This is a genomic window from Actinomadura sp. NPDC048955, from assembly GCF_040649435.1.
GTDB lineage: Bacteria > Actinomycetota > Actinomycetes > Streptosporangiales > Streptosporangiaceae > Spirillospora > Spirillospora luteofluorescens.
In genome coordinates, this window is sequence record NZ_JBEZJI010000019.1 from 57,672 (window position 1) to 115,342 (window position 57,671).

Here is a 57,671-nt window from a genome sequence, read left to right on the forward strand (position 1 = left end):
ACTGGCCGAGGTAGTTGAAACTCACCTGGGGAGCCGGCGGTTCGGCCAGCGCCCGGCCGCGCACCGGATCGAGATGGCGCAGGATGCCGTGGCCGAGACCGCCGTGCGGGACGGCGCGCAGCTGCTCCTTGACGGCGGCCAGCGCGTCGCCCGAGTTGGCGCCGTCCGGCAGGCGCAGCAGCAGCGGGGCGATCGCCGTGAACCACCCGACCGTGCGGGACAGGTCCGCGCCTTCCACAAGATGCTGCTCTCGGCCGTGCCCTTCCACGTCGACGTACAGCCGGGTGATGCCGAACGTCTCGGTCATCGCCAGAGCGAGCGCGGTGAGCAGGACCTCGTCGACGCGGCTGTGGTGGATCGCGGGCAGGTCCCGCAGCAGGGCCGTGGTCTCCTCGGCGCCGAGCAGCCCGTCGACGTGATCGGCGGCGCCGTAGGTCCCGGTGCCGCCCGCCTGGTGGTCGAGCGGCACCTCCCACCGTCCCGAGGGGCTTTGGCCGCGCCAGAAGTCCAGGTCGGCGGCCACCGCGCCGGGGAGCTCGGTGAGGGCGCGCGCCCAGGCCGCGAACGATGTCGTGGCGTCGGGGGTCCCGGGTTCGCCGCCTCCGGCGAGCCGCCGGTACGCGCCGCGCAGGTCGTCGAGGAGGATCCGCCAGGAGACCGCGTCGATGACGAGGTGATGGGCGATCAGCGCGAGGCGGTGCCGGTCGTCCCGGCCACCGTCGATCAGCAGCGCTCGCAGGGGCGGATCCCGTTCCAGGTCGAAGTCCTGGGCGTCGGCGAGGACGCGGGCGAGCGCCGGTTCCCACTGCGCCTCTTTGGAGAGGTCCACGCGGCGGAGGGCGGCGAGCTCCGGCGGCGCGCCCTGCGCGGTGTACTCCGCCCGGCGGCCTCCGGGCGCCCGGGAGTCTCGCGGGAACCGCAGCCGGAGCGCGTCGTGCCGCTCCAGCAGGCCCGTGAAAGCGGCGGCGAGCCGATCGGCGTCGACCGTCGCGGGGACGTGGAACAGCCACCCCTGGTTGTAGTGGCCAGGGTGGAAGAACTTCTGGTCGAAGAACCAGCGCTGGATGGGCGTCAGCGGCACGGGACCGGCGGCTTGCCCGGCCGGGTCGGCGCGGTCCTGGACGGCCACCACCGGCACCGCCGCTTCGGCCTGCCCGGCGACGGTCTGGTTCTCGAAGAACTGCCAAGGTGTGATGCGCAGACCGCGGCGGGCGGCTCTCGACATCACCACAATGCTCGTTATCGAGTCTCCACCGAGGGTGAAGAAGTTGTCGTGGACCCCGATCCGGGAAACACCCAGAACCTCGCTCCACACCTCCGCCAGCACCCGCTCCACCGACGACCGCGGCTCCACGAACCGCTCCCCCAAACGCGGCCGCTCCCCCTCAGGAACCGGCAACGCCCCCCGATCCACCTTCCCGTTCACCGTCAACGGCAACGAACCCAGCCACACGAACACCGCCGGCACCATGTACTCCGGCAACCGCCCACCAACGAACCCCCGCAACTCCTCGACACCCACCTCACCCCCCACCCCCGAAGCCACCACATACGCCACCAGACGAACCACCCCACCCCCACCATCAGAACGCGCCACCACCACCGCATCCCGCACCCCCCGATGCCCCACCAAAACCGACTCCACCTCCCCCAACTCCACCCGAAAACCACGCACCTTCACCTGAAAATCAACCCGCCCCACAAACTCCAAACCACCACCATCAACCGACCACCGCACCAAATCCCCCGTCCGATACAAACAACCCCCCGAACCCCCGAACACATCAGGCACAAACCGCTCCGCCGTCAAACCCGGCCGCCCCAAATACCCACGCGCCAAACCAGCACCACCCACAAACAACTCACCCACCACACCCGGCGGCACGGGATGAAGTTCCTTGTCGAGTACGTAGGCGCTCAGGTCCGCCAGCGGAACCCCGATGGGAGAGCGCTCGGAGGACGGGGAATCCGCCGCCTCCGCGGAGTCGGTCGCGGCGCGGGGGACGTCGGCCGGTGAAAGGGGGTAGTAGGTCGCGTGCACCGTGGTCTCGGTGATCCCGTACATGTTGACCAGCCGCGGCCCCTGGTCGCCGTGGCGCGCGAACCAGCCGGCGAGCATGCCGGGCATCAGGGCTTCGCCGCCGAACACCACCACGCGCAGCGCCGGCCGTTCCCCGGCGGGTTCCGCCTCCTCGGCGGCCAGCAGGTTGCGGAACGCCCCTGGCGTCTGGTTGAGCACGGTCACCCGCTCCCGCGCCAGCAGGGCGCGGAACCGCTCCGGCGAGCGCGTCAGAGCCGTCGGCACGACGACCAGGCGGCCGCCGTTCACCAGTGCTCCCCAGAGTTCCCAGGCGGCGAAGTCGAACGTGACGGTGTGGAAAAGGGTCCAGACGTCATCGGGACCGAAGGAGAACCAGGGTTGGGCGGTGGTCAGCAGCCGGACGAGATCGGCATGGGTGACCATCACCCCTTTGGGGCGCCCGGTCGAACCCGAGGTGTAGATGACGTAGAGCAGATTGGCGGGCACCGTGTTCGGCGGCGGCGCCTCGGCGGGCCACCGGCCGATCGCCGCCGCGTCCTCGTCCATCCGGACCGTCGGCAGGTCCGGTCCGGCGGATGCCCGCTCGCTCGCCCGGCCGGAGGTGACGAGGATCCGCACGCCGGCGTCGCCGAGCACGTAGGAGATCCGCTCGGCGGGGTGATCCGGATCCACCGGGACATAGGCCCCGCCCGACTTGACGACCGCGAGCAGCGCGACGACCAGTTCGATCGAACGATCCAGGCAGACCCCCACCCGCACCTCCGGACCGGCCCCGAGCGCGCGCAGGTGATGAGCCAGCCGGTTGGCCCGCGTTTCCAGCTCGCCGTAGGTCAGCCGGTCCGTGCCGCACACCACCGCCACGCCCTCGGGCCGCCGCGCGGCCTGCTCCGCCACCAGCGCCCCAAGGCAGGTGCGGGGCGGGCCGCTCTCCCGGTCCCCGCCCGATCGCAGCAGCAGCCGCCGGCCCCTCTCTCCCAGGAGGTCCAGGTCGCGGCAGGCGCTGTCGGGGCGGGCCAGCGAGTCGGTCACCACCGCGAGGAAGGACTCCATCAGCTGCCCGGCGGCGGGATCCGGCAGTGCGTCGCCGTCGTATCCGAGCGTGAACCGCATCCCGTCCCCGGTGGCCTGGCAGGACAGGCGGACCAGGAATCTGTCGTGGTGGCCGTACGTCTCGGTCGGGGCGGCGCCGGCCTGACCCGAAGGCCAGTGCGCGGCGTCGAAGTCGAAGCCGACCGGGAACCATGACGGCCGGCCCGGTGCGGCGGGCGGAACGCAGCGCTCCCAGCTGTACCACTCGGCGTGGGCGTCGCCCGCCTCGATCTGGTCGGCCGCCTCGGACGCGGCCGCCGAGACGGCGACGTCGAGGGACCGGTCGAGCCGCGCGGGCAGGCTGATGGTCAACGGCCCGGAGCAGCCCCGCAGCTCCTCGTGCCGGCGCAGGTCCGTCCCCACGCCGACGACCAGGGCGCCGGCTCCGGTCGTCCTTCGTAGCAGCACCTGCCAGCAGGTCAGCAGCCAACCGCGCGCTTCCTTCGGCGTGGGGCACCGGCGGTGCAGCGTCATGGTCTCTGCGGGAGAGAGGAGCCCGGTCAGGGTCTTGGGACGGAACGGACCGAGCCGGTGACCACGCTGCCCCGGCAGCTCTATCGGCTGATCCCACCCGGCGCAGCGAGACCGCCAGAACTCCCGGGCCGTCGCCCCCTCCGGCAGTTCGGCCATCTCGTTCCACCAGGCGGCCACACCCTCGAACGGCAGGCCGCCTGAAGCGGCGCGGGTGGCTCGGCCCGCCGCGCGTTCGACGACCTCATGGGCCAGGCTTCGCAGCGTCGTGGCATCGGCGCAGATGGCGGGAAGCGAGAAGGTGACCGTGTGGCGGTCGTCGGCCAGCCGTTCGACGAGAACGTCGAGTTCGACGCCCTCGGTCAGCGGAGTCCGCTGTTCCTCCTCGGCCGCGCGTTCCGCCGGCTCGGCCGCGCGCTCGGCACGGTCACCGGACAGCGGATCGCGGTGGCGGATCGTGACCCGGGGGCGGCCGGCGACCGCCTGGACGGGATCCGAATCACCGTCGAGGGAGAACACCAGGCGCGGCTCGGTGCGGCGGGCGGCGACGGCCTCGGCCGCCTCGGCGAGCCGGTCGACGTCCAGGTCTCCGCTCAGGTGCACGGTGCACGACGTCGTGTACGGGCCCACCCGGGGGCCTCCCTGCAGCCGCCAGAGCCGGCGCTGCGACGCGGTCAGCGGAATGGCGGCGGCGCGGTGGTCGCGTGGAAACCCGGCTTCGAATTCCCGGTCATCCATGTTTTGATGGCCCTCCTCGCTTCCGCGCATTGGATGCGCCGGTGCACGCGCCGAGCGGCTTGCACAGCCTCCATATTCTGTGGGTCACGTTTGTATTTCATGTCCCACAAACCGGTGACACGCGATACCGGGAAGCGACCGCATTACCATTGCGGTTCTGGCTCGTCAAGATCGGCTTCACCATCGGCGCCCGTTCCGCCGGCCATCACGGCGGCGGCGACGGCCCGCAGGTCGGCCGCCACCGGGATCGCGCCTCCGCCCGCCGCGGAAGGGGCGGTTTTGAGACCGCTTCCGGTGTTGAGCAGGACGACCCGGTCCGTACTCCCGAGTTCCCCCCGCGCCACGAGGGCGGGCAGCGCGGCCGCCCCGGCCGCACTGGCCGGCTCGGCGTACACGCCGCTCTCCGCCGCGAGCCAGTCGATCGCGGCGAAGATCTCCTCGTCCTCCACCGCGACCATGACTCCCGCGGTGTCCCGCACCGCCGCCAGCGCCCGGAACCCGTCCTGCGGCTCCCCGACGTTGATGCTCTCGGCGCGCGTGCGGGCCGGAGCCGGGCCGGCGTCCGCGGCGCCCTCCGCCCAGGCGCGGTGCACCGCCGCCGCGGCCGCGGCCTGCACCCCGATCAGGCGCGGCATGCGATCGATCCAGCCCATCGCCCGGGCGTCGCACAGCCCCCGGTGGACGCCGGCCAGGATGTTCCCGTCCCCCACGGGCACCACCACCGCGTCCGGCGCGGACCAGCCGAGCTGCTCGACGATCTCCAGGGCGACGGTCTTCTTGCCCTCGGCGGTGCACGGGTTGTACGCGGTGTTGCGGCAGTACCAGCCCCATCGCCGGCACGCCGCCGTGCTCAGCCGGACGGCGGCGTCGTAGTCGCCGTCGACCACCAGCACGCGCGCCCCGTACCGGCTGATCTGGGTGAGCTTCGCCGGCGGCGTGCCGCGGGGGACGAAGACCACGCACCGCAGCCCGACCGCCGCGGCCGCTCCGGCGAGCGCCGCCCCCGCGTTGCCCGAGGAGGCCGTGGCGATCACGTCCCGGCCGCGGTCGAGCGCGTCGGCGACCGCGAGGACGCTGGCCCGGTCCTTGAGGGCTCCGGACGGGTTGCCGGCCTCATCCTTGATCCACAGCCGGCCCAGCCCGAGCCGGCGGGCGAGCCGGTCGGCCCGGTGCAGCGGGGTCCAGCCGGCCACGTACCCGGACCTGACCCGGCGGGCCCCGCCCCCGCCCGCGGCGACGGGCAGCAGGCGGGCGTACCGCCAGAGGGAATGCTCGCCGGTGAGCAGCACCTCGCCGGGCGATCGGCCCGCGCCGACCCGCTCGTAGTCGATGGCCAGGGTCAGCCTGCCGGACCACCGGCACCGGGTGCAGGCGTAGCGCAGCTCGCCGACCGGCGAGAGGGCGGCACATCGCGAGCACTGCCAGCGCATGTGGTCCATGCCGACGGCGTCGGCCACCGGTACCGGCGGCGCCACGGCCGATTCCTCAGCCTTGTCGCACGACGTCGGCGTCGACGTCCGCATCGTCCGGAGGGGCCCCGGTGAAGAAGCCGGCCAGCCGGTCGATGCCCTCCTCGTAGCGGGCGGAGGTGTAGGAGAGCCGCAGCGTGTCCGGCAACCCGAAGTCCGAGCCGGGCACGGTCGCCACCCGCGTCGCCCGCATGAGGCGCTCGGCCAGGGCGAGCGAGCCGGGGATGTCGTGCCGGCGCAGGTACTCGGCGCAGTCGAGCGTCAGGTAGAAGCTGCCCCGGGCAGGTACGGCCCGCACCGCGGAGACCTCGCCGAACCGTTCGAGCGTGTAGTCGCGCCGGGCGCCGTAGCGCCCGGTCAGCTCCCGGACCCCCTCCTGGTGGTCGAGCGCCGCGATGGCGCCGAACTGCGGCACCGGATCGGTGGTGAGAAGCGTGTGGTGCTGGATGACGGTGAGCGGGTGCACCAGCTCGTCCGGGACGATGGCGTAGCCGACCCGCCGCGCGTACATCCGGTGGGCCTTGGAGAAGGCGTTCGTCACCACCAGCGGACTGGTCATCTCGCCGGCCATGGTGACGGCCGAATACGGCTCGTCGTCGAAGTGAACGTTATTGTAGATTTCGTCGGCGATCACCACGGCGCGACCGCCGACGATCTCGTCGATCCGCCGGAAAGTGGCGGGATCGATGACATTCCCCAGCGGGTTTCCGGGGGAATTGACCACGACGATACGGGTGCGTTCGCTCATCGCTTCGGCCAGCGAGTCCAGGTCCACCTGGAGCGTGTCGAGGTCGATGCGGTAATGCCGCACCCGAGCGCCGGCGAGGCGCGCGGTGAACGGATAGAGCGGGTAGTAGGGCAGGGGCACGACCACCTCGTCGCCCGGGCCGGCGAGAAGCTGGGTGAGGTTCCGGAAGGCCATGCTGGTGCCCACGCTGACGACGAACCGTTCGGCCGGCACCTCGACGCCGTAGCGGCTTTGGTACTCGGCGGACAGCCGGTGGCGCAGCTGTGGCAGGCCGCCCGGGAAGACCAGGCTCGCCTTCGCGTAGTCCTCCGCCGCGTCCAGCATGGCCGCGATGATGGGTCGCTCCGGCGGCAGTTCGGACTTGCCGAGCGTGAGCCGGATGACGTCGTCGTAGCGCTGCTCGTAGTCACCGGCCATCTCGTCGAGGACGAACATGAGGAACCGTTCGTCCTCGAAGGAGATCGCCGGACGCAGCCGGCCTCCCGCGAGCGTGTGCGGCCGGGCGTCCTGTTGAACGGTCATGATGCCTCCTGAGACCGGCTGATGGGGTGGTCCGGGCTGATCACGATGGGGCTCGGCGTCGCTCGGGTCGGGCGGCCTCCGCCAGCCGGGCGACCGTCGGCCGGCCCAGGACCTCGGCGGCCGAGACGGCGCCACCGGTCTCCCGGCCGACCCGCCCGGCGAGCCGCAGGGCCTGCAGGGGGCGGGCTCCCAGCCAGGCCAGGTCGTCGGACCTTCCCACCGCGTCCACGCCGAGCACCTCGGCGAAGCCGGACGCGAGCCGTTCCTCGACGGGGCCGGCCGGCGGCCGGTACCTCTCGCCGGCGCCGGCGATGTCGAGGCTTCGGAGCCGCCGCCGGTCGAGCTTTCCGTTGGGCAGCAGCGGGGGTTCCGCCAGGGCGATGAACGTGGTGGGCACCATCGCCTCGGGAACCCGTCCGCGCAGGTGGTCCCGGAGGTCGGCGACCGCGTCCTCGTCCTGGGACGGTGGACTGCCGGCCCAGGACACGAACGCGGTCAGCGTCATGCCGTCCGACGCCTCTCCGGCCCCGTCCCGGTGGGGGACGACGGCGGCGTGCCGGACTCGCGGATGGTCGGCCAGCGCCGCCTCCACCTCGCCCGGCTCGGTCCGCACACCGCGGACCTTGACCTGGTCGTCGGTGCGGTGGAGGAACTCCAGTTCGCCACCGGGCAGTCGCCGGGCGCGGTCCCCGGTGCGGTACAGCCGATCTCCGGGCCGGCCGGACAGGTGGTCCGGCACGAACCGTTCGGCGGTCTCGCCCGCGCGGCCCCGGTAGCCCCACGCCAGCTGGGCGCCGCCGATGAAGAGCTCGCCCGGTGTTCCGTCGGGGACCGGTTCGCCCAGCTCGTCCAGCAGGTACAGCCGCACGCCCGTGACCGGGCGCCCGATCGGCACGGTCGTCCCCGGCGCCCCGGCCTCCGCCCGCCACCAGGTGGCATCGACGCAGGTCTCGGTCGGGCCGTAGAGGTTCAGCAGCGCGGCTCCGGTACGGCCCAGCACCGCGTCGGCCAGACGCTGCGGCAGCGCCTCACCACCGCAGCACAACAGCCGCAGGTCCGGGCACCGGGTGAGCGCGGCGCCCTCGGCCAGCACGGCGAGCAGGCTCGGCACCACTTGCAGGACGGTGACGGCATGCTCCGCGAGGACCGTTTCCAGGGCGGCGATGTCGCGGTCGGCCCCCAAGGGGACGGTGACGACGGCCGCTCCGCAGCTCAGCGGGGCGAAGAGCTCCCACAGCGCGGCGTCGAAGGCGACCGGCGTCCGCTGCGCCACCCGGTCGCCGGGCCGCAGCCCGAAGGCCTCCACCGCCCACCGCACCTGCTCCACCACGGCGCGGTGCGGCATCACGACGCCCTTGGGACGGCCGGTGGAGCCGGAGGTGTAGAGCACGTAGGCGGGGGACTCGGTCGGCGACCGGTCCAGCGAGGACCGCCGCCCCCCGGGGTCGCCGCCCCCCCGGTCAAGGAGCTCCCGCCGGTCAAGGAGCATCGCGGGTCCGGCGAAGTCAAGCCGGTCCGCGACGTCCGAGCGGGTTAGCAGCAGGTCGGCGCCGGCGTCGCCGAGCGCGAACTCGCAGCGGCGCCGCGGATACCGGACGTCCAGGGGGAGGAACGCGCAGCCCGCGGCCAGCACCGCGACCAGCGCGACGACCAGGTCGGCCCCGGGTGGCACGTGCACTCCGACCAGGCCCTGCGGCGCGACGCCGGCCGTTCGGATCCGGTCGGCCAGTACGGTGGCCCGTTCGTACAGCTCGGCGTAGCCGATCACGGTGTCGCCGTCGATGACCGCGGGCGCGTCCGGAGTCCGGGCCGCCTGCCGGGCGATGAGTCCGTGCAGCGTGACCGCGTCCTCGGCGGCCGCGGACGAGGGAGGCGTCGCCTCGGCGGGCCGGATGGACACCGGACCGGCGGGCACGGAACCGAGCAGCGGGGCACTGGACCGGGGATCGCGTTCCGCGTCGGCGGTGATCTCGGTCAGCGCCCGCAGGTAGTAGCCGAGGATCTCGCCGGGGTCGCCGCCGGGCCGGAACAGCCGCAGGGTCACGCCTCCGGCGTCGGCGGCGTCCTCCACGGTGAGGGTCAAGGGCGCGACGGGAGAGTCGGTGATGGTCCGCTCGACCGGGCCCAGCGACTCGGCGGACGGTCGAGCGGTGGCCGGCATCTCGCAGTACTCGAACAGGGCGCCCGGGACCGAGCCCGTCTCGACGAGTTCGGCCACGGGGAAGAGCCGGTAAGGCCGGTGGGCCGCCAATGCCGCGTTCGTCCGTGCCACGAGCGAGGCCCAGGTCGGGACGTCGCAGGACATCGAGACCGGGAGCAGGGAGCGGAAGTCCCCCAGTGCCTCTTCGCCGACGCCCGCGGGCCCGCGCACGTCATCCAGCAGCCATGCCCCGGCCGTTCCGGTGCCGGCGATCAGGGCGAGCACGCGCAGGTACGCGGCCAGCAGTACCGCGTCCTGGGAGGTGCCCAGCATCAGGGCGGTGTGCCGCAGCCGCGAGACCAGATCGGAGGGCAAGGCCGCCACCGCTGGAGCGCCGCGCGCGACCGTCGCGTCAAGTGTTCGCCAGGCCAGGCCGTCCGGGGCCTGCTCCAGCGTTCGCTGCCAGTACTCGGTCGCCTCGCCGGTGACGGCGCCCCACTCCGCTGCGATCATGTCGCGCATCCCGGTCACCGGCGGCGCGTCCTCGGATCGCCGGCCGTGGAGCTCTTCCTCGTAACCGCGAAGCAGCTCGGTGGTGAGCAGCGCACCGCTGCGCCTGTCGAGCAGCGGCCCGGCGAGCCGGAGCGAGACCGCCACCCGGCCATCGGATGATCGCCGCACGGCGCAGGACGAGGAAGCGGGCATGCCGAGCGGGCCGGTCGGCAGTTCGGCGGCCTCGCCGCCTTCGGCGGATGTCCAAAGCAGGTCGGTGAGGGCGAGCTCGTCCGAGGCGCTAGCCGGGGCCGGACGCACCAGGTGCACCGGTCCTCCGGACGGCGGCAGGTCGACCGTGCCGCGCAACACTGGATGGCGCCTGACCAGGCCCGCGAGCGCGCGGACGAGCGCGGGCAGGTCGCACGGACCGTCGAACGCGACGCTCACTTCGCCGGCCCGGCCGGGATCGGCCAGCAGCGCCGCCTGCTGCCAGGCGGTGAGCGGAAAGACGTCCTCGACCCGGTTCGGTCCCGCGCCGGTCGCGTCGCGGTCGGTCAGCGGCCCTTGCGTCATCATCACGGTCCTCCCTTCTGCTCGCCGCACCCTCAGCCCTGGCCCTGCAGGGCTCGCAGCCGGCTCAAGCTCGAGGTGTCCAAGGCCTGCCGCACCTGTGCGGGCACGTCCACCGCACCGTCCGCGGCGGCGAAGACCGGGCCGTCCGGCTCGGCCGCCAGGCGCCGCACCAGGTCCAGGTACTCGTCGGCGAACTGGCGCACGTAGGCCGGTTCGAACAGATCGGCCGAGTAGTGGAACATGCAGTGGACGCCGTCCTGGTGTTCGTAGAGTTCGGCGACCATGTCGAAGCGGGCCACTTCGTGATCGGTCTCGAACAGGGTGGCCTCCACCTCCCCGAACCGCAGCGGCGCGAACGGCGCGTTCTGGAAGTTGAACGCCACCTGCACCAGCGGGAGGCGGTCCGTGGCGCGATCCGGACCGAGCTCCCCGACCAGCCGCTCGAACGGCAGGTCCTCATGGGCGAGGGCGCCCAGGTGCACCCGCCGGACATGGTGCACGAGCCCGCGGAACGTCGGTTCTCCGGAAAGGTCGAGACGCTCCGGGAGGGTGTTGACGAAGAACCCGACGAGGTTCTCCAGGTCCGGATGCGAGCGGCCCGCCACCGGCACCCCGATGACGAAGTCGCGCCGGCCGGCGCGGCGGGCGACCAGGACGGCGAACGCCGCGAACAGGACCATGAACAGCGTGCCGCCCTCTTGGCGGGCCAGTTCGCGCACGGTCCGGAGGACGTCGGGCGTGAGGTCGACATCGAACCGGCCGCCCTTGTAGGAGCGTTCCGCCGGCCGCGGCCGGCCGGGCTGGAGTTCGAGCATCTCCGGCGCGTCCCTGAGCGCCTCGGTCCAGTACCCCAGGAGTTCGTCGAGGGGCTCGCCGGTGAGCCGCCCGCGCTGCCACGTCGCGAAGTCGGCGTACTGCGCCGTCAGCGGCGGGAGCGCGGCCGCACGCCCGGTGGCGCATGCCTGGTAGAGCTCGCCCAGATCGCGGAAGAGCACGCCGGTCGACCAGCCGTCGATCGCCACGTGATGCAGGCAGATGCCGATCACGTGGTCGTCCTCGGCCAGCCGGACGACCCGGACCTTGAACAGCGGAGCGGCCGACAGGTCGAAGCGCTGGGCGCTGTCCTCCTCCAGCATCGCGCGCGCTCCGCGCTCGGCCTCCGGCAGCGGAAGCGACGAGAGGTCGCTGACGGCGAGCGGCGTCTCCACCGACCCGTGCACGACCTGGACCGGACGCCCGTCCATCTCGCCGAGACAGGTCCGCAGCACCTCGTGCCGCTCCATCAGGGCGGTGAGCGCGGCCCGGAACGCCGGCACGTCCACCGGCCCGCGCAGCCGGCAGGGCAGCAGGATGTTGTCGTGGCGCGCCGCCCCGCCGAGCCGGTCCAGGATCCACAGGCGCTCCTGGGCGAAGGACGCGGGAACCGGCCCGGTCTGCTCGCGCTTCGGGATCGCCCGCTCCGGCTCCAGCGTGTCCCCGGAGCGCATCGCCGCCATCACGGCGCGGGCCGTGCCGATCACCGTGGGGTCGCCGAACAGGTCGTTGAGGGTGAAGTCCACGCCCAGGGCCGAGCGGATCCGCGACACCAGCTTGATCGCGAGGAGCGAGTGACCGCCGAGGTCGAAGAAGTCCTCGTCCAGGGCGGGGGCTCTGTCGAAGACCTGTGCCCAGATGCCCGTCAGGACCTCGGCCGTCACGGCGGTCGGCGACGCCACGGGGACGGCCTCCGGCGCGGCGTCCGCTTCCGGCGCCGGCAGGGCGGCCAGGTCCGGTTGCCCGTCCCGGGCCGTCGGCATGGCGGTGAGCGGTACGAACGTCGCCGGCACCAGCCGGGCCGGCAGCCGGAGCGCGAGGAATGCCTCCAGCTCCGAGGCGTCCGGCATGCCGTGCGCGGAGTCGCCGGCCGGCACGACGTACGCGGTGAGCCGTTGTTCGCCGGAGGGCCCTGCCGCAACGGTCACCGCCGCGTCCCGCACGCCCGGATGCCCGGCCAGCGCCGCCTCCGCCGCCCAGTGCCGGGCGCCCGACTTCGTCGCGGGCACGGGGGCGTCGGCGTCGGCCGCGGACGGCAGCACCCGCGGATGGCCGCGGCGGCGCGCCGCGACCGGCGCCGCGACGAGTTCCCCCGTCCCGGCGTGCCAGAACGAACTCTGCGGCACCGGATGGGGGAACCGGTATTCCTCCACCAGATCCGCGCCCGTCACTTGCGTGAGCTCAAGCCGCGACGCCGTCGGCAGCGGGCCCGGCACGAAGACGAGGCGCAGGGAACGGCACCGTCCGAGAACGGGTGCCACGGCGGGTGAGCCTGGGACGACGGCCACGGTGACCTCGTTCTCGACGAGGCTCTCTTCGAGGACGGCCGGGGACGCCCCGGCGGACGGCCGGGCCGCGGGCGGCGCGAGAACCAGCGCCGCGCCGGAGGACATCGTCCAGAAGATGTCGCGCACCGACTCCGCCGAACCGGGCGGGCGCAGGTGCGCGACGCGATCGCCGGCGGACACCGGGAAGTGTTCGCCCATCCAGTGCAGCAGTTCTGCCAGCGCGTCGTACCTGATCGAGGTGGTCGCCGCCCCCTGCGCGTCATGCTCCGACACCGCCCAGCGCGTCCCGGAGGGGGCGTCCGAACCGTCCTCCGCAGGGGTGCTCCGGGAATCGGACCCCGCGCCCGGCTGCCCGGCGCGAGGCTCGGTGCCCAGACGCAGGAGGTGCAGATCGTCACCCACCGTCAGCCGGTCGGTCGCGGCCAGCCGGTCCGCGAGGGAGCCGTCGCAGAGCGCCACCGCGGCACCGGTCGCGGCCATCGCGGCACTGATCCGCTCGTCGCCGTCATCCGGGTCCAGCGGAAGGATCGTGCCACCGGCCTTGACCACGGCCAGCAGACTCACCGGCAGCGCCGGGGACGGGCCCAGCACGACGGCGACGGTGCCGGCCCCGGAGCGGCGCAGCTCACCGGCGACGCGTTCGGCTCGGCGATCCAGTTCCCCGTACGTCAGTGTGAGATCGCCACAGACGACCGCCGGCGCATCCGGAGTGCGCAGGCACTGGTCGGTCAGCCGGTCAAGAGACCAGCCAGACGCCGCGACGGCGCCCGCGTCGTCCGCCGCCGGCCGCCCGTCGGGTTCCGGCCATCCCGGCAGCTCACCGACGCGGCGCTCGGGATCGGTGGCGGCGATGGTGAGGATCTCCACCACCAGGTCGCGGACGCGCTCGACCGTGCCCCGCCCGAAGCGCGCCGGATCGTAGCCGAGGACCATCCGCAGCCGCCCCTGGTCGGGCACGGCCGTCAGGTGCAGGGGGTAGTGCGGCTGCTGGATGACCCGCAGGTCGGCGACCTTGACCGTCCCCCCATCGGTCCAGCTCGGCCGCACCGGATAGTTGATGTAGACGACCAGGCTCTCGAACAGCGCGCTGCCGCGCGGTACCTCGCTCCACCGCTGGACGTGCGCCAGCGGGCTGTAGTCGTACTCGCGGCCGTCGGCCAGCTGCGCCTGGAGCCCGGTCAGCCAGTCGGCGAGCGAGACGTCTCCGGCGACCCGGGCCCGGACGGGGAGGACGTTGATGAACAACCCGACCATGTCGTCCACACCGGCGAACTCGGGTGGACGGCCGGAGACCACCGAGCCGAAGACGACGTCCTCCCGCCGGCTGTACCGGCTGAGCGTCAACGCCCACGCCGCCTGCACCACGGTGCCCAGCGTCAGCCGCCGGGTCCGGGCCAGAGCCTCCAGCCCCGCGAACACCTCCGTGGGCACGGTCGCGTGGACCTCGTCGAACTCCGGCCCGTTCCCGGCCGGGGGGTCGACGGCCCCTTCGCCGATCGGAGTGGGTGAGGTGAATCCGGCGAGGCGGTCGCGCCAGAAGCGCTCGGCCTTCCCGAGGTCCTGCCGCTGGGTCCACGCGACGTACTCCCAGAACGGTCGCGGGATCCGCCGCTCGGGCAGCCGTCCGGCGGCGAGTTCCCGGTACCAGCCGAACACGTCGTCGAGGACGAGATAGGTCGACCATCCGTCGAGCAGGAGATGGTGATAGGACCAGATCAGCCACCACGCGTCATCGGCGACCCGGATCACGGCCAGGCGCATCAGCGGAGCCCGCCCGAGTTCGAACGGGCGGGTCCGGTCCTCGGCGAGCATGGTCTCCAGCCGCTGCTCGATCTCCTCGGCGGGCGTGCCCCGCCAGTCCGACTCCCGCCACTCGGGATCCGCGTCACGGCTCACCACCTGCACCGGCAGGTCCAGCCGCTCGTAGTGGAACGAGGTGCGCAGGATCGGGTGCCTGCGGAGGACGGCGCGCCAGGACTCCCGCAGAAGCGACGGGCTGAGGGCGCCCTCCAGCCGGAGGCAGAGCTGATAGATCGTCTCGCCGGAGTCCTGCTTGCGCAGCGCCTCGAAGAACATCCCGTCCTGCAACGGCGTCAGCCGGCAGATCCGTTCGATTTGGTCGGGGCGCATCTGTAACCACCTTCGAGGGACTGTGAAGCCAAGTGGCGATCGACCGGTACGTAGGCCCGCGGGCCGCCGGACTCAGCCGGCGACCGGTTCGGGCGCGGGTTCCACCGTGGGCCGGCAGTCGGCCAGGCTGACCTGCTCGCCCATCGCGACGAGGATCTTCCGGTCGCCGCGGAAGGCCTCGCGGCCATGGCAGGACAGGATGTTGTCGACCAGCAGCAGATCGCCCGCCCGCCACGACTCCCGGCGCTGGGCGCCGTCGTAGGCGGCGTTCAGCGCGGCGACGTCCTCGGCGTCGATGGGGCTGCCGTCCCCGTAGAACGTGTCGAAGGGAAGCCCGTCCGGTCCGTAGCTGCTCAGGAGCACGTCCCGGACGTCGGGGTCGAGCGAGTGCCGGCTCCAGAAGGCGATGTGGTTGAACCACACCTCCTCGCCCGTCACCGGATGGTGGATGGTCGTCGCCCGCCGCTGCGTCGTCGCCAGACCGTCGTCGGGCAGCCACCTGATCCCGATGGAGCTGCGACGGCAGTAGTCCTCCACCGCGGCGCGGTCGGACGTTCCGAAGGCGGTCGGCCACGGCAAGGAGACATGCTCGCGGTAGTTGCGCGCGAGCACCCACCCCAGCCGCCGGAAGCGGTCGGCCAGCTCCGCCGGGATCCTCGCGAGCACCTCCCGGGTGTCGGCCACGGTGGTGGCCCCGCCCTCCTCCGGTGCCACCAGGCAGCCGAAGAGCAGGACCCCGGGGAAGTCCAGGGTGTAGCTGTTCTCGTTGTGCAGCCGGATCACCTGCGCGCTGGGCAGGTCGGTGGACGACAGCACCCCCTCCCCGTAGTCGCTGCGCGGCGTCGCCTTCTCCCGGTAGCTCACCCTCTGGTCGAGCAGGACGTCGCGCGCCCCGGCGAAGTCGTGCACACTCGCGATGGGCAGGCCCCGGACCAGCAGGCATCCGTACCGGGCCAGCGCCGCACTGAACGCGCCGCGCCGCTCGGTCAGCCATGCGCGGGCGTCCTCCATGGACGAGGTCCCGTCCGCCCGGGCGATCGGCGGCCCGGACTCTCCGACGGACAGGCCCAGTTCGGCGATGGCCCGGTCGTTCACCGTCACGTCCATCAGTCCTCCCCCGGTCCGAACGCCGCCGGACCGATCGGCCCCGACGGCGAGCATTCCACCATCCGCCGCGGCTCCCCCATGGCGACCAGGACCCGGCGGTCCCCGGTGAACGGTTCACGCCCGTGGCTGCACAGGAGGTTGTCCACCAGCACCAGATCGCCCCGCCGCCAGCTCTCGCGGACCATCACCTCGTCGAAGGCCCGGTTGATGACGGCCACGTCCGCGGGGTCGATCGGCGAACCGTCGCCGTAGTAGGTGTTCTGCGGCAGCCCGTCCGCACCGCACGCGGCCACCAGGATCTCCCTGGTCTCGGGATCGTGGGTCCACTCGTTGAACACCGCGACGTGGTTGAACCAGCTCTCCTCGCCCGTCACCGGATGCCGGAGCGTGGCCGAGCGGACCCCGCTGGTGCGCAGCCGGTCGCCCGGCAGCCACTCGTAGCTCAGCTCGTTCTGGTCGCAGTACGATTCGACGGCCGCGCGGTCCGTGGTGCCGAAGGCCTGCTGCCACGGCATTCCCACATGCTCCTGAAAATTCCGGACGATCATCCAGCCGCGACGCCTGAATCGTTCGACCAGATCTTCGGGCAGTGCGGCCAGCAGCCGGCGGGTATCGCCCAGAGTGGTGGCACCGCCCTTCGCGGGCGGAACCAGGCAGCAGAACAGCACGATTCCCGGGAACACGACGCTGTAGCTGTCCTCGCAGTGCAACCGGATTCGCTGCACCGGCGGCAGATCGGTCGCCGAGAAGATTCCGTTCCCGTAGCCGGTTCGCGGGGTCGTCTCCTCCCTGGGCACTTCCAGGTGGTCTTCGAGGAGCACATCCCGCGCCGCGGCGAAATGCTCAGGCGACTCGATCGGCAGTCCGCGGATCATCAGGCTTCCATGGCGGCGCAACTCGGCGAGGATCTCCGCCCGGTTGTCCGCCAACCAGGCCGCCGCCGAAGCCGCGTCGGCGACGCCGTCCACCGGCATCAGGCGCGGCTTCCCGCCGGCCGCCGCGTCCGCGCCGGTGGACGACACCCGTCCGGCGTGACTGGCCATCGGTCACCCTCCGATCGTCCCGGTCGACGCGACGGCCCGCTTCCCCGCCACGAACCGGGTGATGGCCTCGACGCTCTGGAAGTTCGCGATGTCCAGATCGTCGCCGGCGACCGCGATATCGAAGGTGCGCTCGACCCAGGTGAGGATCTGCACCGCGAACAAAGAGCTGACGTAGCCGGTGGCGAAGATGTCGACGTCGTCGGCGATCGACGCTCCCCCGGTGTGCCGGGACACGAATTCCCGCACCGTGGCGAGCACCCGCTCGTCGTCGGGTCCCCGCAGGTCCCCGCCGAGTTCACCGTCCATGTGTCCCTGTCCTCCTCCACGTTGGTACGAGCCGGCGTCAGTCGTGGTCATAGACGTGGAAACCCCGTCCGGTCTTCCGCCCGAGCAGACCGGCGTCCACATACCTGCGCAGCAGCGGGCACGGCCGGTACTTCGGGTCCTTGAACTCGTCCAGCAAGACCTCGAGCGAATAGAGGACGGTGTCGAGGCCGATGAGGTCGGCGGTCTCCATGGGCCCCATCCGGTGCCCGAAGCATTTCTTGAAGAGCCGGTCGATGTCCGTGGGCGAGGACACCTGCTCGTGCAGCAGGAAGATCGCCTCGTTGATCGTGAGCATGAGCACGCGGTTGGTCACGAAGCCCGAGGAGTCGCCCACGAGGATGGTGTCCTTGCCGATGTCGGCCAGCAGCCGCCGGGACACCTCGAGGGTCGCGTCGCTCGTGTGGAAGCCACGGATGATCTCCACGAGGGGCATGACCGGCACCGGGTTCATGAAATGGTTGCCGATCACCTTGTCCGGTCGGCTCGTGCGACCCGCGAGCCTGGTGATGGGAATCGCCGAGGTGTTGACCGCGAGGACGCACTCCGGCGCGCAGACGCGGTCCAGATCGCGGTAGAGGTCCTTCTTGACGTCCCACTTCTCGGTCACGTTCTCCACCACGTAGCCGACGTCGCGAAGGTCGCCCAGCTCGGTGGACGGCGTGATCAGGGCGAGGATCTCGTCGGCCGTGCGCGTCGGGGCGCGGCCGACCACCACGGGCAGCAGCCGGGCGTTCCCCGCGATCGTCTCCCTCGCGGTCTTCAGCGCCTCCTCGGAGGTGTCGACCAGGACGACGGGGTACCCCGCCTCGGCGAAGGCATGGGCGACCCCGGTGCCGATGGTGCCGGCGCCGACGACTCCGACCGCGTTGATCATCGATCGACTCCCCTATCGTGCGGGCGGCCGCGTTCGCCGCCGAGGAACTCTTCCGGCCAGCCGCTCTCGTCGAGCCCGTGCTGGCAGACGAAGGCGTAGGCCAGCCGCTCCAGCCCGAACCCCACGCACCCGGTCCAGATCGGTCCGCGGTCGCGGCCGGTGATGTCGAACGCCGTCCCGAAGTGCTGCTCGTGGAAGTTGAACGAGCCGACGGCGACCGTGGCGTCCGGGGCGATGTCCAGCCGCAGCTCGTACTTCAGTTCGAGCAGCCGCTGCGCGGAGACGCGCTCCGCGCCGTCCGCGGCGCAGAAGAACGGGTCCGTGGCCACCTCGCAGCGTCCGGAGAGGCCGAACCGCTCCACCAGCTCGACGGCCCGTCGCAGGAAGCGTTGCCGGCCGTCCAGGACCCGGTCGCGCTCCCCCATGAACACGATCTCCCGGATCGTGAAGTCCCACAGCCGCTCCAGCGAGGCGTGGTAGCGGCCCTCGTACCGGAACGACTTTCCGCGGGCGGTGACCACCGTGGACGGCGACGGCAGCCGCTTCCCCGCGTACTGGTGGAAGGTGTGGTAGCACATGGTCGGAGGCAGGCAGTAGTCCGCGTTGCGGCAGTGGGCGAGCATCGCCTCGCCGACGTCTCCATCGCCTTCGTCCCGCTCGGTGAACTCCCGGTAGACGTCCAGGTCGCCCCGCAGCCGGGTGGCGAGCATGACGTGCTGGGGGAACGCGGAGAAGTACCCGCTGCGTTGCAGGGCCCCGGTCGGAACGAGCGTGGGATAGCGGAACTCGGTGGCGCCGAGCTCGGCGACGGCGATCTCCCGCAGCATGCCGTCGAACCGATCCATGATCGTCAGGATGGGCTCGCCGACCGCGACCTGGCCCTCGCCCGCCTCGAAGGCCGCCCCCCGATCCGCCAGCGCCTCGAAGACGCCGGGCCGCGTGTCCGCCGTGCGCGCCGAGCGCCAGATCACCTTGGGGGGACGGGTCAGCTGGCCGAGGACGTCCGCGCCGACCATGTGCCGGAGCTTGCGGGCGAGCTCCGCGGCCGGCTCGGCCGCGCCGGTCCGCAGCGCCACCGCGTCCACGGCGTCGTCCGTACCGCGCAGCAGCCGGAAGCCCACGATGCTCTCGGAGACGAAGAAGATCCGTCTGGCCAGCTCGGCGGCGAGTCCGGCGGGGACCGGACGCGGCAGCCGGATCGTGTGCTCGGTCGTGCTCGCTCCGGGCCGGCCGTGCGTGCTCGGCCGCGTGCTCATGGCGCACCCGGCAGGCCGAGCAGGCTCGCGATGATCGACCGCTGGATCTGCGACGTACCGCCGTAGATCGTGCCGGCGAGCGCGTCGCGCACCTCCCGTTCGATCCCGCCCTCGGTGAGGTAGCCGCGCGCGCCGTGGAGCTGGACCGCCTCCAGGGCGGTTTGGAGCAGACCCTCGCTGACGACGAGCTTGAGGATCGACGACTCCAGCATGGCCAGCCGCCCCTCCCGCTTCAGCCAGCCGAACTTGTACAGCGTCAACTGCGCGAGTTCGAGACGTATTCGCATGTCGGCCAGCGTGTGGGACACGGCCTGGAATGACCCGATCGGCCGGTCGAACTGTTCACGTTTCGCGGCGTGCTCGACACATGTCTCCAGCAGCCGCCGCATTGTCCCGACGCCACTGGCGAAGAGGAAACCGCGTTCCCACTCGATCGTCGACGTGAATATCTGGTACCCGGCGCCCTCCCGGCCCAGCAGTTGATCCGCGTCGAGCCGGACGTCCGAGAATTGGATCTCCCCCATGGGGGCACCGCGCAGACCGGCCTTTTCCAGCTCGCGCGTGACCCGCACTCCGGGCGCGTCGGCGGGCACCAGGAACGCCGACAGCGCGCGCTCGGAGCCCTCCGATTCACTGGTCCTCGCGAACGTGACGAAGAGGTCCGCGCACGAGCCGTTGCTGATGAAGGTCTTGGTTCCGTTCAGCACCCAGCCCGAGCCGTCCCGGTGCGCGGTGGCGGCCAGCGCCAGCATGTCCGAACCCGCCTGCGGCTCGGTCAGGGCGTGCGCGCCGACGACCGCTCCCCTGCACAGTTCCGGCAGCCAGCGGGCCTTCTGCCGCTCGGTGCCGTGCTTGACCAGGTAGATCGCGCAGGCCCAGACATGATTGTTGATCGCGAAGAGCAGGCCGTTGTTCGAGCATCCGTAGCCGAGCGCCTCGAAGGCCAGCGCCGAGGTGAGCGGATCGAACCCGGAACCGCCGTGCTCGCGGGGCACAGGCCAGCCCAGTGCCCCGAACTCGGCGGCCTTCCGCCAGCCTTCGGTGTCGAGGCTCCCCGACCTGTCGGATTCGTCGGTGCGTCCGCCCAACTCCTGGCGTGCAAAACGAACTGTTTCTGCGCACAGCTCTCGCTGTCTCGGGCTTATCGCAAAATCCACGCAGTACCTCCTGAGGGCATGGGCGGCGATCGGCACATGGCGAACGATGCCGCGCATGTGCCGCCGGGCGACCCACATGCAGAGCATGTCCGTCACCGCGTCCCAAGGCATGTCACGCAAACGCGGGACTTGCCCGCCCGCCGCGCCTGAGGCATCTGTTGAAGCGGCCGTAGGCGTGCACTCCAGAACTGATGAGCGCCTTCACTAAGGAGAAAACGTGCTGTTGCGGATGGCTACCCCGGCAGATCTCGGCGGGCTGCTGGACATATACGACAGCACCCTGAGATGGCTGGCCGGGCGCGGCATCGACCAATGGCAGGAGCCCCGCCTGGAACCCGAGATGATGAAGGCGGCCATCCTGGCGTCCATCCACCACCGGCAGACCTGGTGCGCGATCGACGAACGCGGGCGACCGGCCGGCATGGTGACGATCAAGCCGCGCACGCAGCCCGGCCTCTGGCTGCCGGAGGAGGAGGCCGAACCCCATCGATACATTTACCTGTCGCTTGTATCCCGGGAGCACGCCGGCACCGGGCTCGGAGCCGACCTGGTGGACTGGGCCGCCTCCCGGGCCGCCAGGGAGGGAGCGCACTGGATCCGCGGTGACGCGTGGACCGGCAACACGCCCCTGACGGACTACTACCTGCGGCAGGGATGGGAACTGGTGCGGGTCGTCCACCGGCCGGACCAGCCGTCGGGTGTGCTGCTCCAGCGGCGCGCCAAGGTCCGCGAGACCCCGCGCCTGGTCGAGGTGACCGAGACGTGAGCGAGGGCGGGAGTGCGGCGCGGTCCGGGATGGCCGCCGGCATCGTTTCGGTGAACGGCTACGTCCCGCAGCGAATCGTGAACAACGACGAGATCGCGGCGTGGTCGGGAGCGGCACCGGAGTGGATCGTGCGCAAGACCGGCATCCTCGAACGCCGCTACGCACCCGCCGGCACACCGACGTCGAGGTTGGCGGTCAACGCGGCACGCCCGCTTCTCGACGACGAGCGGACCAGGAGCGACATCGGTCTGGTCATCGTCGCCACTTCCACACCTGATCGGCCGCAACCGTCCACCGCCGTGCTGGTGCAGGAGGAACTCGGGCTGGCCTACGTTCCCGCGTTCGACGTCAACGCCGTCTGCTCGGGCTTCCTCTACGCGCTCACCATCGCCGAGGCGTTCGTCGCCGCTCGCCCCGGGCTCCGGCTGGCGCTGGTCATCGGCGCCGACAAGTATTCCGCGGTGGTGGACAGGACCGATCGGCGCACGGTCAGCCTCTTCGGTGACGGCGCCGGGGCGGCACTGGTCGGCAGGGTGCCGGAAGGCTACGGCATGGCCGGATCATTCTTGCTGGCGGACGGGGCGGGAGCCGCGCACGTCCAGATCAGGGGCGGGGGCACCGACAGGCCGCTCACCCCCGATCGGCTGGCGGACGGGGAGCACCTCTTCAGGATGGACGGACGCGCCGTCCGCGAATGGGCGCTGGAGTTCGTACCGAAAGTGGTCCGCCGGACACTGGAGGAAGCCCGCGTCTCCTTGAGTGAAATCGACAGAATCGTGTTCCACCAGGGGAACGTCCGCCTCGTCGAGGAGCTGGCCGCGGCGATGGGCCTCGATCGCGAGAAGCTCGCGCTCACGGCGCCGCGCTACGGCAACACCGCTGCCGCGTCCATACCGATCACGCTCGCGGCGGAACACGCCAGGCGGCCGCTGCGGCGGGGCGAGCGGGTGCTGCTCGCCTCCATCGGCGGGGGAATGACCGCCGGGTCCGTGGTCCTCACCTGGTACTGACCACGGTGGGCCCGCGGCCGCCCGGCCCGGAGAGAAGACCGTCTCGCCAACGCTCGAAGGGCGGAGAGATGACCCCGTTTCCTACCGTGCCCGAGGCCGCCGACATCCGCATCCCCGTGCACCCGTCACTGATCGTTGAGGACCGTACTGGCGACCGTTACGTCCTGGTCGCCTCCGTCTTCAAGCCGGACCTGTCGCTCTGGGTGTACGAACTTCACCGCGACGACAAGGGCGTCGTCCACATGTCCAGCCTCGCCGGCTGGCGCATCACCGGCGAGGCCGTTAATGACGAGGTTCCCCGGACCGGCTGATACCGGCGCCGATGCCGATGCCGCGACTTCGCCGAGCCAGGGACGTCCATCGCGCAGCGAAGCGGTCATTTCGGGCCCGCTACAACCGATTTTTTAGCGGCGACAGTATTTTGGACCGTTCTAATACCTTCTGAACAGGCGCGATCAGTCCATCGCACGGTCATGCCCTGCTCGCCGGACTGTCAAGGGACCACCCGGCCCGCCAGTCGAGCATTTCGGCACGCGACCGGCCTCAGGACGACTCGGCCGACAATATAGGAACGATCCAAAATGGCGTCCATTCCCGCCGTTTCATGCTCTGTCATGCCCGTGAGCTGCGAAGAAAAGAAACGGCGGACCGGCCTCGTGCACCGGGCGGGACGTCCAGTGAACGTTCCCTCCGCTAAGGCCGATCCGCCGCTCCTGTGCGCCCCTGCCGACGGGTGACTAGTCCGCCGCAATGAAGAGGGGCTTACACGCTTGACAGAATAACACTTTCGATGAAGCGATCATCCTGTTAGCATCCGATTGAAACTCAAAGAAGAGCCTGTTCCGGCTCTCTCAGCGAGTTGCACTGTCAGCTAGGTGCAACCAGGGAGAGCCGGGCGGACACCCGGGACTTCCTGGTGCACCGTGCACCGAAAGGGGAGTCCCCCAAATGGGCTTCACCAAAGGAAACGGGGCCGCCAAGCTGGGTGAACCCAGCGAAGCCGCTCCGCCGCAGGGCAGGCTCGCCTTCCTCGTGATGGCGGCGCTGGTGGTCGGCGAGATAGGCGTCGTCCTCCAGCTCTTCTTCAACACCATCAAGGAGGAGGGGCCCATCATGACCTCCTTCCTGCAGACCCTCATCGGCACTGCGGTGCTGTGGGTCTGGGTCAGGCCGGCTTTCAGGGCCGGATGGCCGGTGTGGTGGAGGGCGCTCGCCATCGGCGGATCGAGCGTCATCAGCCTCGTCGCAGCGCGGGCGGCCATGACACTCGTCCCCTACGGGACGATCACGTGTCTGGCGTTCGTCTTCGGCGCCATGGCCGCCATGACCTTCAGGATCATCCGCGCCAAGCGGAAGTGGGCGCTCGTGTGGCCGCTCTTCGCCGCCGCGTCCGTGTTCCTGCTGGTCGACGGCCTGGGGTCGGGCGACCTCGTGGGCTTCGGGCTCATCGGACTGGTGGCTTTCGCCTACCACGTCTACGCAACGGTGACGTCCGGCCTCAAGCGGGAGGAAGTCAACACGGTGGCGACCTTGGCAAGGCTGCCCACCATGATCCTCCTCACGGGGATGCTCTTCTCCGCCGAGGCGCCCGGAGCGCTGCTCCACGTCAGCACGGAGGCCTGGGTCATCTGCTCGATCTCGGGCACCCTGGGCACCGTCGCCCTGCTGATGATCAACGCGGCGTGGAAGCGTGGCCTGACGGTCACGACCCACGCCGGTGTCATGCCCGTGGACAACGGGCTGGCGATGGTCGACGGCATGCTCGCCGGCCAATTCCCGACCCTGGCCAACTGGGCAGGGGCCGGGCTGGTCATCGCCGCGGAAGTGGGCGTCACGCGCGCCCGGATCCCGGACGGGGACAAGCCGTCGAAGTTCTCGACCTGGCTCGACGGCCTTCCCCCCAGGATCGCCCGCCTGATGCAGATGTGCGTCAGGTACGTCCGGAGCACCAGGCTCGTCCGCCTGGTCCTGACGTACGTCGCGCGCGTCCGGAGCAAGGAGAAGCCTGAGGGCTGATCCCGGCACCTGCGGCGGGGAGGACCCATCCTCCCCGCCGTACTCCTTTCTATGCGCGGAACTTCCGGCCGGCGGGCCGACCACGCCGACCGACGCGTGACCCGCCGCCCCGATCGTCCCCCTGCTCTGCGAGCGTCACCGGCACTCTTGACGCGAAAGTACTCGCTGATGCAAAGTACTTTCCAAGCGCGACGTGCTGGAGGGGTCATCATGGATCCACAGTCCCCCGACCGGATACTCGACGAGGTGGCCAGGCTGCGGCGGCTCACCCGTGCCCGTGCGCGCGGGGCGGCGGTCCCGCTGATGATCTTCGGCCTGCTGACCCTGGCCTCGATCCCCCTGTACTCCCACCCCTTCCACGCGATGGAGACGCTGCCGGACGGCGGCGGCGCGAGCAGACCCGGTTCGGCGAGCGGCTATGCGGGGCTGGGCGGGTTCGACCGATCGGGAGCCCTCTCGATCGCGTTCTGGCTGATCACAGGGCCACTGAGCTACCTGGCATGCGCCTGGTGGTACCGGCGGCGGGCCGCCCGCGTCGGCCTCGCCGTGCGTTGGCGCCCATGGGCGTACGCGGGCGCGGCGCTGTTCGCCGTGTTCCTACTCGCCGTATTCGCTCAGGACCATGGCGCACAGGATGCGTCTCCGCCCCTCGGAGAGACTTTCGTGGCGAGTGCCGTGGTCAGTCCTCTGCTGGCGATCGCGGTCGGGTTGCTGGTCCTGGCCAAGGTGGAGCGGAGCCCGGGGGTCGCGGTCTGCGGCCTCGTGTACGGGGGGCTGTGCGTCATCATGAACGGCTACGGCCTCGGCCAGATCCCGCCTTGGCTCGCGCCCCCGCAGGGCGGCATGATCGATGGAATGCTCAACCCGGCACAGAACCTGATCCTGCTGGCCGCCGTCCTGCTGGTCGGCGCGCTGGTCGTCCAGCTGCGGGCGTGGGCGCGGCTGCGTTCGGCCAGCGCCGCGGCCCCGGTCCGGGCATGAGGGAGACCAGCGGGCGGCCAGGGGCACCGCACCCCACGCAAGGCCTCAACGACACCGTCCACCATCGCACCCGTCTCGGCATCATGACGGTGCTGCACGAGGTCGACCGTGCCGAGTTCGGATATCTGCGCGACACCCTGAACCTCACCGACGGCAATCTGTCCCGGCATCTGCGGACGCTGGACGAGGCCGGCTATATCGAGATTCACAAGGGCTATCACGGACGCCGTCCCCGGACCTGGCTCAGTCTGACCCCGAAGGGGTCACGTGCGCTGGCAGAGGAGTTGGCCGCCCTGCGCGATCTGGTCGCCCGCCTCGACGGGGTCGCGGACCCCGCGGAGGCGGCCGAAGGCGAATGATGTGGTCGGCCTCGCGAAAACCGCGGCCGTCACGGCCGTGACGACGGCGAGTTCGGCTCAGGCGTTCACACGAAGGGATTCCTGGGCCGATCAGTTGAAGCAGTCTTGGTCCTTGAGGTTCAGCGCCATCATCGTGACGTGGCCGCGTTCCACCTCGAACTGGTACGACGCACGGTGGTCGCGGGGCGCGGTGACGCCCCAGAAGCCGTGGACGTCGCGCCGGACGCCGGGATAGGCGCGCTTGACCTCGGAGAGCGTGGAGCCGACGTGCACGCCGCGCGGAGTGCGGGTGCGGCGGGGTGGCTGGATCATCGCGACCCCGTACTTCTTGGAGACGTAGACCGACAGGTCGTCGCGGCCCGTGGGGTGGCCCTCCAGGTCGAAACCATCGCACCACCGTCCGCTGAACTTGCGGACCAGCATCCCGGTGCGAAGAGCGGCCCGCTCGGAACTGCCGATTCTCAGAGCACCGTAACCCTGGGAAGTGAGCTGGACGGGTTCGACGGCGGTGAAGGCAAGGCTGGAGGCGGCGGCCGCGCCGCCCAGAGCCATGGTGAAGACGCGCAAGTGCTCTCCCTTTTCCCGAGTGTTTCCAGTGGCGTCACGGTCGCCTTCCTTCTGCCCGCAGAGTGTTCACCTCAATACGGATCGTGACAGTGGTGGGTGTGCCGACCGGTGAGTGCTTACTGGCCGGACAAGCGGTAGAGCATGACGCCGACGATGCGGTGGCGCGGGACGTATCCGTAATGCCGGGAGTCCCAGCTCACCGGACGGTTGTCGCCGAGCACGACGAGCGTGTGCGGCGGGACCGGTGCGCCGCCGATCCGCGCGACGTCGGGGTCGGCCCAGCCCGCGGGCACATGGTCGCCGGGGACGGCCACCGTTCGTTTGAGCAGCAGCGTGGTCCGGGGCCGGTCGTCGGGACGCAGAAGGATCACCTGGCCGCGTCTGACCCGCCGGGTCCGGCGCACCAGGATGCGGTCGCCCGAGCGCAGGGCGGGTTCCATGCTCGTCCCGTCCACGGTGGTCAGCAGGAGGCCGCGCCGGGCCGCGAGGACCAGCAGCCCGGCCGCGGTGAGCGCCCCGGCGGCGAGGACGGGGCGGATCACGTGACCTCCTGGTAGCCGGACGCCTGGAGCCGGAAGAGGCGGGCGTAACCGCCGTCGGCGGCCATCAGCGCCGCGTGCGTGCCCTGCTCGACGATCCGCCCCTCCCGCAGGACCACGATGCGGTCGGCGTCGCGGACGGCGCTCAGCCGGTGCGAGATGAGCAGGCTGGCGCGGTCCCGGCGGTGCTCGCGCATCCGCGCGTGCACCTCGTGCTCGGCCTCGGGATCCAGGCCCGCGCCGGGCTCGTCGAGGATCATCAGGTCCCGGCCCTCGCGGACCAGCGCCCGGGCCAGCGCGACCCGCTTCCACTGCCCGCCGGACAGCACCACGCCGGTCACCTCGTCCGCCTCGCCGAGCGCGAACATGCGGGTGAGCGCCGTGTCGTAGCCGCGGGGCAGGGCGGCCAGCCGGTCGTGGACGCCGGCGAGGGCGGCCGCGGCCTCCACCCGGCCCGGCTCGCCCAGGGACGCAAGATCGCCCAGGGCGATGTTGTCGCGGGCGGTCATCTCGTAGTTCATGTGGTCCTGGAACACCGCGCTTATGCGGGTGCGAAGCGCTTCGGGCGGGATGTCGCGCAGGTCCACGCCGTCCCAGAGGATCTGCCCGCGGGTCGGGTCGTACATCCGGCACAGCAGCTTGACCAGCGTGCTCTTGCCGGCGCCGTTCAGGCCGACGAGCGCGACGGCGTCGCCGTGAGGGATCGTCAGGTCGAGTCCGCGCAGCACCCAGGGGTGGCCTTCGCCGTAGCGGAACCACACGTCGCGCACTTCGATCCCGCGGCGCAGCGGCGGCGCGTCCGCGCCTTCCGCGCGAGGGAGGTCGGATTCGGCGCCGACGACCGCGACGTAGTGGGCGAACGACAGCAGCCGCGCCTGGCCGCCGGACACCGCCGTGATGAGCCCCGCGAGCGCGGCCTGCACGCCTGCCGCGGCGGCCAGGAACATGGTGACGTCCCCGGCGCTGAGCGCGCCGTCGCGGGCCGCGCCGATCGCCCACCAGAGACCGGCGCCGGTCACCGCGGCGCTGACCGTGGTCAGCCCGCCCTGGGTGCGCAGCTCGCGCAGGTCCATGCGGCGGGTGGCCCGGTCGGCGTCCCGCCGCTCGCGCATCATGCGGAGACGCAGGAACGCACCGATCCCGAACAGCCGGATCTCCGTGGCGGCGGCCGTGCCGGTGAGCAGCTGCCCGTAGAAGAACTCGCGACGGTGGTACCGCTCGATGCTCCACTCCATGGCGGAGCGCCGACGGGTGAGCAGGACCTCCGCGACGAGGGCCGGCAACGCGGCGGCGAGCACCAGGCCGGTCATCACCGGGCTCAGAAGCGCGAGGGAGGTGAGGAAGCCGGCCAGCGACAAAAGCCCGCCGAGCCCCCCGCCGAAGCCGTCCACGATCTCCGGTAGGCGCTGGACGGCCTGCTGCGCGAGCCGGAGCCGGTCCTGGAAGGCCGGGTCCTCGAAGGCGCGCAGGCCCACCTGGCGTTCGGCGGCGGCGAACAGCCGGTCGGTGCCGGCCGCCCCGGCCGCCCTGCCGATCTGGGCTCGCGCGTACTGGGCGGCGAGCGGCAGGAACGCGGCCGCCGTCCCCGCCGCGACCAGTCCGAGCGCCAGGCCCGCGACCGGGCCGTGCGCCCCGGTCAGGCGGTCGATGACGAGTTTGGTGAGCCAGGCCGTGGCGACGGGCGTCGCGGCCGTCACCACGGTGAGGGCCAGGAAGAGCGGAACCCGCACGGGGGCGGCCCGTCCGATCAGGACCATGGCCGCGGCCGCCGAGGCGCGCAGCTCGCGCGGCCCGATGCGCCGGTCCGGCGCCGGGGCGTCGGACACGCTCAGCCCCGGCCGGCCGGCACCGGGAGCCGGTCGATCCGAGTGCCGGTCGCGGCGATCCGCCCGTCCTCCCCGACCACGTAGAGGGCGGGAGTCCACTCGTTCCGGAACGCGCGGGCCATCGGGCCGCCGTCGAGGTCGGCGAGCACCACCCTGGCGACGGGCGTCAGGGCCGCCACCGACGCCGGGTCGTCACCGCCGACCACCGCGAGGACGTTCTCCCTGCCCAGGTCGCGAGCCCGTTCGACGAAGGACGGCAGGAGATCATGGCATGCCTCGCAGTCGGCGGAGAAGAACCCGACGACGCCGGTCACGTCATGGTGCGTCACCGGGTCGCCGTCGCCGGTCACCGCCGCGAACTCGCCCACGGGGTCGCCGGGCCGCAGGGCGAAGAGCCCGTCGTCGCGGCCTGTGGACCGCAGCGCGTCCGCCCGCATCCGGCGCAGGATGCCGACCGTCAGCAGCAGGTTCAGCAGGCACAGCACACCGAGCAGCACGACGGCCGCCGCAAGATATGGCATCAGGAATCCCTAGCGAAGATCGGACCATGTCGCCGGACGACGACCGGGATCGCCGCCGGACCTCTCGCCCGCCGGGCGGCGGCGCGGCCGCACCGCCGCCCGGGTCGGATCAGCAGCTGCTGCGGATCTTGGTCCAGCTGCAGCCCGAGTCCACGCAGCAGAACCGGTACCAGTAACCGGGGTGCCCGTTGGCGTTGCAGAAGTAGTTGCCGCTGCACGCCGATCCGGTGGCCTTCGGGACGATGCGCTCAAGCGCACGGTCGATGAGACGACTCATCGCATCTCCTTTTCGTCATGGCCAGAGAACTCCCGGAAGGAACAAATCACCACCTGACCGTGCGCGCGCTGAAATCTGCGGCCGGTGCCATTTGTTCTCCGGTTGATTCCCCGGCGCGGGGCTGGGCCAAGTATCACCCCCGGCACCGCGAACCCCGCAACCCCCGGCGAACCACATGATGATCTTTGTGTGATCCTGCTGAACGCCGCCGCCGCAATGATCAACAACTCCAGAGTTTGCCGTTCCACGGCGCCCGTCGGATGGCGGGCGACGCCGGGGCTCAGACCTCGTAGAGCTTCCATGCGGGAAGACGTCGAGCGGTGACGCCCTCGGCGGGACTGAGGAGATCACGGCGTCGCAGCATGAGGCGCAGATGCCGGGCGGCGTCGGCACCCGCCGGTGGGCCCGGGTCCAGGATGACGGGAATCTCCTCGTCGGCCGTCCGAACCATCGCGTCGGCCGGGTGGCCGTTGACGATGGCCCCGAGATCCACCTCTGAGCCCGGGCTCTGATTCGACAGGAATCTGAAGAGCCGCGCTTGGAGGTCTTCCAGGCCCTGCCCGCCCTCGGCGGTGAACTCGCCGGAGGCCGCGGCCCGCAGGTCTGCCGCAAGGCCGCGCCGGCCTTCCCAGAGTGCCGCGTCGCCGACCACGATCAGGTGCGAACGGGCCCGCGTGATCGCGACGTTCCACAAGTTGAGCTGGCGCTGTATCCAGCGGATCGTACCCGGGCGCATGCCCTCACCGGCCACCAACGAGAAGATCATGACGTCGCGCTCACCTCCCTGGAAGGTGTGCACCGTGCCGACGCGCACCCGGCCGTCGACGGCTCCCCATCGCCGCTGCACCATCTCGGCCTGCGCCTTGAACGGCGTGACCACTCCGACGGTGGCGTCGCCGGGCAACTTCTCCAGGAGGTAGCGGACCGATTCAAGAACTTTCTCGATCTCTACCGGATTGATCCATGAGGTGCCGGACTTTCGCGCCTGCCCCTGGACGTCCGACCAGAGGATGGCAGGACGTGCGGGCAGGGCGGGACGGCCGCGGATATCGGTCAGGACGTTCAGGTTCCCGTCGTAGAAGCGCTCGTTGACGAAGGCGGCGATCTGCGGGTGGCACCGGAAGTGCTCGTCGAGCAGAAGTCCGCTTCCCAGGGATCGTTCGGCCGCATGGAAGGCCGAATAGCGCCGAAATCCGAGACGGTATTTCTCCAGCCATTCGGGTCGCAAGCCGTGCTCGCGCCGGAGAACGGCTTCACGCTCCGCGTTGAGCCGGGACACGTGGGGCAACTGCATGACGTCACCGATGACCAGCGCCCGGCGGGCGCGGAAAAGCAGCGGCAGGATGTGCGGGATCGCGCACTGGCTCGCCTCATCGATGATCACGAGGTCGAACAGCGCCGGCTCCGGTGGGAAGCGGCGTGCGGACAGGCTGGTCACCGCCCAGCCGCGCACGGCCGTGAGCGCGTTCTTCACAGCGCGCCAGTCGCTGCCGTCGCCGTTCTGGGCCCGTATCAGTTCGGTGATGAGATGGCGGTGGTGCCTGGCGGACGAACGCACCGTGACTTCCAGAAGCGCGGCGGCCGTCTCCTCGACTTCACGTTGGGCGGTAGCGAGGAGCGTGGCGAGGGCTTCGTCGTCCGGCCCGCCCACGGCCTGGGGCAGCACGCTCTGCCAGGCGGCGTCGGCATGCTCGAAACGGGCGAGCGCGCGGCAGGTGGCCGCGGTCCCCGAGGAGTCGACTCGCAATCCCAGACGGCGCAGCAGTCGCTTGCGCCGCCATTCGCCCAGCAGTTTGGCGTCGGCGGCACGTTCGGCCCTGCGAGCGACTGCTTCCGGTCCGTCATGGTCTCGGAGGAGTCCGAGGAGTTCGGCCACCGTTGCTTCGAGTTCGGCGGCGTGCGCATCGCGGGCCTCCCCCGCCTCCCGGAGGGCCCGCTCCGTCGACGCGACGCGGTCGAGTTCCAGCCGGGCCGCCCGCAGCCGGTCGCCGGCGATGTCGAGCCGGGCCTGGGCGGTTTGGGGGTTCGACGCGGGCGGCTCAACGGTCCTCAGGTAGTCGAGCGCGGCGGCCTCGGCTTCCCGGTAGCCACGCGAGCCCGTGCGGACGACACTGCCCGGCGACAGCCGCTCGCATCGTCCGCACACCTCGTCCACGGCCTGGTTGTTGGTGGAGGCGACCAGGACCTTCTCTCCGGCGGCCTCGGCCGTGGCGACCAGGTTGGCGACGAGTTGACTCTTCCCCGTGCCGGGCGGACCGGTCGCCACGGTGAGGCGGTGGGACATCGCCGAGCGCAGGATCTCCGCCTGCGACTCGTTGGCCGGCAGAGGAGTGACGAGCCGCACGTCCTGTGGTCGATGACCGGGGGCGGGCAGCGCGCGCTCCGCCGGTTCCGGAGACAGTGCGGCGAGCGCCGTGACCTTGATCTGCCCGGCGTGCCGCTCGATGTGCTCGAGGTCCTTGAGGAGCTTTGCCGTGGCGCCGGGATTCCGGGCAACGGCGTAGAGCACGGCGGAGTTGCGTGCCCCGCTCACCGGGGTGTCGACTTCGATCCGATCGCAGAGCCGGTCAGGCTCGATCTTCTGGACGGCGGGCAGCGCGTATTCGTCGCGCAACAGGTGGACGATGTCGACGGCCATCCGGTCGTGCTGCCCTGCATGCCACGTCGGCTGGTAGGACTCGGCGAGGGCGGCGGCGTCGTCCTCGCCGAGCCGTTCGGCGGCCAGACCCGGGTGCGGAATCACGGGGCCGTACGGCCGCAGCCGTATCTCCCCGTCCACGTGGACGGGCTCGACCGCGCGCACGAGCAACGGCGCGAGGTTGGAGGCGGCTCCACCGTTGCGCGCCCCGTGCGTCACCACCGCCGGGTAGCCCGCCCAGAGTTCGCTCTCCTGCTCGATGGCCTGCTGGACGAACTTCTCCGCATCCGGGGGCGTGGAGATGCCGTGATCATCGTCAAGGACTCCGGCCAGCAGACGCTCAGAGCCCGAGAGGCAGACGTACGTCTTTCCATGGTCACTGACGGACATGGCTTCAGGGACGCTCCCGTCCGCCATGACGCAGTCCCGGTAGTAGGCCAGCAGGCTGGACCAGGTGGGTTGTGCCGCGGCTTTGGAGTATCCCGCTCCGGTGCCGGGCGACCATGTCGCCGTTTCCGTAAGGGGTCCACGAGACAAGGGCACCAGCTGCGGCGCCGGACCCTGGGGACAGTTGGCGATGATGATCCGGTCGTCGACTCCGAGGGACGACGCGACGGGTATCTGGTCGGAGCCGTCGCCCCTCATCCGCCGGTTGACGTAGTGGAAGAGGTCCACGACCGAGACCTCTCCGCTGCCGTCCTTGCCCGCCCGTCCAGTACGCAGGGCCTCAACGATCTGTCCGGTGAAGACCGAGGGGGTCACCTCGTCGCCGGCCGGCACCGGTGCGTAAGAGTCCTGGCCCGCCCGGGACGAGGAGAGCACATACACACCACGGCTGCTGAGGAGTGGCTCCTCGCCGGATTTGGCCGTACCGGGCCGCTGCCCATCAGTGGTGCGCAGCCCCACCGCGAAGCCCCCGCTTCGGCAGCAGTCGATCATCACGACCTTCTGCGGGGCGACGCACACCTCCAGCAGTTCGTTGACGAATCCCGCGCCCACCGCCGTCTCGGCGATGCGGTCGAAGTCGGTGTCCTTGGCGATGAAATGGAACTCGCCGCCGGACTGGACGAGACGGGTGCCGTGGCCCGAGACGTACAGCAGCGCGAACTCGTCCTCCTCGCAGCCGTCGAGGAACTCGGCGATCTCGTGACGCATGTCGTCGGCGGTGAGATCGGCCACTGGCCGGACCGCCGGGAACGCTCCGATGCCGCGGTGCTGGAGGACCTGTTGGAGTTGCCAGAGATCCGCACGAACGGACGGCAGAGGAGCGAACCTCCCGTCGTCATACGTCTCGGTGCCGATCAGCAGCGCCTTGCGTCGCTTCGGTCGGCTCACTCTGGACGGTTCCCGCCGTCGATCCTGTCGAGGAACTCGCCGATGATCCGTTCCTGCGCTTGGTCCGGGCGGCCGGTGATGGTGATGGAGTCATCACCGCAGGAGACTTCGATCTTCCGATGACGCTCCCGGGCACTCCATTCCCGGATCAGCGTGACCAGGACCTTCGTCGTCTGCGCCCCGGACGCGGCGACGGTCGCCCACAGGGCCAGCTCACCCGTGAGGACGCCCTTGCTGCCGGGGATGGGCGAAGTGGGCGGGCCGGCGTACCCGGCGTCGACTCCGTCGATGTTCAGCAGTTCGCCGTGCAGTTCGCGGGTGAGCCGTTCCTGCCGGAGCGTGTCATCGCCCGCCAGTACCCGCAGCCGCCACTCCTGCTGGTCCATCCAGTGCACTCCCTTGTGCCGCTCCGGAAAGTCCGATCAGGAGCACCCTTTCGCAACAGCCTGTTACGTGTGTTTACATCACGACATCGACTGTGACCACACCCGGCCAGCGTCCGCCTGCTCGCCACTGGGGAGGTGGCGGCCTCGCGGGTCTTGGACAGGTAGCGGACGGCTCGTACGGTCACGGTGACGGGTGGGTCAGCGCCCAGCAGGGGCCTTCGACCGCTCTGGCTCGGGACACAGTGGGGTCAGGCGCAGGAGATGCATCGGGCGGCGGCGGGGCGGGCCGCCAGGCGGGCGGCGCCGACGGGGCCGCCGCACGAGGTGCAGATGCCGTAGGTTCCCGCGGCCAGTCGTTCGAGGGCGCGGTCGAGGTCGTCGAGACGGCCCCGGGCCGCCGCGAGCAACGCCTCCACGTGGGCGCGCTCGAACCCGAGGGTCGCGCCCTCGGGATCGTGCTCGTCGTCCACGGCCGACAGCCGGGCCGACTCCACGATCCCCTCGCGGTCGCGGTCGAGCGCGCGGACGGCGGCGAGCGTGCGCTCGCGCTCGCCCTCCAGCACCTCGCGCGTCCGCGCCGCCTCCACATCCGCCTTGTCACTCACCACCAGAAGAACTCCATGGCCAGACGACACATTCCCCGGGTCGGCGTCCCGGAGGGCCCGCCTCGGGAGCACCCTCGATCATCGGGGCTCGGGGCCGGAGATCCCCGCGGCGGGGCGGTTCATCGACGCGATCCCGGTCGTTGGTATGAGGACGTGTCCTTGTGGGGTGAAAGGTCGTTGCGTACGCCCGTTCGCCGGTTTAGAGCATTTTTGTGGCGTGTTGTCCATTGCGTTTTACATACTCCCGTGAATCTGTCCATGTCCGGTCGCGGCATCAGGGGCGGCGGAGCGGGGGCGGGGGCCAGGAGCGGTGCGCAGCGGCCCACCAGACGGCCCGGCGGGCCGCTGCGGCAGGGCGGTCCCCCTCTGGCCTGCGGCGACCTCAAACCGAAAAAACCGGCAACCTTCCTCCAACTCCGTGCGTCACACCTAGCGGATCACTGCATCACTTATTCGTCAGGCCGGAAATATCACCCGAGGGGGCGCTATCTACACGGAACGGGCGGGGGCGCCAGTGGAAGAGACATTCACGCTACAGAAGTCATCTTTCGGGCAATCCGGTCGGGTCACGGTCACTTTCGCGCAGGGCGGGCTGGAGCACGAGGACGCGCTCCTCAGCCACCGCTACGGTCGCGCCGACGACCGCGACGCCCTTCTCAAGACCGCCCTCTCGCCCGCCGGTGCGAAGCTGCTGCGCCGCGAGGCCGAGGTCTACGACCGGATCGGCGGGCGGCAGGCGTCCGCCGGGCGGATGATCGGCTTCCAGGCGGCGCAGCGGCCCGTATGCCTCATGGTGACCCGCCGCGGCGTGCCCGTCTCCCGGTGCGAACCGGTTCCGCGGCTCGACGACGTGCAGCTCGGCCGGGCGGCGCGCGACCTGTTCGGCGCGCTCGCGTTCCTCGCCGACCTCGGCTTCGCGCACCGGGCCGTCTCCGCGGACACCGTGTTCTGGGACGGCCGGCGCGTCGAGCTGCACGGCTTCGGGCACGTGGAGCCGCTCGGGCCGCCCGAGGCTCTCGCCGGGTCCGCGCTCGGCACGCCGACGGGGCTGCCGGTCAGCGACGTCCCGGACGTCCAGGCCGCCGCCCTCCTGCTGCTCCGGCTCGCCACCGGATCGCCCGGCGGCGGCACGCCCGCGGCCCTCGTCGCGGAGCTCGCCGAGGTCGACGCCGTCCTGGCGCAGGCGCTCGAACCGGCCTTCCACGCCGCCGGCGGCCCCGGCGTCTCCCCCGGTGAGATCAAGGACCGGCTGTGGCGGAGCCGCCCGAAACCGCCGCCGTCCGGACACGTCCCCGAGGATCGGCACGAGACGGTGCCCCCGCCCCGGCAGCCGTCCCCGGTCCAGGCGCCCCCTCGCCCGGCTCCACAGGAGACGCGGGCCGAGGCCGGGCCGCGTTCGGCCGTCCGCGACCGGCGGCTCGCCGCGGAGGAGGACGGACGTGCCGAGTTCCGCGAGCTGCGCCGCCGGCAGCGGACGTTCCGCCAGGGCCGCCGGATCGCGGCCGAGCCGCCGCGCGAGCAGGCCCAGGCGGGGCCCGTCGCGCCGTCCTGGACGGCCCGGCCCCCGGCAACGGACGGGACGTCCCCCGGCGGGCACGGCCCGCTGCTCTTCCTCCTCCTCGGGGTCCTCGCCGTGGCCCTGATCGTCAGCGCCGTCCTGCTCGTGAGGTGACCGTGAGCGACCCCGAACTCCCGAGGCCCAAGCTTCCGCCGAAGCTCGACGGGCCGCCCTACCAGCTGCCCGCCGGCGACCCGGACCTGGACCTGGACGCGGTCTCGACCCTGGACGCCCGGCCGGACGGCGAGGCGCCCGGTGACGCGCCCCCCGGCGCGACGGCGGCCGACGACCTTCCCGCCGACCCCCCGTACGAGCCGCCCGCGACCGGGACGGGCGAGGACCTCGGCCCGGCGTCCCCGCACCGGCCCCGCGTGCCCGGCCCGCCGGACGGCCCCGACCGCACCATGGTGTGCCCGTACTGCCTGAGCGAGTTCGACTGGAACAGCGCCCCGCTCGTCGACCGCACCGTGGAGGGCGAGGAGATCGCGCTGACGCGGGAGCCCGGCGAGAGCGACGTCCGCTGGCGCACCCGGACGATGCACGCCTGGCGGGTCTGCGAGGCCACCGGCAAGGACCACTTCGTGCCCGCGTCGCTCGGCGGCATGACCGTCCTGATCGTCGGGATGGTCGGCACGTCGGGATCGGGCAAGTCGCACCTGCTCGCGGCGATGACCGAGGAGCTCGACCAGTCCGCGCTGAAGATCTCGCACCGGCTGGACGTGCTGCCGCTCGACCCGCGGCTGCAGCGGGAGCTGTTCGCCAGGAACCGGTTCGACCTGCTGCGCGACCGCAAGCCGCTGCCGGTCACCCGCCGGGCGCTGAGCCCGGAGTTCACCTGCGCCTACCGGATCACCAGCGGGCACACCGGCGAGCAGTACGCGCTGCTGATCTTCGATGTGCCGGGCGAGATCTTCAGCCAGGGCCACACCCGCGACGACACCCCGTTCATGAGCATCGCGGACGGGCTGATCTTCGTGGCGGACGGGACGGAGCTGGACGTCCGGCACGGCCGGCACACCGGCGACCCCGGGTTCACCGCGGTGCTCAGCCACATCGACCACGTCCGCGCCGGGCAGGGCCTGGAGTTCCTGCCGCTGCCCGCCGCGCTGGTGATCGCCAAGTCGGACACGCTGCGCGCGTTCAAGGAGGTCGACCGGTGGCTCGACCGCCGGGACGACCTCGTCCTCGGCACGGTCGAGGAGGAGTCCGAGGACGCCTACGCCCTGCTGCGCTCGCGCGGCGCGGGGTCGTGGCTCGTCCCGGTCCAGAAGTGCGAGGACGCGACCCTGCACTTCGCGTCGGCGACCGGCGTCGGCGTGGACATGGAGAGCGGCGAATACCCCGAGCAGTCGTTCCGGCGCCAGCGGGTGCTGCGGCCGCTGCTGGCGCTGCTGGCGATGAAGGGCGTGCTGCCGCGCGAGGTGCTCGGCGCGCCCGCGGACCGGGAGGTCGCGGCGTCATGACGACCGGTCCCCTTCCCGCGCCCGGCCGCGTCGACCAGATCGTCTTCGCCTGGTCGGACCGGCTGCTGGCCGGCGGCCGCGGCCTCGGCCCGGTCGCGACGTCCCTCGGCTCCGACGGGCTGCGCGTGTGGAACGAGCGGCTGGCCGGCGGCGACGTCGCCGTCGGGCAGTGGCTGTCCGGCGCGCCCGAGTGCACGGCGCTCGGCGCGCTGCGGTTCGGCCGGAAGGGCGAGCACGGCGCCGCGCTGCGGCTCGTGCCGGCCCGCGACCCGAACGGCCGGCCCTCGCAGCTCGTGCACGCGCTCGTCGGCTCGGCGTCGGTCGTGAACGCGGCGCTGGTGCTCGGCCTGCACGACTGGCCGGAGTGGAGCACGCCGGAGCGGCTCGACGCGACGCCCTCGGACCTCCAGGCACTCGAGGCGGCCGCGCTGCGGGCGCGCGCCCGGGCCGGGCTGGACGAGCCGTCCGTGCGCCGCGACGCGCTGGTCGGCCTGCTCGCCGGGGTGCTCGCCGCGCCGTGCGAGTCCTACCTGGCCGAGATCTCCCCGGACGACGTCGGCCTGGTCGCCGCGCTCGTGCGCCGACTGGACGGGGTCGCCGGGGCTGCGCCGCTGACGATGCTGCTGGGCGCCCAGGTCACCCGTCCCGAGCTGCGGCCCCGGCTGCTGGCGGTCGGCCTGCCGGACGCCAGGAACGGCAGGACGCCGCTGACGGCCTCGGGCGGCACCGACCCCGGCGTCGCCCGGGTGGCCGGGCTTCTCGCCGACCTGCCTCCGGCGTCGCTGACCCGGCCGCGCGCGCCGCTGACGACCACCGCGGCGCTCGCGGACTGGGTGGAGGCGGAGCACCAGCGGGCCACCGGCGTCCTCGACCTCGTCGACCGGGCGATCGCGGGCACGCTGGACGAGCCCACGCGCCGCTACCTGAACGGCCGGGACGGGCAGGAGCGGCTGCGCGCCGAGCTGCGGAACGCCGGCATGGCGCAGCTCACGGACCGGCTGCTGCGCTGGACGAAGGCGAACCCGTCGGGGCTGTCGGAGGCCGCCCGGACGCTGCGGCAGGTCGCCGCCGACCGGTACCTGACGGACGCGGGTGAGGATCGCGACACCGCCGACCGGCTGCTGCAGGCCGCGCGCCGCATGGACCTCACGGCGGCGGAGGCGGGGCGCGTCCTCGCGAACTGGTACGCCGGGCTGCCGAAGGTCACCTCGGCGGACCAGTACAGCGCCGTGTACTTCGCGCTCGGCGTGGGCATCGACCCCGCGTCCGACGGCACCTTCGCCCGGCTCCTCCCCGGCATGAAGGCCGCCAGCCTGCTGGAGTGGAGCAGGGTGCTGGCGCCGAGCGACCATGTCAAGGCCGCCCTGCACTTCATGCGCGCCGCGTACCGGCAGTGGGGCCGCGGGGACCGGAGCGGCGACGACGGCGTCCGCGCGCTGATGCGCGAGACCGAGATGTTCCACGAGACGATCCACGACATCGTCTCGCGCTGCGGCCTGCGCACGGATGACGAGAACGAGCTGTACCGGACCGTCGTGCACCTGGCGTACGGCCACCCCGTCACGGACCTGGCCCCGGTGCTCGGCGCGATGCCCGCCGACGCGGAGGCGACGCAGTTCCGGCCGTGGGCGGCGCTCGCCGACGTGCTCGCGGGCGACCGCGCCCACGTCTTCCAGCTCGCCGCGCAGGCGCGCCGCCGGAAGGCCCCGCCGCCGGTGCTGGAGGACATGCTGGGCGTCCTGTCCACCATCGACCTGATCCAGGGGCTGGCCGAGCAGTCCGGGCAGCCGGGCCTCCTCGAACCCGTGTGCCGGGTGGTGGGCAAGCGCACCCGCACGCCCGCCGAACAGCGCGCGACCTGCGACGTGGCGCTGGCCGGACGGTTCCTGGCCGGCCTGGTGGAGGGGGCGTGGCCCGACGAGCCCGGCAAGCGGTTCCGGGCGTACTCGTTCCTGCTCCAGGCCGTCTACCAGGCCGGCGACCGAGCGGACGGCGGCGGGCTGACGCGGGACGAGGTGGACGAGCTGGTGCGGGCCGGCGGCACGGGGCCGTTCCTGCTGGCCGTGGTCGCCCACGCCGGGCAGGACGCGGTCGTGCCCGCGCTCCTGCACGCGGCTCACCGGCACGCGGCCGACCTCGGCCTCCCGTCCGAGATCGCCGAGTTCGCGTTGCGGGGGCCGCACCGGGCCGCCGAGGCGCGGACCGCTGGAAGGACGTCCACCGGCCCGGCGCCCGCCGGAACGGCGCAGCCGCGGTACGCGCAGGACACGCAGCCCGCGCACCAGGGGCCGCCGGTCGGCGACGGTCCGTCCCGCACCGCGACCGCGTACCCCGAGCCGTCGAGTCCGCCGCTGCGCTTCAACCCGCCGCCCCCACGCCCGGACGGCTTCCCGTCCGACTCCGAGCAGGAGTGGACGGACGACGACAGGCACCCGATCGTCGTCTGGATCACCGGCCGCACCGTCCAGGAATGGGCGATCGCGGTGATCGGCGTCGGGGCCCTCGTCCTGCTCTGCCTCCTGCTGTTCGGCGGCTCGGACGAGGCCCCGCCGCCGCGGCCGGTCGCCCCGACCGTGACCGTCACCGTCGCGCCGTCGGCCTCCCCGACTCCCCCCTCCTCGACGACCGGCACCGGGGCGCCGTCCGGCGGCGACCGGTCCCCGCAACCGACGACAGAAAAGACCCCCTGATGGCGCCTGGAGCGACGACCAGCCCGACCGAGCCCCTCACCTCCGACGACATCCTCAGCGGCATCAGCGCGCGGTTCCACCGGTACGCCGACCGGGCGCTGCGCGACTCCCCCGGGGACGCCGCCAGCGGCCCCGCCCTGCTGAAACGCCTCGCCGACGACCTCGCCCCGGCCGGCGGGCCGCCGCCGGCCGGGGTCGACCTCGTCACCGCCTACCCGGCGGACGCGCTGCTGCCCGACCCGCCGCCGCGCCGCTGGCTGGAGACCGCGCTGTTCTGGGGCCGGTTCTTCCAGAACGTGCTCGTCTTCGCACCGATCGTCATCACCTGGTGGAAGCTGCACGACGCCCTGAACGCCTACGGCCGGACCCACACCGAGGGCTCGTTCCTGCTCGGCTGGCAGGCGGGATCGTTCGACCCCGACCACATCCGGCGCGGCGTCCAGGACTTCGCGCCGCTGTCGGAGACCGCGTGGTGGGTCGTCCTCGCCGTCCTCGTCGTCATCGGGTTCACCGCCCTCGTGACCACCTGCGAGAACCTGCTCGACCGTCCGCGCTACGAGGCCGAGCGCGTGCAGATCGCGCAGGACCTGGCGCTCGCGTCGCACCTGCTGTCCGGCGCCCGGGACGGCCAGGTCACCTACCGGGACCTCCAGGCGCTGGTGCAGCGGATGGAGACCAGCGTGGGCGGGCTCATCGGCCGCCTCGCGGGCACCGCCGAGGACGTCCGCGCGGCGCTGGAGGGCAGCACCGGCAAGCGCATCGAGGAGGCCGTCCAGACCTGGATCGACAAGGCCGAGTCGCTGGAGCGGGCGATCGCGAGCATGCAGGCGCCCGCCGAGACGCTGGAGCGCTTCCGGAAGCTGCAGGACGACATCATGGCCGGGCAGCGCGAGCTGCGCGCCGAACTGGCCGCGATGGTGACGCAGGTGGAGCGGGCGACGCTCGCCACCACCGACCACGCCGAGGCCGCGCAGCACTACCAGGACGCCGGCAACGAGGTGCTCGCCGACGCCGTGACCCGGCTGTCCACCGGCACCGACCGGTTGTCGAAGGCGCTCGAGCAGCTGGAGTACCTCGTCGACGACACCCGCGAGTTCGTCGCCTACGTGCGGCACGACGGCGGTGCGCACCGGTGACCGGGCCCGCGAGGAGGCGCGCGTCCCGGCGGGGCCGGCGGACCTCCCGGTTCGCCGCGGCGCACCTCGCCGGCTGGCTGTTCGCCGACCTGATGCTCGTGCTGTTCCTCGTCGCCATGGCGGTGCAGCCCCGCGCGCAGCTCACCACCGGCCTGCCGGAGCAGAAGAAGCCGCTGCCGTCCGGCCCGCGCGTCCTCGGCCAGGACTTCTGTGACTTCCTGATCCCGGTGCAGGCCGAGGGGCTCCTGTCCGGCTCCGGCGGGGCCCGCGCCGACCTGCTGAGGAAGGTCGACGAGGCGCTGCGCGGCGAGCACCCGTCCTGGCTGTACGGGGACGAGATGCGGCGCAAGGACGCCCGCGCCGCCTGCCTGGAGCAGCTCGGGCAGAAGCTCCAGGTCGGCTTCTTCCTCGCCTACGGCGCGCGGAACGACACCGGCAGCGGCGTCACCCTCGGCAGGAACGCCGCCAAGGCCGTCAAGTCCGGCAACCCGCGGTTCCGCGAGGCGATCTACCGGGCCGCGTGGACGGGCGGGGAGGGCGACGGCTCCGTCCAGCTCGTCGTCTTCTTCTACCAGAACTGATCCCAGAGCTGATCGACACAGGGACGTGACGGGGTGACCACCGAAATCGCACTGCTCGAGACGCCGTCCGGCGAGGGACGCGTCGAGTTCGCGCTGACCCTCGACCAGGGCAGCCGCGTCGGCGCCCGCTACAGGAGCCATTACGGCACGGTCCGGCCCGCCGGCGGGGGCGCCGAGGTCGAGTGCGTGTACAAGGTCGCCACCGGCGCCATGGGCAAGCGCGTGCTGAGCAACGAGGTCGCCGTCTGGGGCGGCCTCCGCATGGAGGACGTGCGCGCCGACCAGTTCGGGACGCTGCTCGGCTTCGACGTCGACTCCCCCGACGACCCGGCGCGGCTGGTGCAGACCCGGCGCGGCCGTCCGCTCACCGGGACGTCCCCGCTCACCGCCGAGCGGCTGCGGCAGCCGTCCCACGACCTGTTCACCGCGCTCCGGGTCCTCGCGGACAACGCCTACGCGCTGGGCGAGCTGTCCCCCGGGATGCTCCTGTGGGACGGCAGGCGGCTGCAGATCGCCGACCTCGGCAACGCGATCGGCCAGCCGGACGACCTGCGGGCGGCGCGGGACGTGCGCGCGGCGGCCGGGCTGCTGTTCTGGCTCGCGTCGGGCGAGGAGTCGTCGTTCGGGCCGGACGGCGCCGGGCCCGCCGACGAGGCCGAGCTGCGCTGGCTGGTCCGGCACCACCCCGACCTCGGCATGGTGCTGCGTCCCGTCTTCGACGAGGAGGTCCCCGCGGCCGCGGAGGTGCTGGCCCGCATGGAGGGCTGGCCCCGCTCCGGCGACACGACGGAGCGGGAGGCGCCCGGCGGACAGGACTCCCCCACCGAGCAGGACGCTCCCGAGGACGACGACACGCGGACCGTGGAGATCCACTCCACCGCCCATGCGGCGCGGGCCGGCCGGACCGGACGCACCGCGCGGGCCGAGCCGGCGGAACGGGCCGAGCCGAAGCCGCCGCCTCCGGCCCCTCCGGCCACTCCGGCCACTCCGGCCACTCCGGCCACTCCGGCGACGAGCGACGCCTCGCGCGCCATCGAGAACTACCGGAGGGAGAAGCAGTGGCTCGGCCAGCGGAGGCACGGCGCGCCCGCGCACCCGTCCCGGGGATCCGCGCCGCCGTTCCGTCCGGGACCGGGCACGGGGCCGGGGCCGGGTGCCGGACGGCCGGGCCCCGCGCAGGGGGTCGGCGTTCCCTCGCTGCCCCGCGACTTCCCGTTCCGCGTCGGCGACGACGGCAGGCGCAGACCGCACCCCGCGCTGGTGTGGCCCGTGGTGTTCGTCCTGGTCGTCCTCATCCTCCTGGTGGTGTTGTGACATGATCGCCCCGCCCTGGCAGCCCGGCTCCGCCGCGTACCCCGGCCCGGAGCCGCGCGCCCGCACGCTCTGCCCGTACTGCCTCAACCACCTCGACTGGTCCGACTACGGCGAGGTCCCGCTCGTCAGGAACACCCCCGACGGGCCGGAGGTGCTGACGCGGGCACCGGACGAGCCGGAGGTCCGCTGGCGGCACCGGACGCTCGGCGCGATGCGGCAGTGCCACGGCGACGGCGACCCGCACTTCCTCCCGGCCGACTACGGCGACCTGGACCCGCTCATCGTCGGGCTGGTCGGCGCCAGCGCGGCCGGCAAGACCCACCTGCTCACCGCGATGATCGCGCAGCTCGAACGGCGCAAGGCGATGCTCGCGCCGGAGCTGCGCACCGAGCCCCTCGACGGGCACCTGCGCCAGCGGTTCTACGAGGACCGGATCCGGCCGTTCCTGGAGCAGCGCCGCGTCCTGCCCGCCACCCGCCGCTCCGCGCGGGCCGAGTTCGTCTACGCGCTGCGCGTGTCCAGCGAGTACACGGGACGGACCCACGCGGTCGGGTTCTTCGACGTCCCCGGCGAGCATTACCACCGGTACGAGTACGAGGACACCCCGTTCCTCAGCCTCGCCGACGCGATCCTCTACGTCGCGGACGGCCAGCAGCTCCGCACCGGCGACGACTGGAACCCGTGGGTGCCCGACCCCGGCTTCACGCACGCGATCACCCAGCTGCTGCACACCCGCCAGACCCGCGACGGCCTGCTGCCGCCCAGCGCGATCGTCGTCGCCAAGTCCGACATGCTGGCCGGGCTCGACGGCACCGTCGCGCACTGGCTCGCGCGGGACGACGAGACGGTGCTCGGCGACCTGCGCACCGCCGAGGACGAGAACGAGGCCGCCTACGCGTTCCTCGACCGGCACGGCGCCGAACTGTGGCTCGCGCCGTTCCACTCCGGCTCGCCCACCACCCTCCACTTCGCGTCGGCGTCGGGAGTGGCACCGATCCCGGAGGAGGGCGTGTTCCCGCACCAGAACTTCCGCCCGACCCGGGTCCTGCGCCCGCTGCTGTCGCTGTTCAGCGCCACCGGGCTCGTCCCCCGGATCGACACCGAGGAGCCCGGCCAGTACCTGTGAGCCTTCTGCCCGCCTGGGCGGCCGGTCAGCGCCGGTGCGGGCCGTTCCCGCCCGCGGCTCGCCAGGCGTGCGGGGCCAGGAGCTGCGCCACCACGAGGTCGGCGCGCCCCTCCAGGGTGGCGGGGTCGGCCGCCTCCGCGAGCCGCAGCCGGTCCGGCCACCACGGGACCTCGCGCGGCACGGCCGCGGCGAGCGCGCGGACCCGCTCCGCGGCGTCGGCGAGCAGCGTGAGCTCCGCGGCCCACGCCCACAGCATCGGCCACTCTCGCGCGGACGGCAGCTCCGCCGGCGGCCGTCCCGGACGGCTCCGCAGCACCCGGCCGCGCAGCCAGCTCAGCTTCCCCTCCGCCCGCGCGACGATCTCCGGGACGTCCGCGTGCACCCGGTCCAGGACGGCGCAGCGTCCCCGGCAGCCGGGATGCCCGCAGCGGTGCCGGGCCGCGTCGGCCAGCACACCGCCGTCCACCACCTCCCGCAGCAGTTCCCGGTCGGCGGGGCCGCCCCGGGCGAGACCGAGCAGCCCCGGTGCGTCGATCGGACGGCCCTCGTACCGCGGCGTCACGTCCGGGATGACCTGCGCGGTCAGCCTGATCAGCGCCCGCCGCGCCCGGTCGCCGCCCAGCCCGCGCAGGTAGCGCACGTCGGCGGGGTCGGCGCCCTGCCGGACGAGCCAGTCGGCCAGCCGCCCGCCGTTGCCGGCCAGCCAGGCGGCGCCGTCCCGCCAGTTCCGCTCCAGGTCGTCGGCGAGGCCGCGGACGTCCCGGTAGGTGCGGCCGTTGAAGCGCGGCGGCCGGTGCTCGTCCGCGACCCACGCCACCACCTGCTCGTACGTCCAGCGCCGCGCCGGGTCGACGACGAGCAGCCCCTCGATCAGCCGCCGCCACTCCGGGTCGGTCACGGCGTCCAGCGCGGGCTTCCGCCCGGCGCGCAGCAGCTCGCGCACCCGCGCGGACGGCGCCCCCTCGTACGGCGTCCGCCCGAGGAGGAGCTGGTAGGCGATGATCCCGAGGGCCCACCAGGCGGCCGGAGCGCCGCGGCGGCCCCGCGCGGTCTCGGGCGCGGCGTAGGCCCAGGTGGTCAGCAGCCCGCCGGGATCCCGCCCATGGACCCGGACATTGCGAGCAATCCCCCCGAAGTCGCCGATCAGCAGTTCGTAGGGATTCCGGGACCGCACCAGGATGTTGGCCGGTTTCACGTCCGTGTGCGTCAACCCCATGGCGCCCAGCCAGAAGTTCAGGCATTCGGCGAGTTCGGCGACGATCGCCCGCAGTTCCGCGTCGCCGAGCGGGAGGGCGTCCCGGATCAGGGCGTCCAGCGAACCGTGCGCGCAGTACTCCTGCGCCATCCAGCCGACCTCGGCGCCGTCCACGGGGAGGTTCCCGTAATCGTGGATCCGGGGGACGTGCCGGGTCGCCTCCAGCCGCCCCAGCAAGACGAGCTGGTCGGTCTCCAGCCGCGAGTCCCGGTGCACCTTGACGACGACCAGGTCGGCGCCAGCGCACCCGCCGTCGAGCGGCTCCGCCAGGTGGACGACCGACTCGGCGCCGACCGCCTCGATCCGTATCGGCCGGAATCTCTCCCGCAATGCCACCGGAAAGTCACCGGCCTCCCCGGCGCCACCGCCCAGCCCCAAAGAACGACCCTTTCCCCGTCCACCCCGGATGCCCTCGATCCTATGGCGGCGAACCACCTCGAAATGGGTCCTGCGACGCCGTTCCCGAAGGGTGGCCGCCGACCGGCCGGGCGCTCGCGGGAGGTGGCGCAGGCGTCCGCACGCATCAAAGGAACACTTGTGTTCTCACGCTATAGGGTCAGCCCGTGGCGAGAGGGGACGTGATCGTCGGCCGGTACCGGCTCGATGAGGAGATCGGCCGGGGCGGAGGATCGTGTGGAAGGCGCACGACCGATCCCTGGAACGGACCGCTGCCCGCCGCCCGGGCCGCCCAGATCGGGCTCGCCCTGCTGCTGCGCCTTGGCGGCCTGACAGGCATGAGTGCGCTAACCGTCGGGGCGGAAACGGGTGCGGTAGGCGGCCGGGCTGAGAGCGAAGAAGTGCCGGAACCGGCGGCTCGCGTAGTTGGGATCGTGCCAGCCGACGAGCCTTCCGATCGCTGCCACGGGCATGTCGGTCTCGATGAGGAGTGCCGCCGCGCGTTCTGCTCGCAGCCTGCCCAGGTAGGTCATGGGCGGAACTCCGAGATGCGCGGTGAACATACGAGTCAGGTAGGGAGGCGACAAGTTCACGGTGGAGGCGAGCTCGTCCAGGTTCCAGGCCCGTTGGATGTCGTTCTCCACGAGCTGCGCCGCGGCCAATACCGCGGGGTGGACATGGTCGGTTCGTTGGCTGTCGGCGTCCGTGGAGCCATGTGGCACTACGCCGCCCAGAAGGCAGAGCAGGATCCCGACCCGCACGGCGTAGACGGGTCCGGGATGAAGGGCCGGATCCGAACCGGGCTCGCCCGCGGTTTCCGCCAGGCCGGTCTCGACCACGCGTAGCGCGGTGGGGTCGAGCCGCAGCGGGTGACCGGTGTGGCGCCCGGATCGGCCGGCGATGCGCACCGAGCGGCCGAGGTGCGGGGCGGCGCGCATCCAGGCCAGCTCGCACCGAAAGGCCTCCGGGCTGACATACAGGTTGTAGACGGTCAGGCGATCGCAGTCGTGGTAGCCGTGCCAGTCGCCCGGACGGAGCATCGTCACCGAGCCGCGGGCGAGAGGCTGCTCGCCCGCCGCCGAGACGTGCGTGGCGGTGCCGCCGGTGACGACGGCGAGCTCGATGAAGTCATGACTGTGAGAGGCCGTGTCGCTCCGCAGCTCGAACCGCTCGGCGGCGATGGGCGGCCGCCCCGGCGGAAACACCTCCGCGAGCCGCACACGATGCACCGGGCCTCCTCATCGGACGTTCGTCAAGATCGTGCTACAGCTGTCGGGCTCTCGTGCTAGCCGCACGGTGGAGGCCGCGGCGACAGTTGTCGAGACGGCGACCCCCACAAGGCAGGGAAGACGGCCATGACTGTAGCCGACAGCGAACCCCGTACAACTCCGGAAAACCTTTCCCAGGACGCCGTGTCAGCGTATCGCCGTGACGGTTTCGTCCACGTGCCCGGAGTGATCCCCCGGGCCGACGCTGCCAGGTTCGCCGAAGCGGCGCTGGCGGCCCGCAGCACCGTCCGGGACCACCACGAAGGGTCGGTCTTCACGCAGCTGCTCCAGCTGTGGCGTCACGATGAGACGCTGCGCGAGCTGACCCTGGACCCCGGCCTGGCGGCCATCGCGGCCCGGCTGGCGGGGATCCCGCTGCGTCTGTGGCACGACCAGCTGCTGATCAAGGAGCCGCGGAACGGGGCCGCGACAGAGTTCCACCAGGACCAGCCGTACTGGCCGCACGCCGGTTCACGGCATGCGCTCTCGGCCTGGGTGGCGCTGGTGGACGTGCCGGTCGACCGCGGCTGCATGACGTTCATCCCGGGCTCACAGCACCTGGACGGCCTGCGACCACAGGATCTGTCCGACCATGCCGACATGTTCGCCGTGGCACCCGAACTGCTGTGGGAGCGGCGCGTCACGGTTCCCCTGCGCGCGGGCGACTGCACGTTCCACAACTCACGTCTCGCCCACAGCGCCACGCCCAACCTCACCGGCGACCCCCGGATCGCCCACGTCATCATCTACGCGGACGCTGACCTGACCTTGGCGGCCGAGCCCTCGCACCCCGTCACCGACCCGCTCGCCCTGACCGTGGGCGACCGGCTACCGGACGACCATTTCCCACGCTTCGCCGAAGAACCGCAGCCGATAACCCACGCCGATAACGTGAACAAGAGATAACTGTTTCAGTAGACCGGGACGCGTGATCATCTAGGTTCTATAGTGTGCCGGATGACCCCCACTCTGATGGCGCGAAGGGCCGCCGCCGTACTGGCAACGGCTTTCGTATGTGTGCCGCTCGCTTCCGGAGTATCCTCGGCCGCCGACACATTCCCCTCACAGGACGCCTGTGCGGTGACGAACAACAACACCCCCACCGGCGACTGCGGTCCTTTCGTCCAGGTCTACGCGGAGAACTTCAACGGCGGCGACGTCCCCGTGGGCGCGTTCAAGACGTGCGCCGGCGACGGAGACTTCCGCTGCGCCGGGCTCAAGACCAACTACTCGCACTACTACGACACGCTGGGCGCATACCCCTCGGGCTGGCCGGACACCGCCACGAGCGGCGCCGACGGGAACGGCGGCCGGACGTTCGGCGGGTACTACCGGCCGGAGAAGGCGGTGAGCGTCTACACGGCGTCCAACGGTGACGGCCAGATGCGGGTCCACATGACCTCCGACGGTTCCGTCAACTCCGTGGCCGCCGTCGTTCCCCGGAAATGCATGAACCTGCGTTACGGGAAGTTCACCGAACGGTTCATCGTCCGCACCCGCACTCCCGGCTTCAAGATGGCCCACCTGCGCTACACGCCGAACGAGGTGGACTATCCGGAGGCGGGCGGGAACTTCTCCAGCGACCCCGTGAGCGTCTTCACGCACGGCTTCGCCGAGTCCGGCACCGACGTGGCGCCCGGTACCGCGTGGACCTCGTGGCACACCTACTCGACAGAGATCGTGCCGGGCTCGCTGCGGTTCTACCTGGACGGCAAGCTCGTCAAGACGGTCAACGCCGACTTCCCCGAGGCGGCCGACTGGGTCCTCCAGAACGAGAGCGCGCTCGCAGGCGCCTACGCGGCCGCCGGAGCGTCGGTGGACATCGACACCACGTGGCTCACCTGCTACAAGTACGTGGCTCCGACGTCCCACTGATCTGCGGCCTTCCGGGAAAGCCGATCAGAACGCCATCCTCGAACGAGGATGGCGTTCTGCCTTCACGGGACCTTGTCGAGAGAGCCGTGATCGCGGATCGCGGCACAGGAACGGGCGGCCATGGCGAGGAACATCTCGTCGCCGCGTTCGGTGGGAGTGCCGTAGGCGCAGCCGAGCACCGTGATCAGGGGGCCTTGGAGGAAGGCGAAGACGTAGTCGTCCCAGCACTGCTCAAGGGAGTAGCCGGTCACGCCGTGGCCTGCCAGAGCGCGGTGGTAGGCGGCGACCAGATCTCGCTCGCGGGTCCGGCGGTCTGAGACGGTGAGGCCGGTGCCCAGGAAATAGGCCAGATCGCGGGCGGGCAAACCGACGGTGAGGGTCTGCCAGTCGACCGCGGCGACGCCGGGTCCGCCATCGGCCGCGAAGATGATGTTGTCGAGCCGGTAGTCGCCGTGGACGAGGGAGAAGCGCTCCGGCCGCGCCGTGATCCACGGTCCGGCGCGGAGCGCGACGGCCCGCAGGGTCGCCTCGTCCTCGGCGGCCAGCCGGTCCGCGAACCGGTCGATGAAGATCTCGGTGGCCGGGACCAGCGCGGCGGTCACCCCGTCGCCGTCCTCCGGGCCGGTGCGGTGCAGCCAGTCCAGGTCCAGCAGGGCCGGGTCGCACCAGCGGGGACCGTGCAGTCCGGCCAGGTTGACCACGCAGTCCAGCGCCTCGGCGGCGGTGCAGCCGGCGAGCTGGTCGCCCTGCGCGCCGGGGTGCAGGTCCTCCAGGAGCAGGACGAAGTCGGTGGCGTCCTCGGTGAGCATCCCGTACCGGCAGGCCGGCGTGCGCACGGCCACCGTCGAGGCCAGGTCGAGGTAGAACCGCACCTCCGTCCGGTAGATGCCCTTGAGCATCTCCCGTGTGGCCTGGTCGGCCGCCGGGAGCTTGGCCACCAGCCGCGCCGGCGCCCCGTCCCCGGTCAGCTCGCCTCGGAAGCAGCCGCTCATCTGCCCCGTCCCGACCGGCCGCCACCGGACGCCGGTCACCGTCGCGCCGAGCACTTCGCTCAGCCAGGCGGCGTTGAGCCGGGTGGGTTCGCCGCCGGTCACGAGGCCTCCGCAGGTGCGCGGCCCGGGTTGCGGGGCAGGCCCTCGAACCGGTCGGCGGGTCGCATCGCCCGGTAGGCGTCGATGATCGGGACCAGTTCGGCGGGGGTGGCGCCGTGCAGGATGACGCTGTCGGCGCCGGCGTCGAACTGGGCGAGGACGCGTCGCGCGCACCGTTCGGGAGGGCCGGTCGCCGCCGCCTCCAGCCATTCCTGGGGAAGCAGCCCCGCGAGGTGGCGGAGTTCGTCCGGCGTGGCGAGCGCGTCGAAGGCGCCGGGGTAGCCGTCGACCAGGTCATCGGCACGGAAACGGGCCAGGCCGGCCGGATCCCAGCCGTTGACCCGGACCAGCAGGTCCCCGTAACCCTGCAGGTAGGTGGCCAGGCGACCGGCGAGCTTGCGCAGGCGGACCTCCTCGTCCAGGTGGTCTCCGACCGTGGCCAGGACCGACCACACCCGTACCGAGGCGGGGTCGCGGCCGGCCGCCGCGGCGCCCCGGCGGATCGAGGAGACCGCACGGGCCAGGGTCTCGTCGGTGAAGAAGGTGTGCAGGACGACCCCGTCGGCGACCCGGCCGGCGAACTCCAGCGTGCGCTCGCCCATCGCCATGAGCATGACCGGGATGTCCTCGCGGAACGCGGAGTCCTGGCTGAGGTACGGATAGCTTCCGGCGGGGCCGTCGTGCCCGACGACCGCCTCTCCCCGCCACAGGCGGCGCATGATGCCGATGAAGTCGTCGAGCTGGGCCTGGGTGACGCGGCGCAGGCCCATCACGTCGAAGAGCATGTCGAAGCCCCGGCCCAGGCCGAGCGCGAACCGGCCGCCGGTCATCCGGTGCATCGTCGTGGCGAGCGTCGCGGTGACCAGGGGGTGGCGGGTGTTGTGGTTGGTGGCCGCGGTGGCGATGCCGATCCGGGTGCCGGCCGCCGCCGCGGCTCCCGCCAGCACCGCCGCGTCCTTGGTGTTGAAGCGCTCCGACAGGAACACCGAGCCGAGCCCCATGGCCTCGGCCTCGGCGACCTCGCCGAGCAGGTCGCGCGGGGTTCCCGAATGCCCGGCCAGTCCATAGCAACCGAGCTCTGGCAGGTCGTCCACCACGGCCCTCCTCCGCCTGCGCCGGGCCTCGACCGTACCCGAATTGGACACCTGTCCGAAAGCCTGTCCAGGTTCGGGATGCCCGGCAGCGCGCCGGCCCGCTCAGCGGTGGCTCAGGCCCAGGCGCCGCGCCAGGAGGTCAGGTGGACGGCTTGGGAGTGAGACGGGGCAGTTCCGCGGAGCCGGCGAGTGGCAGGACGCCGCTCGTTCGCAGGTGGGCGCGGGCGTAAGCGATCGCGTCGGGCGTGGTGGGGAAGACCAGGCCGTCGCGGCGCAGGTGCTCGGCGACGCCGAGGGCGGCCAGGATCTGGTCGTGGCCGGCTTTGACACCGGAGACCAGGACCGTGATGCCGCGGTCCTCCAGCCGGGTGATGGCATCGCCGAGGACGCCCGCGCCGGTCGCGTCCAGAGCGGAGATCCGCGACATCCGCAGGATGACGATCCGGACGTCGCTGACCTGCGACAACTCCAGCAGAAAGCGGTGCGCGGCGGCGAAGAACAGCGGGCCGTCGAAGCGGTAGGCGACGATGTGCTCGTCCAGCAGCCGCTGCTCCTCGGCGGTTTGGCCGCCGTCGCCGTCGCCGCTTTTGAGGGGGACCTCGTCGAGCCGGCCCGAGGCGGCCACGGCGCGCAGCGCCACCACGACGGCCAGCGCGACACCGACGGCCACCGCGGTGATCAGATCGAACACCACGGTGACCGCGAAGGTCAGGACCAGGACGACCCCGTCGCCGCGGGTGGCCCGCGCGATCGCGCGCAGCGACCCGACCTCCACCATGCGGACGGTGGTGGCCAGCAGCACCCCGGCGAGCGCGGCCAGCGGGATGCGGCCGACCAGGTTCCCCGCGGCGAGGACGATGACGGCCAGCACGGCGGCGTGGGTGAGGGCGGCCAGCCTCGACCGGGCGCCGGCCCGGACGTTGACGGCGGTGCGCGCGATCGCCGCGGTCGCCGGCACCCCGCCCAGCATCGGCGCGGCCAGGTTGGCGACGCCCTGACCGAACAGCTCGCGGTCGGGGTCGTGCCTCTCGCCGACGCTCATGCCATCGGCGACCTTGGCGCACAGCAGGCTCTCCAGCGCGGCCAGCGCCGCCACCGCCAGCGCCGAGGGCAGCAGCGCCATCGCCGCACCGGCGTCCAGGAATCCCAGGGACGGAGCGGGCAGCCCGGACGGAAGCGCACCGATCCGGGCGACGTCCAGAGAGGCGGCCTCGGCGACCAGGGTCGCCCCCACGATGCCGATGAGCGAGAAGGGGACCGCCGGACGTATCCGGGCGCCGGCCAGCATCACCGCGGCGACCGCCACCGCCATGGCCGGAGCCGCCGCGGTGGGATGGCCGGCGAACCGGACGGCGGCCTGCCCCGCCGACTGCCATACCTTCTCCGCGTGCGGGCCGGTCACCCCGAGCGCGGCGGGCACCTGCTGGAGGGCGATGACCACGGCGATGCCGGCGGTGAACCCCTCGATGACCGGGGTGGGCAGCAGCGCCGCGAACCGTCCCGCGCGCAGCGCGGCCATCCCCAGCAGGATGAGCCCGGCCATCAGCCCGACCATGAGCACGCCGCCGGCCCCGTGCCGGGCGACGATCGGCGCGAGCACCACCGTCATGGCGCCCGTCGGCCCGGACACCTGCAGGTTGCTGCCTCCGAACACCGCCGCCAGCGTGCCCGCCACGATCGCCGTGACCAGCCCGGCCTGGGCACCGAGGCCGGAGCTGATCCCGAACGCCAGGGCCAGCGGCAGCGCCACCACCGCCACGATCAGCCCGGCCGTCAGGTCCCGGCCCGCCGACCGCCGCGCGGGCGTCCAGTCCGACCGGCGTGGGAGAAGACCGCTCAGCCGCCGGGCCGGAGAGGCTGCGGTCACGGTGTCTCGGCCATGAGCTCGTCCAGCAGCCGCCCCTGATCGGCCAGCAGCTCGGTGAGGATGCGCCGCGCCGCGCGCATCAGCTCCGACACGTCCCCGCCGGCCAGCTCGTACATCACCGTCGCCCCTTCGCGGCGCGCGGTGACGATCCCGGCCCTGCGCAGCACCGCCAGCTGCTGGGACAGGTTGGACGGCTCCACCTCGATCGCGGCCAGCAGGTCCCGCACCGGCATCGGCCGCTCGCACAGCAGCTCCAGAACCCGCACCCGCACCGGATGCCCCAGCGTCTTGAACAGCTCGGCCTTGGCCTGGAACAGCGGAACCGGCATCAGCGGTCTCCGCCGGAGCCGTCCGGACCGCCCTGCGTCTCCTCCTCACCGTCCGCGACCTGTGACGGGGAGGCGCCGACGTCCAGTTCCCGACGCAGTCGCTCGAGATCGCCGCCCACGCTGCCGTACTTCAGCCGCCGCGCGACCTTCACCTGCTTCGCCTTCGCCCGCCCACGTCCCATGACGCCGATCTCCTCGCTCTGTGACCCGCCGCACGGGCACGAACCCATCATCGGATTGCAATCCTACCAAATTGAAGAATTCTTCAACTCCTGAATCCCGCTCGTCCTGCTCGGCGGCGCCGACACTCCTGCGCTTCCGTGATGTGCGGCCGGTTCAGGGGGAGACGACCGCGGTGAGGTCGGCGAGCACTTCGGAGGCGGTCACCGCGTCCAGTTCACCGAAGCTGTGAAGTGCCGCCCCGGACGCGCTGTGGGAGAAGTGCTCGGGAGCGGGGTCGGAGCCGACCCAGACCGCCTCGATGGTCTGATCGCCGGACTCGCTGACATAGCCCACATACAGTCCTGTCGCGAGCGTGACGACGACGTAGCGGCCGTCGCCGACCGGGCGGACGAGACACGAGATCCCGCCGTCGGAATCCACGGGGCCTCGGTACCAGCCGCGCCGCTCCAGCCGGAGCACGTTGCCGAACGGCACCGTCACCTTTTCGAACCGGGTCAGCCGGGCCGCCGCCTTCTCCTCGCCGGTGAGCGCGTGCACTTCCCGTCCGAGCTGCGGGAACGGCTGCAGGATCTCGTAGTCGGCGAACACCTGGGCCCAGGCCGGCAGCGCCTTCCCGAGGTGCAGCGGGTGCGCGATGGCGATGGCGGCGTCGTCGGGCACCGCGACGGCGTCGTCGTCGACGCCGGCGAACGTGCGGTCTTCCGCGAGCCGGAACGCCGTCACGGTGTCGCCGTGCTCGGCGATCCACACCAGGCGCCGCGCGATGTGCCACACCAGCGGATGTCCGGCGAAGAACTCGCGGAACTCCGGCAGCGGCCACCGGCGTCCCGTCGTCATCGACCGTTCGAGGCGCTGGAGCTGGAGCCCGGCGACGGCACGGACGTCCTTCTTCAGGTCGGTGAAGCGCCGGTAGGCGGCGGGCGCCAGGGCGGCGTCATCGCGCTGCCCGGGTTTGGGCAGGGACGACCGATGCTTCCCGGCCTGGTCGATGACGTACGGCCTGAGCGCCTCGTCGAATCCGGCGGTGAACCGGCGCGGGCCGTAGTCGAGGACGAGGGTGCCGTCGGCGTCCAGCCCCAGGTCGGGAACCAGGCGGTCACCGAGCTGCTCGGTGGTGAGGCCTCGTGCGGCGGCGATCTGCTCGACCTTCTCCTGCGCCCGCTGCTTCAGCGCCTTGAACTTCACCTTCTGCGCGATGGCATGGATCTCGCGCAGCGCTACGTCGGACCCGATAGCGGCGAGCACGTCGAGCCCACGCACCGCGTGGTGGTGGCCGCCCTCCCCCGGCCAGGCCCGGACCATCGGGACGAGCTCGCGCACGGTCGTGTCGTCCCCGAGCCAGGCCAGCGCGGCGAACTGCCAGCCCTCACGGGGCTCGGCACCGTTCTCACGCCAGTGCTGGAACAGCGCCCAGCCGAAGCGGGACAGCGATTGGTCGTCACACGCGTCCAGGACGCCACCGAGGTCGGGATCGGGTTCGGTGGGCGTGGACATCGCCAGCAGCGTGAGCAGGTTCCGCACGGCGGGCACGGGCAGCGCGCGCGCCCCGCCCCGCAGCAGAACCTGCGGCAGCACCTCTGCGTTCACCGCCAGGTGAGCGGGTGGCTTCTTGCGGGTACGCGACGCTTCGTCCGGTTCCGCGTCCAGGGCGGTCCTGATCGGCTCAACGGCTCGTTCGTCATGCGCACGCGCGAAGTCGAGGACGGCGTCCGGACCTTCCTGGGCGGCCAGGAGGCGCAGGGCGTGCTCGGCGGCCTTGCGCGCCTTGCCTGCGCGGCCGACCGCGGCCGGCAGGAGGTAGGGAAGCGCAGCGCTTCCGTGCCGGATGAACCAGGCGGTCGCTGCACCACGCGCCGTCGGGCTCCGTTGCAGCCAGTCCGCCATCGCGTTCGCGACATCGCCGTCGAGGAAGGGCAGCAGCAGTTCGGCGCCGTTCGCGGGCCGCGCCCGCGCGTAGCCGAGCGCGACCGGGAGGGCGTCGAGCTCGTACCGAGCGATGATGACGCGGAGCCACGAATCCGGGTCGTAGGGGTCCCCTTTCCTGCCCAGCCCACGCTCGTGGCGCCAGTCGGGTTGCCATTCGGCCAGGACGGGGCGGACGAGGTCTTCGGGCCCCGCCGCCAGGACCGCGCCCTGCCAGTAGAGCATCCGGCCCAGATCGGTCGACGGGGACCGGGCCTCCGCGACCCGCCGCGCCCAGCTCTCCGTGTGCGCGGCAGGGACCGGAACCCGCCCGAACGAGTGGCCCCCCGCCACGAGTGTGACGATCTTTCTGTTCAGCCAGTCGTCGCGTTCGTCCGGTGCCCACGCCATCGCCCGCTCCCGCGAGACCGGCAGGCCCTTGACGACGACCGGCTTGGCCTTCGGCTCCGTCCGCTCCCACCGCGGGAGGGCCAGCGGGCGCGGCACCTCGTCCGCCGCCGCGTCCGGAGACCGGTCGTCGGCCGCCCACAGTTCCTCCACGACAGCGCGGCTCCCGGCGGGCAGGTCTGGGAGAACCTGCTTCACGAGTTCCGCATGCGCCCGCAGATGGTCGGTCAGCAAGGCGCGTGCCTTGGCGTCCCCTGCCGACGTTGCCGCCAGAACGCGAATCGCGCGGACCGGGAATCGCCGCATGCCGTCCCGCAGCGCCGCCATCATGTGAAGGTTTCCCGCGCGCTCCAGCATCTGCCGGAACGTCTCGTCGCCGGGCAACCGGCTCAGGACGTCCAGCAAGCCTTTGCGGCGGGGCGCGCTGTCGTGAAAGAGATCGAACGCCTCGGCCATGAACGGGGCGATCGCAGGGCCCACGCCGTCCGCCAGAGTGATGAGGTTCTCGACGTAGTAGCAGTCCGAGACGGAGATATGGGCCCCGGCGCCGAGGATTTCGAGATGCTCGGCCGAGCCCAGTGACCGGAGCAGCATCTCCCGCGGCACGGAGTTCGCAGGTGCCGCGCAACATTCGGCCACCCAGTCGAGTTCGGTCGGGACGAGGTAGGCGGCGAGAATCCGCCGTACCGGCGTCGTGCGCAGCCCAGCGAGAAGCGAGACGATGTGCCGGTATTCGGCGTCGTCGGTCTGCGCGATGAATGCGCGCAGGCGCTTGAGCGCCTCCTCCTGTCGCGACGGGTCCAGGTGCGCTTTCTCGGCGCCGTGGACGGCCACGATCGCCGCCGCACCGAGCGCGCTCCCCTTGCTGTCCAGATGCTCGCGCGCCGCGGCGGCCAGCGCCGGGTCGGTCTTGGAATGGTCGAGAAGTTCCTCGATCCGGCCTGCGTAGCGAGCGAGCAGGTCGTCCTCGCGGACGTCGGCCGATGCGAGTTTCGGCCCCGGATGCCCGCCGCGTCGCGGATGCAGATGCCGCATCCACGACCTCGGCATTTCCAGGGTGTCCTCGTCCGGAAGCGCGACGCTCGACTTGATCATGGTGGGGAGCGTAGTGACGCCCACCGACACCCGTCGGTGGATTCGGCGCGTTCAGTCCGCGGCCCCAACGTCGCCGCCGGGCCCATCGTTTTGGCGAACTCGGCTCCGCAGGCACTTACGGCTTGTGCGCGGTGGTGAGGAAGTCCAGGACAAGGGGGCTGGCGTGGGCGCGGAACTCCTCGAAGTAGGCATGCCGGCCGTTGGGAATCAGGTGCAGTCGGGCGTCGGGGATGCGGTCGGCGACCAGGGGTGCGTTGGCGGCCGGATTCAGCAGATCGTCACTTCCGTGGACGACCAGAGTGGGGGCGCTGATGCCCGGCAGAAGGTCCCAGGCGTTGTGCTGGTTGCTGGCCACGAGGTGGCGGCGCCGTGCGTGGGCGGGCATGCGAGGGTCGCCGAGGGTGTGGTGGGGGCCGGGATGGGAGGCGAGCCATCGCGGGGTGTACATCAACTCCAGCAGTGCCTGGCGCGCGGCCTCAGGCTGAGGTTGTGCCAGGGCTCGGCGGACGTCGTTGCCGCGTTCGGCGCTGTGCGGGCCGCCGGGCGAGGTGCAGCCGAGAACCAGGGCGCCTACCCGGCGGGGGTGACGGGCCGCGATGTGCTGGGCCACTCGTCCGCCCATGGACGTGCCGTAGACGTCGGCCCGGTCGATGCCGAGCCCGTCGAGCACGGCGATGACGTCCCGGGCGAACAGTTCGGTGCTGTAGGGGGCG

The 57,671-nt window shown here is 72.1% G+C and carries 43 protein-coding genes (2 of these 43 cut by a window edge); 15 read left to right on the forward strand and 28 right to left on the reverse strand.

The window, feature by feature from the left end:
• The 11 genes from AB0C84_RS19855 to AB0C84_RS19905 form a co-directional block, all read right to left on the reverse strand.
• Positions 1–4,339, reverse strand: the 5' portion of a protein-coding gene (locus tag AB0C84_RS19855) for an amino acid adenylation domain-containing protein (protein ID WP_361068127.1). The gene continues 356 nt to the left of window position 1, outside the view; only the first 4,339 of its 4,695 coding nucleotides appear in the window; the start codon lies at positions 4,337–4,339; the stop codon falls past the left edge of the window.
• A 143-nt stretch (positions 4,340–4,482) separates the two neighbouring features.
• Complete coding sequence (gene thrC, locus AB0C84_RS19860; protein ID WP_361068130.1) at positions 4,483–5,814, reverse strand: threonine synthase; 1,332 nt, start codon at positions 5,812–5,814, stop codon at positions 4,483–4,485.
• Positions 5,815–5,824: 10 nt separating this feature from the next.
• Positions 5,825–7,078 (reverse strand): aminotransferase class I/II-fold pyridoxal phosphate-dependent enzyme, encoded by a 1,254-nt coding sequence (locus AB0C84_RS19865; protein WP_361068134.1) that lies wholly within the window; start codon positions 7,076–7,078, stop codon positions 5,825–5,827.
• A 40-nt stretch (positions 7,079–7,118) separates the two neighbouring features.
• The gene (locus tag AB0C84_RS19870; protein WP_361068137.1) at positions 7,119–10,289 is read right to left on the reverse strand and encodes an amino acid adenylation domain-containing protein; all 3,171 of its coding nucleotides are present in this window, start codon (positions 10,287–10,289) and stop codon (positions 7,119–7,121) included.
• A gap of 29 nt (positions 10,290–10,318) precedes the next feature.
• Positions 10,319–14,737 carry a condensation domain-containing protein gene (locus AB0C84_RS19875; protein WP_361068140.1) on the reverse strand — a complete coding sequence of 1,473 codons (4,419 nt, stop codon included), beginning with the start codon at positions 14,735–14,737 and terminating at the stop codon, positions 10,319–10,321.
• Between the two features lie 72 nt (positions 14,738–14,809).
• A complete protein-coding gene (locus AB0C84_RS19880; protein ID WP_361068143.1) occupies positions 14,810–15,844 on the reverse strand; it encodes a TauD/TfdA family dioxygenase in 1,035 nt (344 codons plus the stop codon).
• Positions 15,844–16,887, reverse strand: a complete 1,044-nt coding sequence (locus AB0C84_RS19885) for a TauD/TfdA family dioxygenase (protein WP_361068146.1) — start codon at positions 16,885–16,887, stop codon at positions 15,844–15,846. Before AB0C84_RS19885 ends, AB0C84_RS19880 begins: the two co-directional genes overlap by 1 nt.
• 3 nt (positions 16,888–16,890) lie before the next feature.
• On the reverse strand, positions 16,891–17,193 hold the full coding sequence (locus tag AB0C84_RS19890) for a phosphopantetheine-binding protein (RefSeq protein ID WP_361068149.1): 303 nt from the start codon (positions 17,191–17,193) through the stop codon (positions 16,891–16,893).
• 37 nt (positions 17,194–17,230) lie between these two features.
• Positions 17,231–18,088, reverse strand: a complete 858-nt coding sequence (locus AB0C84_RS19895; protein ID WP_361068152.1) for a 3-hydroxyacyl-CoA dehydrogenase NAD-binding domain-containing protein — start codon at positions 18,086–18,088, stop codon at positions 17,231–17,233.
• Positions 18,085–19,344: a hypothetical protein gene (locus tag AB0C84_RS19900; RefSeq protein ID WP_361068155.1), complete on the reverse strand. Its 1,260-nt coding sequence runs from the start codon at positions 19,342–19,344 to the stop codon at positions 18,085–18,087. The genes AB0C84_RS19895 and AB0C84_RS19900 overlap by 4 nt, the downstream gene beginning before the upstream one ends.
• Positions 19,341–20,588: an acyl-CoA dehydrogenase family protein gene (locus AB0C84_RS19905; protein ID WP_361068327.1), complete on the reverse strand. Its 1,248-nt coding sequence runs from the start codon at positions 20,586–20,588 to the stop codon at positions 19,341–19,343. The genes AB0C84_RS19900 and AB0C84_RS19905 overlap by 4 nt, the downstream gene beginning before the upstream one ends.
• A gap of 130 nt (positions 20,589–20,718) precedes the next feature.
• Between AB0C84_RS19905 and AB0C84_RS19910 the strand changes: the two genes are divergently transcribed.
• The 6 genes from AB0C84_RS19910 (at position 20,719) to AB0C84_RS19935 (ending at position 25,633) form a co-directional block, all read left to right on the forward strand.
• Positions 20,719–21,267 carry a GNAT family N-acetyltransferase gene (locus tag AB0C84_RS19910; RefSeq protein ID WP_361068158.1) on the forward strand — a complete coding sequence of 183 codons (549 nt, stop codon included), beginning with the start codon at positions 20,719–20,721 and terminating at the stop codon, positions 21,265–21,267.
• Entirely contained in the window at positions 21,264–22,277 is a 1,014-nt protein-coding gene (locus AB0C84_RS19915) for a ketoacyl-ACP synthase III (protein ID WP_361068161.1), read from the forward strand. The genes AB0C84_RS19910 and AB0C84_RS19915 overlap by 4 nt, the downstream gene beginning before the upstream one ends.
• Before the next feature lie 68 nt (positions 22,278–22,345).
• Positions 22,346–22,588, forward strand: coding sequence for a hypothetical protein (locus tag AB0C84_RS19920; protein WP_361068164.1), 243 nt, complete (start codon positions 22,346–22,348; stop codon positions 22,586–22,588).
• 637 nt (positions 22,589–23,225) lie between these two features.
• Positions 23,226–24,293, forward strand: a complete 1,068-nt coding sequence (locus AB0C84_RS19925; protein ID WP_361068167.1) for a hypothetical protein — start codon at positions 23,226–23,228, stop codon at positions 24,291–24,293.
• 210 nt (positions 24,294–24,503) lie between these two features.
• Entirely contained in the window at positions 24,504–25,274 is a 771-nt protein-coding gene (locus AB0C84_RS19930) for a hypothetical protein (RefSeq protein WP_361068170.1), read from the forward strand.
• Entirely contained in the window at positions 25,271–25,633 is a 363-nt protein-coding gene (locus AB0C84_RS19935; protein ID WP_361068173.1) for a transcriptional regulator, read from the forward strand. The genes AB0C84_RS19930 and AB0C84_RS19935 overlap by 4 nt, the downstream gene beginning before the upstream one ends.
• A gap of 90 nt (positions 25,634–25,723) precedes the next feature.
• Here the strand turns inward: AB0C84_RS19935 and AB0C84_RS19940 are convergent, their stop codons facing one another.
• The 8 genes from AB0C84_RS19940 to AB0C84_RS19975 form a co-directional block, all read right to left on the reverse strand.
• The gene (locus AB0C84_RS19940; RefSeq protein ID WP_361068176.1) at positions 25,724–26,200 is read right to left on the reverse strand and encodes a hypothetical protein; all 477 of its coding nucleotides are present in this window, start codon (positions 26,198–26,200) and stop codon (positions 25,724–25,726) included.
• 116 nt (positions 26,201–26,316) lie between these two features.
• The gene (locus AB0C84_RS19945; protein ID WP_361068179.1) at positions 26,317–26,742 is read right to left on the reverse strand and encodes a S26 family signal peptidase; all 426 of its coding nucleotides are present in this window, start codon (positions 26,740–26,742) and stop codon (positions 26,317–26,319) included.
• The gene (locus AB0C84_RS19950; protein WP_361068182.1) at positions 26,739–28,565 is read right to left on the reverse strand and encodes an ABC transporter ATP-binding protein; all 1,827 of its coding nucleotides are present in this window, start codon (positions 28,563–28,565) and stop codon (positions 26,739–26,741) included. The genes AB0C84_RS19945 and AB0C84_RS19950 overlap by 4 nt, the downstream gene beginning before the upstream one ends.
• A gap of 2 nt (positions 28,566–28,567) precedes the next feature.
• Complete coding sequence (locus AB0C84_RS19955; protein WP_361068185.1) at positions 28,568–29,086, reverse strand: hypothetical protein; 519 nt, start codon at positions 29,084–29,086, stop codon at positions 28,568–28,570.
• A gap of 109 nt (positions 29,087–29,195) precedes the next feature.
• Complete coding sequence (locus AB0C84_RS19960; protein WP_179842095.1) at positions 29,196–29,363, reverse strand: hypothetical protein; 168 nt, start codon at positions 29,361–29,363, stop codon at positions 29,196–29,198.
• Positions 29,364–29,643: 280 nt separating this feature from the next.
• A complete protein-coding gene (locus AB0C84_RS19965) occupies positions 29,644–33,336 on the reverse strand; it encodes an AAA domain-containing protein (RefSeq protein WP_361068188.1) in 3,693 nt (1,230 codons plus the stop codon).
• Positions 33,333–33,722 carry a hypothetical protein gene (locus AB0C84_RS19970; protein WP_361068191.1) on the reverse strand — a complete coding sequence of 130 codons (390 nt, stop codon included), beginning with the start codon at positions 33,720–33,722 and terminating at the stop codon, positions 33,333–33,335. The genes AB0C84_RS19965 and AB0C84_RS19970 overlap by 4 nt, the downstream gene beginning before the upstream one ends.
• Before the next feature lie 248 nt (positions 33,723–33,970).
• On the reverse strand, positions 33,971–34,327 hold the full coding sequence (locus AB0C84_RS19975) for a TraR/DksA C4-type zinc finger protein (RefSeq protein WP_361068194.1): 357 nt from the start codon (positions 34,325–34,327) through the stop codon (positions 33,971–33,973).
• A gap of 514 nt (positions 34,328–34,841) precedes the next feature.
• On the opposite strand from AB0C84_RS19975, the gene AB0C84_RS19980 reads away from it, so the two are divergent.
• From AB0C84_RS19980 to AB0C84_RS20010, 7 genes are read left to right on the forward strand one after another with little or no spacing between them, the layout of a single operon-like run.
• Positions 34,842–35,999: a hypothetical protein gene (locus AB0C84_RS19980; RefSeq protein WP_361068197.1), complete on the forward strand. Its 1,158-nt coding sequence runs from the start codon at positions 34,842–34,844 to the stop codon at positions 35,997–35,999.
• Between the two features lie 2 nt (positions 36,000–36,001).
• The gene (locus AB0C84_RS19985) at positions 36,002–37,348 is read left to right on the forward strand and encodes a hypothetical protein (protein WP_361068200.1); all 1,347 of its coding nucleotides are present in this window, start codon (positions 36,002–36,004) and stop codon (positions 37,346–37,348) included.
• Positions 37,345–40,038 carry a hypothetical protein gene (locus tag AB0C84_RS19990; protein ID WP_361068203.1) on the forward strand — a complete coding sequence of 898 codons (2,694 nt, stop codon included), beginning with the start codon at positions 37,345–37,347 and terminating at the stop codon, positions 40,036–40,038. The genes AB0C84_RS19985 and AB0C84_RS19990 overlap by 4 nt, the downstream gene beginning before the upstream one ends.
• Positions 40,038–41,174, forward strand: coding sequence for a hypothetical protein (locus AB0C84_RS19995; protein WP_361068206.1), 1,137 nt, complete (start codon positions 40,038–40,040; stop codon positions 41,172–41,174). Before AB0C84_RS19990 ends, AB0C84_RS19995 begins: the two co-directional genes overlap by 1 nt.
• Positions 41,171–41,755 carry a hypothetical protein gene (locus tag AB0C84_RS20000; protein ID WP_361068209.1) on the forward strand — a complete coding sequence of 195 codons (585 nt, stop codon included), beginning with the start codon at positions 41,171–41,173 and terminating at the stop codon, positions 41,753–41,755. The genes AB0C84_RS19995 and AB0C84_RS20000 overlap by 4 nt, the downstream gene beginning before the upstream one ends.
• A 33-nt stretch (positions 41,756–41,788) precedes the next feature.
• Positions 41,789–43,069 carry a hypothetical protein gene (locus tag AB0C84_RS20005; RefSeq protein ID WP_361068212.1) on the forward strand — a complete coding sequence of 427 codons (1,281 nt, stop codon included), beginning with the start codon at positions 41,789–41,791 and terminating at the stop codon, positions 43,067–43,069.
• A gap of 1 nt (position 43,070) precedes the next feature.
• Positions 43,071–44,195 (forward strand): hypothetical protein, encoded by a 1,125-nt coding sequence (locus AB0C84_RS20010; RefSeq protein WP_361068215.1) that lies wholly within the window; start codon positions 43,071–43,073, stop codon positions 44,193–44,195.
• 25 nt (positions 44,196–44,220) lie between these two features.
• On the opposite strand, the gene AB0C84_RS20015 is transcribed toward AB0C84_RS20010, so the two are convergent.
• On the reverse strand, positions 44,221–45,786 hold the full coding sequence (locus AB0C84_RS20015; RefSeq protein ID WP_361068218.1) for a protein kinase: 1,566 nt from the start codon (positions 45,784–45,786) through the stop codon (positions 44,221–44,223).
• Between the two features lie 407 nt (positions 45,787–46,193).
• Positions 46,194–47,075, reverse strand: coding sequence for an AraC family transcriptional regulator (locus tag AB0C84_RS20020; protein ID WP_361068221.1), 882 nt, complete (start codon positions 47,073–47,075; stop codon positions 46,194–46,196).
• Positions 47,076–47,201: 126 nt separating this feature from the next.
• On the opposite strand from AB0C84_RS20020, the gene AB0C84_RS20025 reads away from it, so the two are divergent.
• The gene (locus AB0C84_RS20025; RefSeq protein WP_361068224.1) at positions 47,202–48,020 is read left to right on the forward strand and encodes a phytanoyl-CoA dioxygenase family protein; all 819 of its coding nucleotides are present in this window, start codon (positions 47,202–47,204) and stop codon (positions 48,018–48,020) included.
• Positions 48,021–48,194: 174 nt separating this feature from the next.
• On the forward strand, positions 48,195–48,989 hold the full coding sequence (locus AB0C84_RS20030) for a hypothetical protein (protein WP_361068227.1): 795 nt from the start codon (positions 48,195–48,197) through the stop codon (positions 48,987–48,989).
• A 62-nt stretch (positions 48,990–49,051) separates the two neighbouring features.
• On the opposite strand, the gene AB0C84_RS20035 is transcribed toward AB0C84_RS20030, so the two are convergent.
• From AB0C84_RS20035 to AB0C84_RS20065, 7 genes are all read right to left on the reverse strand, one after another.
• On the reverse strand, positions 49,052–50,083 hold the full coding sequence (locus AB0C84_RS20035; protein ID WP_361068230.1) for a phosphotransferase: 1,032 nt from the start codon (positions 50,081–50,083) through the stop codon (positions 49,052–49,054).
• A complete protein-coding gene (locus AB0C84_RS20040; protein ID WP_361068233.1) occupies positions 50,080–51,174 on the reverse strand; it encodes a TIGR03857 family LLM class F420-dependent oxidoreductase in 1,095 nt (364 codons plus the stop codon). The genes AB0C84_RS20035 and AB0C84_RS20040 overlap by 4 nt, the downstream gene beginning before the upstream one ends.
• Before the next feature lie 139 nt (positions 51,175–51,313).
• The gene (locus tag AB0C84_RS20045) at positions 51,314–53,041 is read right to left on the reverse strand and encodes a SulP family inorganic anion transporter (protein ID WP_361068236.1); all 1,728 of its coding nucleotides are present in this window, start codon (positions 53,039–53,041) and stop codon (positions 51,314–51,316) included.
• Complete coding sequence (locus AB0C84_RS20050) at positions 53,038–53,370, reverse strand: metalloregulator ArsR/SmtB family transcription factor (protein ID WP_179842111.1); 333 nt, start codon at positions 53,368–53,370, stop codon at positions 53,038–53,040. The genes AB0C84_RS20045 and AB0C84_RS20050 overlap by 4 nt, the downstream gene beginning before the upstream one ends.
• Entirely contained in the window at positions 53,370–53,552 is a 183-nt protein-coding gene (locus AB0C84_RS20055; protein WP_361068240.1) for a DUF3073 domain-containing protein, read from the reverse strand. Before AB0C84_RS20055 ends, AB0C84_RS20050 begins: the two co-directional genes overlap by 1 nt.
• Before the next feature lie 154 nt (positions 53,553–53,706).
• Positions 53,707–56,958: a DUF4132 domain-containing protein gene (locus AB0C84_RS20060; RefSeq protein ID WP_361068243.1), complete on the reverse strand. Its 3,252-nt coding sequence runs from the start codon at positions 56,956–56,958 to the stop codon at positions 53,707–53,709.
• 115 nt (positions 56,959–57,073) lie between these two features.
• A protein-coding gene (locus AB0C84_RS20065) for an alpha/beta hydrolase (RefSeq protein WP_361068246.1) crosses the window boundary here: on the reverse strand, positions 57,074–57,671 show its 3' portion. Its footprint extends 191 nt past the window's final position; the window shows 598 of its 789 coding nt (coding positions 192–789); its start codon lies off the right edge, out of view; the stop codon is at positions 57,074–57,076.

Coding starts and splice junctions, on each gene's coding strand:
- AB0C84_RS19865 (WP_361068134.1), bottom strand. CDS start 7,078: ATGACCGTTCAACAGGACGCCCGGCCGCACACGCTCGCGGGAGGCCGG.
- AB0C84_RS19870 (WP_361068137.1), bottom strand. CDS start 10,289: ATGATGACGCAAGGGCCGCTGACCGACCGCGACGCGACCGGCGCGGGA.
- AB0C84_RS19875 (WP_361068140.1), bottom strand. CDS start 14,737: ATGCGCCCCGACCAAATCGAACGGATCTGCCGGCTGACGCCGTTGCAG.
- AB0C84_RS19880 (WP_361068143.1), bottom strand. CDS start 15,844: ATGGACGTGACGGTGAACGACCGGGCCATCGCCGAACTGGGCCTGTCC.
- AB0C84_RS19885 (WP_361068146.1), bottom strand. CDS start 16,887: ATGGCCAGTCACGCCGGACGGGTGTCGTCCACCGGCGCGGACGCGGCG.
- AB0C84_RS19890 (WP_361068149.1), bottom strand. CDS start 17,193: ATGGACGGTGAACTCGGCGGGGACCTGCGGGGACCCGACGACGAGCGG.
- AB0C84_RS19895 (WP_361068152.1), bottom strand. CDS start 18,088: ATGATCAACGCGGTCGGAGTCGTCGGCGCCGGCACCATCGGCACCGGG.
- AB0C84_RS19900 (WP_361068155.1), bottom strand. CDS start 19,344: ATGAGCACGCGGCCGAGCACGCACGGCCGGCCCGGAGCGAGCACGACC.
- AB0C84_RS19905 (WP_361068327.1), bottom strand. CDS start 20,588: ATGCTCTGCATGTGGGTCGCCCGGCGGCACATGCGCGGCATCGTTCGC.
- AB0C84_RS19920 (WP_361068164.1), top strand. CDS start 22,346: ATGACCCCGTTTCCTACCGTGCCCGAGGCCGCCGACATCCGCATCCCC.
- AB0C84_RS19925 (WP_361068167.1), top strand. CDS start 23,226: ATGGGCTTCACCAAAGGAAACGGGGCCGCCAAGCTGGGTGAACCCAGC.
- AB0C84_RS19930 (WP_361068170.1), top strand. CDS start 24,504: ATGGATCCACAGTCCCCCGACCGGATACTCGACGAGGTGGCCAGGCTG.
- AB0C84_RS19935 (WP_361068173.1), top strand. CDS start 25,271: ATGAGGGAGACCAGCGGGCGGCCAGGGGCACCGCACCCCACGCAAGGC.
- AB0C84_RS19955 (WP_361068185.1), bottom strand. CDS start 29,086: ATGCCATATCTTGCGGCGGCCGTCGTGCTGCTCGGTGTGCTGTGCCTG.
- AB0C84_RS19960 (WP_179842095.1), bottom strand. CDS start 29,363: ATGAGTCGTCTCATCGACCGTGCGCTTGAGCGCATCGTCCCGAAGGCC.
- AB0C84_RS19970 (WP_361068191.1), bottom strand. CDS start 33,722: ATGGACCAGCAGGAGTGGCGGCTGCGGGTACTGGCGGGCGATGACACG.
- AB0C84_RS19990 (WP_361068203.1), top strand. CDS start 37,345: ATGACGACCGGTCCCCTTCCCGCGCCCGGCCGCGTCGACCAGATCGTC.
- AB0C84_RS19995 (WP_361068206.1), top strand. CDS start 40,038: ATGGCGCCTGGAGCGACGACCAGCCCGACCGAGCCCCTCACCTCCGAC.
- AB0C84_RS20010 (WP_361068215.1), top strand. CDS start 43,071: ATGATCGCCCCGCCCTGGCAGCCCGGCTCCGCCGCGTACCCCGGCCCG.
- AB0C84_RS20025 (WP_361068224.1), top strand. CDS start 47,202: ATGACTGTAGCCGACAGCGAACCCCGTACAACTCCGGAAAACCTTTCC.
- AB0C84_RS20050 (WP_179842111.1), bottom strand. CDS start 53,370: ATGCCGGTTCCGCTGTTCCAGGCCAAGGCCGAGCTGTTCAAGACGCTG.
- AB0C84_RS20055 (WP_361068240.1), bottom strand. CDS start 53,552: ATGGGACGTGGGCGGGCGAAGGCGAAGCAGGTGAAGGTCGCGCGGCGG.
- AB0C84_RS20060 (WP_361068243.1), bottom strand. CDS start 56,958: ATGATCAAGTCGAGCGTCGCGCTTCCGGACGAGGACACCCTGGAAATG.